The organism is Algibacter luteus (assembly GCF_900141715.1).
GTDB lineage: Bacteria > Bacteroidota > Bacteroidia > Flavobacteriales > Flavobacteriaceae > Arenitalea > Arenitalea lutea.
Window position 1 is genome coordinate 57,672 of record NZ_FQYK01000003.1, and the last position, 45,443, is coordinate 103,114.

At 34.2% G+C, this 45,443-nt stretch carries 46 protein-coding genes (1 of these 46 only partly in view); 26 read left to right on the forward strand and 20 right to left on the reverse strand.

The annotated features are described in order from the left end of the window. Positions 1–400, reverse strand: partial view of a peroxiredoxin family protein gene (locus tag BUA46_RS06340; protein ID WP_019388428.1) — the 5' end (the start) only. It extends 935 nt beyond the left edge of the window; 400 of the gene's 1,335 nt are visible here — the first part of the coding sequence; its start codon is at positions 398–400; the stop codon falls past the left edge of the window. 34 nt (positions 401–434) lie between these two features. After that, positions 435–3,812 (reverse strand): transcription-repair coupling factor, encoded by a 3,378-nt coding sequence (mfd, locus tag BUA46_RS06345; protein WP_019388427.1) that lies wholly within the window; start codon positions 3,810–3,812, stop codon positions 435–437. Positions 3,813–4,071: 259 nt separating this feature from the next. Between mfd and BUA46_RS06350 the strand changes: the two genes are divergently transcribed. Then, positions 4,072–4,503, forward strand: a complete 432-nt coding sequence (locus BUA46_RS06350) for a TerB family tellurite resistance protein (RefSeq protein WP_019388426.1) — start codon at positions 4,072–4,074, stop codon at positions 4,501–4,503. 61 nt (positions 4,504–4,564) lie between these two features. On the opposite strand, the gene BUA46_RS06355 is transcribed toward BUA46_RS06350, so the two are convergent. Genes BUA46_RS06355 through sqr form a run of 3 tightly spaced genes read right to left on the reverse strand, consistent with a single transcriptional unit; the run spans position 4,565 to position 6,651 of the window. Next, positions 4,565–5,038, reverse strand: a complete 474-nt coding sequence (locus tag BUA46_RS06355; protein ID WP_019388425.1) for a DsrE/DsrF/DrsH-like family protein — start codon at positions 5,036–5,038, stop codon at positions 4,565–4,567. A gap of 29 nt (positions 5,039–5,067) precedes the next feature. Beyond that, positions 5,068–5,376, reverse strand: a complete 309-nt coding sequence (locus tag BUA46_RS06360) for a TusE/DsrC/DsvC family sulfur relay protein (RefSeq protein ID WP_019388424.1) — start codon at positions 5,374–5,376, stop codon at positions 5,068–5,070. A gap of 27 nt (positions 5,377–5,403) precedes the next feature. Further along, on the reverse strand, positions 5,404–6,651 hold the full coding sequence (sqr, locus tag BUA46_RS06365; protein ID WP_019388423.1) for a type III sulfide quinone reductase, selenoprotein subtype: 1,248 nt from the start codon (positions 6,649–6,651) through the stop codon (positions 5,404–5,406). A gap of 362 nt (positions 6,652–7,013) precedes the next feature. On the opposite strand from sqr, the gene BUA46_RS06370 reads away from it, so the two are divergent. Further along, complete coding sequence (locus BUA46_RS06370) at positions 7,014–8,333, forward strand: OmpP1/FadL family transporter (protein WP_019388422.1); 1,320 nt, start codon at positions 7,014–7,016, stop codon at positions 8,331–8,333. A 64-nt stretch (positions 8,334–8,397) separates the two neighbouring features. Here the strand turns inward: BUA46_RS06370 and BUA46_RS06375 are convergent, their stop codons facing one another. The 3 genes from BUA46_RS06375 to metG form a co-directional block, all read right to left on the reverse strand. Beyond that, positions 8,398–10,515, reverse strand: a complete 2,118-nt coding sequence (locus BUA46_RS06375) for a Tex family protein (protein WP_019388421.1) — start codon at positions 10,513–10,515, stop codon at positions 8,398–8,400. 332 nt (positions 10,516–10,847) lie between these two features. Continuing rightward, positions 10,848–11,366 carry a ferritin gene (locus BUA46_RS06380; protein ID WP_019388419.1) on the reverse strand — a complete coding sequence of 173 codons (519 nt, stop codon included), beginning with the start codon at positions 11,364–11,366 and terminating at the stop codon, positions 10,848–10,850. A 21-nt stretch (positions 11,367–11,387) separates the two neighbouring features. Next, on the reverse strand, positions 11,388–13,454 hold the full coding sequence (metG, locus tag BUA46_RS06385) for a methionine--tRNA ligase (protein ID WP_019388418.1): 2,067 nt from the start codon (positions 13,452–13,454) through the stop codon (positions 11,388–11,390). A 288-nt stretch (positions 13,455–13,742) separates the two neighbouring features. On the opposite strand from metG, the gene BUA46_RS06390 reads away from it, so the two are divergent. Both BUA46_RS06390 and BUA46_RS06395 read left to right on the forward strand, forming a co-directional pair. Continuing rightward, positions 13,743–14,759 (forward strand): S66 peptidase family protein, encoded by a 1,017-nt coding sequence (locus BUA46_RS06390; protein ID WP_019388417.1) that lies wholly within the window; start codon positions 13,743–13,745, stop codon positions 14,757–14,759. A 178-nt stretch (positions 14,760–14,937) separates the two neighbouring features. Then, entirely contained in the window at positions 14,938–15,174 is a 237-nt protein-coding gene (locus BUA46_RS06395; protein WP_019388416.1) for a hypothetical protein, read from the forward strand. An 82-nt stretch (positions 15,175–15,256) separates the two neighbouring features. Here BUA46_RS06395 and BUA46_RS06400 read toward each other — a convergent pair whose 3' ends face one another. Beyond that, entirely contained in the window at positions 15,257–16,033 is a 777-nt protein-coding gene (locus BUA46_RS06400) for a TerB family tellurite resistance protein (protein WP_019388415.1), read from the reverse strand. A gap of 248 nt (positions 16,034–16,281) precedes the next feature. On the opposite strand from BUA46_RS06400, the gene BUA46_RS06405 reads away from it, so the two are divergent. The 6 genes from BUA46_RS06405 to BUA46_RS06430 all read left to right on the forward strand — a co-directional run bounded on the left by BUA46_RS06405 (position 16,282) and on the right by BUA46_RS06430 (position 19,982). Next, complete coding sequence (locus BUA46_RS06405; protein WP_019388414.1) at positions 16,282–16,692, forward strand: BrxA/BrxB family bacilliredoxin; 411 nt, start codon at positions 16,282–16,284, stop codon at positions 16,690–16,692. Between the two features lie 101 nt (positions 16,693–16,793). Further along, positions 16,794–17,186, forward strand: a complete 393-nt coding sequence (locus BUA46_RS06410; protein WP_026010118.1) for a hypothetical protein — start codon at positions 16,794–16,796, stop codon at positions 17,184–17,186. Between the two features lie 25 nt (positions 17,187–17,211). After that, positions 17,212–17,949: a lysophospholipid acyltransferase family protein gene (locus BUA46_RS06415; RefSeq protein ID WP_019388412.1), complete on the forward strand. Its 738-nt coding sequence runs from the start codon at positions 17,212–17,214 to the stop codon at positions 17,947–17,949. Between the two features lie 12 nt (positions 17,950–17,961). After that, a complete protein-coding gene (locus BUA46_RS06420; protein ID WP_019388411.1) occupies positions 17,962–18,963 on the forward strand; it encodes an acyl-ACP desaturase in 1,002 nt (333 codons plus the stop codon). An 18-nt stretch (positions 18,964–18,981) separates the two neighbouring features. Continuing rightward, positions 18,982–19,320: an avidin-fold protein gene (locus tag BUA46_RS06425; RefSeq protein ID WP_019388410.1), complete on the forward strand. Its 339-nt coding sequence runs from the start codon at positions 18,982–18,984 to the stop codon at positions 19,318–19,320. A 5-nt stretch (positions 19,321–19,325) separates the two neighbouring features. Then, positions 19,326–19,982, forward strand: a complete 657-nt coding sequence (locus tag BUA46_RS06430) for an HD domain-containing protein (RefSeq protein ID WP_019388409.1) — start codon at positions 19,326–19,328, stop codon at positions 19,980–19,982. A gap of 12 nt (positions 19,983–19,994) precedes the next feature. Here the strand turns inward: BUA46_RS06430 and BUA46_RS15105 are convergent, their stop codons facing one another. Both BUA46_RS15105 and BUA46_RS06435 read right to left on the reverse strand, forming a co-directional pair. Further along, a complete protein-coding gene (locus BUA46_RS15105; protein ID WP_178313106.1) occupies positions 19,995–20,168 on the reverse strand; it encodes a hypothetical protein in 174 nt (57 codons plus the stop codon). Between the two features lie 11 nt (positions 20,169–20,179). Then, positions 20,180–21,055: an AraC family transcriptional regulator gene (locus BUA46_RS06435; RefSeq protein ID WP_019388407.1), complete on the reverse strand. Its 876-nt coding sequence runs from the start codon at positions 21,053–21,055 to the stop codon at positions 20,180–20,182. Positions 21,056–21,259: 204 nt separating this feature from the next. On the opposite strand from BUA46_RS06435, the gene BUA46_RS06440 reads away from it, so the two are divergent. Together BUA46_RS06440 and BUA46_RS06445 are read left to right on the forward strand one after the other, a co-directional pair. Continuing rightward, positions 21,260–21,853, forward strand: coding sequence for a hypothetical protein (locus tag BUA46_RS06440; RefSeq protein ID WP_019388406.1), 594 nt, complete (start codon positions 21,260–21,262; stop codon positions 21,851–21,853). Between the two features lie 312 nt (positions 21,854–22,165). Continuing rightward, the gene (locus BUA46_RS06445) at positions 22,166–22,774 is read left to right on the forward strand and encodes a hypothetical protein (protein ID WP_019388405.1); all 609 of its coding nucleotides are present in this window, start codon (positions 22,166–22,168) and stop codon (positions 22,772–22,774) included. 61 nt (positions 22,775–22,835) lie between these two features. On the opposite strand, the gene BUA46_RS06450 is transcribed toward BUA46_RS06445, so the two are convergent. The 4 genes from BUA46_RS06450 to BUA46_RS06470 all read right to left on the reverse strand — a co-directional run bounded on the left by BUA46_RS06450 (position 22,836) and on the right by BUA46_RS06470 (position 27,515). Beyond that, the gene (locus tag BUA46_RS06450; RefSeq protein WP_019388404.1) at positions 22,836–23,909 is read right to left on the reverse strand and encodes a PA0069 family radical SAM protein; all 1,074 of its coding nucleotides are present in this window, start codon (positions 23,907–23,909) and stop codon (positions 22,836–22,838) included. 109 nt (positions 23,910–24,018) lie between these two features. After that, positions 24,019–24,939: a polysaccharide lyase family 7 protein gene (locus BUA46_RS15005; RefSeq protein WP_202801149.1), complete on the reverse strand. Its 921-nt coding sequence runs from the start codon at positions 24,937–24,939 to the stop codon at positions 24,019–24,021. A gap of 267 nt (positions 24,940–25,206) precedes the next feature. Further along, a complete protein-coding gene (locus tag BUA46_RS06465; RefSeq protein WP_019388402.1) occupies positions 25,207–25,989 on the reverse strand; it encodes an enoyl-CoA hydratase/isomerase family protein in 783 nt (260 codons plus the stop codon). Between the two features lie 41 nt (positions 25,990–26,030). Continuing rightward, on the reverse strand, positions 26,031–27,515 hold the full coding sequence (locus BUA46_RS06470) for a sensor histidine kinase (RefSeq protein WP_019388401.1): 1,485 nt from the start codon (positions 27,513–27,515) through the stop codon (positions 26,031–26,033). Between the two features lie 318 nt (positions 27,516–27,833). Here BUA46_RS06470 and BUA46_RS06475 point away from each other — a divergent pair, with 318 nt between their 5' ends. Further along, positions 27,834–28,712, forward strand: a complete 879-nt coding sequence (locus tag BUA46_RS06475) for a carboxypeptidase-like regulatory domain-containing protein (RefSeq protein ID WP_019388400.1) — start codon at positions 27,834–27,836, stop codon at positions 28,710–28,712. A 115-nt stretch (positions 28,713–28,827) separates the two neighbouring features. Here BUA46_RS06475 and BUA46_RS06480 read toward each other — a convergent pair whose 3' ends face one another. The 4 genes from BUA46_RS06480 to BUA46_RS06490 all read right to left on the reverse strand — a co-directional run bounded on the left by BUA46_RS06480 (position 28,828) and on the right by BUA46_RS06490 (position 31,695). Then, positions 28,828–29,376, reverse strand: coding sequence for a CopD family protein (locus tag BUA46_RS06480; protein WP_019388399.1), 549 nt, complete (start codon positions 29,374–29,376; stop codon positions 28,828–28,830). A gap of 1 nt (position 29,377) precedes the next feature. Further along, the gene (hemH, locus tag BUA46_RS06485; RefSeq protein ID WP_019388398.1) at positions 29,378–30,412 is read right to left on the reverse strand and encodes a ferrochelatase; all 1,035 of its coding nucleotides are present in this window, start codon (positions 30,410–30,412) and stop codon (positions 29,378–29,380) included. Between the two features lie 179 nt (positions 30,413–30,591). Next, on the reverse strand, positions 30,592–30,744 hold the full coding sequence (locus tag BUA46_RS15110; RefSeq protein ID WP_019388397.1) for a hypothetical protein: 153 nt from the start codon (positions 30,742–30,744) through the stop codon (positions 30,592–30,594). A 51-nt stretch (positions 30,745–30,795) separates the two neighbouring features. Further along, positions 30,796–31,695 (reverse strand): helix-turn-helix transcriptional regulator, encoded by a 900-nt coding sequence (locus BUA46_RS06490; RefSeq protein ID WP_019388396.1) that lies wholly within the window; start codon positions 31,693–31,695, stop codon positions 30,796–30,798. A 188-nt stretch (positions 31,696–31,883) separates the two neighbouring features. Here BUA46_RS06490 and hemA point away from each other — a divergent pair, with 188 nt between their 5' ends. From hemA to BUA46_RS06555, 13 genes are all read left to right on the forward strand, one after another. Beyond that, positions 31,884–33,146 (forward strand): glutamyl-tRNA reductase, encoded by a 1,263-nt coding sequence (gene hemA / locus BUA46_RS06495; protein ID WP_026010117.1) that lies wholly within the window; start codon positions 31,884–31,886, stop codon positions 33,144–33,146. Continuing rightward, a complete protein-coding gene (gene hemC, locus BUA46_RS06500) occupies positions 33,139–34,713 on the forward strand; it encodes a hydroxymethylbilane synthase (RefSeq protein ID WP_019388394.1) in 1,575 nt (524 codons plus the stop codon). Before hemA ends, hemC begins: the two co-directional genes overlap by 8 nt. A 92-nt stretch (positions 34,714–34,805) precedes the next feature. Then, on the forward strand, positions 34,806–35,162 hold the full coding sequence (locus BUA46_RS06505; protein WP_019388393.1) for a four helix bundle protein: 357 nt from the start codon (positions 34,806–34,808) through the stop codon (positions 35,160–35,162). 44 nt (positions 35,163–35,206) lie between these two features. Beyond that, the gene (gene hemE, locus BUA46_RS06510) at positions 35,207–36,235 is read left to right on the forward strand and encodes a uroporphyrinogen decarboxylase (protein WP_026010116.1); all 1,029 of its coding nucleotides are present in this window, start codon (positions 35,207–35,209) and stop codon (positions 36,233–36,235) included. 131 nt (positions 36,236–36,366) lie between these two features. Next, the gene (locus BUA46_RS06515) at positions 36,367–37,125 is read left to right on the forward strand and encodes an EI24 domain-containing protein (protein ID WP_019388391.1); all 759 of its coding nucleotides are present in this window, start codon (positions 36,367–36,369) and stop codon (positions 37,123–37,125) included. Then, positions 37,115–37,657, forward strand: a complete 543-nt coding sequence (locus tag BUA46_RS06520) for a GNAT family N-acetyltransferase (RefSeq protein ID WP_019388390.1) — start codon at positions 37,115–37,117, stop codon at positions 37,655–37,657. Before BUA46_RS06515 ends, BUA46_RS06520 begins: the two co-directional genes overlap by 11 nt. Before the next feature lie 3 nt (positions 37,658–37,660). Then, the gene (gene hemF / locus BUA46_RS06525) at positions 37,661–38,563 is read left to right on the forward strand and encodes an oxygen-dependent coproporphyrinogen oxidase (protein ID WP_019388389.1); all 903 of its coding nucleotides are present in this window, start codon (positions 37,661–37,663) and stop codon (positions 38,561–38,563) included. 53 nt (positions 38,564–38,616) lie between these two features. Continuing rightward, entirely contained in the window at positions 38,617–39,606 is a 990-nt protein-coding gene (gene hemB, locus BUA46_RS06530) for a porphobilinogen synthase (RefSeq protein ID WP_019388388.1), read from the forward strand. A 185-nt stretch (positions 39,607–39,791) separates the two neighbouring features. Then, positions 39,792–40,901: a CNNM domain-containing protein gene (locus BUA46_RS06535; RefSeq protein ID WP_019388387.1), complete on the forward strand. Its 1,110-nt coding sequence runs from the start codon at positions 39,792–39,794 to the stop codon at positions 40,899–40,901. Positions 40,902–40,913: 12 nt separating this feature from the next. Beyond that, complete coding sequence (locus BUA46_RS06540; protein ID WP_019388386.1) at positions 40,914–41,387, forward strand: methylated-DNA--[protein]-cysteine S-methyltransferase; 474 nt, start codon at positions 40,914–40,916, stop codon at positions 41,385–41,387. Then, positions 41,388–41,909: a DUF4442 domain-containing protein gene (locus tag BUA46_RS06545; RefSeq protein ID WP_019388385.1), complete on the forward strand. Its 522-nt coding sequence runs from the start codon at positions 41,388–41,390 to the stop codon at positions 41,907–41,909. Between the two features lie 59 nt (positions 41,910–41,968). Further along, the gene (locus BUA46_RS06550) at positions 41,969–43,126 is read left to right on the forward strand and encodes a serine hydrolase domain-containing protein (protein WP_019388384.1); all 1,158 of its coding nucleotides are present in this window, start codon (positions 41,969–41,971) and stop codon (positions 43,124–43,126) included. 147 nt (positions 43,127–43,273) lie between these two features. Continuing rightward, positions 43,274–43,987, forward strand: coding sequence for a 3'-5' exonuclease (locus tag BUA46_RS06555; protein ID WP_019388383.1), 714 nt, complete (start codon positions 43,274–43,276; stop codon positions 43,985–43,987). 49 nt (positions 43,988–44,036) lie between these two features. On the opposite strand, the gene BUA46_RS06560 is transcribed toward BUA46_RS06555, so the two are convergent. Next, positions 44,037–45,443 (reverse strand): immunoglobulin-like domain-containing protein (locus tag BUA46_RS06560; RefSeq protein ID WP_178313107.1); only part of this gene is annotated, 1,407 nt, incomplete at its 5' end.

Genomic DNA, 45,443 nt, shown 5'->3' on the forward strand with positions numbered 1-45,443 from the left:
CATAGTAATTTCCTATACTTTGAGTTACCATAGACATGCTATTGGTATAAGAAGCTAATAATTTATTAACCGTAGATTTCTTGAATTCCACACCAGTTTCTGACATAAACGTGAGTTCAATGTCTTCATTCCCGTTGTACATAATATCAAAATTATAATCTTCTTGAGGAACTGCATACACCAATCGATACATACCTTTAGTAGCCGTAGAATCTAATTTGAACTCAAAACTACCATCTTCTTTTATTTCTGCATTGGATATATAATCTGAAATGGTTGGATTAACCTTATAAAGAAGTGCAAAATTAAAATCTTCTGCGGGATAAAAAACACCTTTAATACTGTGTTGTGCAAGTAACATACTTGGTATTAAAAAAGCTATAAAAAGTAATCGTTTCATGTATTTTAGATATTCCTTATTTTAAAATCAATAATCAAGCCACAATAGGTTGTAAAACCTCTAACGCTTTTTTTACAGATTTAATATTCTCGAAAGTTAGCATTAATCGTAAACCACTTCGGGTTTGTTTTTCTTTCATTTTACACGCGTTAGGATGTGTTTGTACAAACTGTAACACTTTAGTAAAATTATGACTTTGGTAAAAACTACTCTGTTGGTCGTTAATAAAATAACCTATTAACTTACCTTTTTTCATGATGATTTTTTCAAATCCAATTTTAGTAGCTAACCACTTTATTTGGACACTGTTTAACAAATCGGTCACTTGTTTGGGTAATTCTCCAAAACGGTCTATCAATTCCTTTTCAAAGGTAATCAAATCACCTTCAGTTTTTAAGTTGTTTAATTGGGTATAAAGGTTCAGTCTTTCAGCAATATTATTAACATAGCTATCTGGAAACAACAATTCAAAATCTGTGTCTATCGTCACATCTTTTACATATACTTTCTCAGAGTTATCATCATTATACAAGTCTTTAAACTCGTTTTCTTTCAACTCATCAATCGCTTCATTTAATATTTTTTGATAAGTATCAAATCCTATTTCATTTATAAACCCACTTTGTTCACCACCCAGTAAATCGCCAGCACCTCTAATTTCTAGATCTTTCATGGCAATGTTGAACCCGCTACCTAATTCGGTAAATTGCTCTAAGGCGGTGATACGTTTTCTAGCATCATCAGTCATTGCTGAATATTCTGGAGTAATGAAATAACAAAATGCCTTTTTGTTGCTACGTCCTACTCGTCCGCGCATTTGGTGCAAATCGCTAAGCCCAAAATTATTCGCATTATTTATAAAAATGGTGTTGGCGTTTGGCACATCTAAACCACTTTCTACAATGGTGGTACTTACTAAAACATCAAACTCACCATCCATAAACGAAAGCATGAGTCGTTCTAATTTTTTACCTTCCATTTGCCCATGACCAATACCAATTTTAGCATCGGGCACTAGGCGTTGTAGCATGCCTGCTACCTCTTTTATATTCTCAATTCTATTATGAATGAAGAATATTTGTCCACCACGTTGAATTTCGTAACTAATAGCATCACGAATAGTTTCTTCGCTAAAACGAATAACATGACTTTCTATTGGATAGCGATTTGGAGGGGGTGTTGTAATAACCGATAAATCTCTAGCGGCCATTAAACTAAACTGAAGCGTTCTAGGTATTGGTGTTGCGGTTAAGGTTAGTACATCAACGTTATCTTTTAAGGTTTTTAGCTTTTCTTTTACAGCTACTCCAAATTTTTGTTCCTCATCAACAATAAGTAAGCCTAAATCTTTAAACTTTACGTTTTTATTTACGAGTTGATGTGTACCAATGATAATATCAACCTTGCCTTGTTCTAGAGCTTCTAAGGTTTCTCGTTTTTCTTTCGCGGTTCTAAATCGGTTTAGATAATCGACGGTTAATGGGAAGTCTTTTAAGCGGTCTTTAAAGGTCCTTGAGTGTTGATATGCCAAAATAGTAGTTGGCACCAACACAGCTACTTGTTTGCCATTATCTACCGCTTTAAATGCTGCACGAATTGCAACTTCTGTTTTTCCGAAACCTACATCGCCACAAATAAGCCTATCCATGGGGCGTTCGCTTTCCATATCAGCTTTAATATCGGCCGTTGCAGTACTTTGGTCAGGAGTGTCTTCATAAATAAACGAAGCTTCCAGCTCGTGTTGCATGTAACTATCGGGATTGTATTGATAGCCTTTTTCGGTTTTACGTTTTGCGTAGAGTTTTATTAAGTTGAAAGCGACGTGTTTTACACGGGCTTTTGTTTTTTGTTTTAAGGTTTTCCAAGCATTGCTCCCTAATTTGTAAATTTTAGGTGGTTTGCCATCTTTACCATTAAATTTAGTGATTTTATGAAGCGAGTGAATACTTAAATACAATACATCGCGCTCGCCATAAATAAGTTTTATGGCTTCTTGCTTTTTACCTTCTACATCTATTTTTTGAAGTCCGCCAAAACGCCCAATGCCATGATCGATATGAGTGACATAATCGCCAATAACTAGATTAGTGAGCTCTTTTAAAGTTATGGCCTGTTTTTTAGCATACCCATTTTTTAAATGAAACTTATGGTAGCGCTCAAAAATTTGATGATCGGTATAACAGGCTATTTTATTATCATGGTCTATAAAACCTTGGTGTAATGATAAAATTATGGTTTGATATGCTTTAACATCGAGATGAGAATCGTCAAAAATATCATGAAACCGTTTAGCTTGCTGCTCACTTACGCAAGCTATATAATTGGTATAACCGTTATCTGTGTTAGCATTTAAATTTTCAATTAATAAATTGAATTGCTTGTTAAATGCGGGTTGTGGTGTGGTGTTAAATTCTATATGTTGAGAAGTCTCGACGGAGCCAGCGCTTGGCACAGCAGAAGTACTCGACATGATAGCAGAAGTCCCAAATTCAACAATAGAGAAATCATGTAATTGCTTTTTTAGTAATGCGGCATCACAAAATAATTCTTGAGGTTCGGCATGTTTTATATCTTCTGAAAGGGTTTTAAAGGCTTCTTCGGCTTTTGCATAAAAATCGTCGATTCGAGAAAAAAGTAAATCGGCATTTTTTATACACACTACTGTTTTTTGAGCAATGTATTTTAAGAAACTTTGCCTGCTTTCTTGCAATAATTTATTGGCAACATTGGGTATGATGTTGATTTTTTTAATTTGCTCGATAGACAATTGTGTTTCTACATCGAATGTACGGATACTATCAACCTCATCGCCAAAAAATTCGATACGATAAGGCTCGTCGTGCGAGAATGAAAATACATCTACAATACCACCACGCACTGAAAACTCTCCAGGTTCGGTTACAAAATCGACACGTTTAAATTGATAATCAAAAAGGACTTCATTTACAAAATCGATTGATAACTTATCGTTTACACCAACTTTTAAGGTATGTCGTTCCAGTTCTTTTCGTGTTACCACCTGCTCGAAAAGTGCATCGGGATAAGTAACAATAATTGCTGGTTTTTTTTGTGAGTTGATGCGGTTTAAAACTTCAGCACGTAATAATACATTGGCATTATCAGTTTCTTCAATTTCGTATGGCCTTCTGTAGCTTCCTGGGTAGAAAAGTACATCTTTATCGCTTAAAAGTTGTTCTAAATCGTTAAGGTAATGCGCTGCCTCTTCTTTGTCGTTAAACACTAATAAAAAAGGCTTTTGAACCTCTTTAAAAACAGCAGCAATAACAAAGGATAATGAAGATCCTACGAGGCCTTTTAAATGTGTTTTTGCTTGGGTTTGGGCAATAGCACTTTGCAGATTTTGCTTTTGCAAAGTCTGTAAATAGGTTTGAGAGATAAGGGTTTTACTCACCTAATTTTGTTTTACGAATGCAAATATAAGGTTTAGGTTTATTTAAATGTAGGTTAATTATAATTTCGCAATTTTTTATGTAGCTAAAAAAGTGTTGTGCACACGCGTTAGGGATTGTAGTGGAAAGCCAACAGCGAAGGAACGAAGCGAGGACTTGTAGCGGAAAGCCCGACCCTTGTGGTAACGCCCAAAAAATTAAAATTTCGGTTTAAAATCTTAAAAAAAATATGTACGTTTGCAGCACTAAAAAGAAGTATATATGTCGTTTTCAGATTTATTTGACAGTGGGTTTAAAAAGCGTAATGAAAGTCATTTTGCTGCAATTGTTCGTGTGGCTATGGCAGATGGCGTGATTACTGATGAAGAGAAGAAGTTTTTGGATAGATTAGCGAGTAATTTAAATATTAGTGATGAGGATTATAAACTCATTTTGAAAAATTACCAATCGCACCCAATAAACCCTCCTGTATCTTACGATTTGAGGTTAGAGCGTTTGTATGATTTGGTTCGAATGATACATGTTGATACGATTAAAGGCGATGCTGAAATGATGCTTTTAAAGAAAATTGGTGTTGGTCTTGGTTTTCATGCGGTAAACGTAAAGTATATTGTAGATAAAGCTTTAACTCTTGTTAGCAATGGTGTGGATTTAGACACGTTTGTACAGGAAATAAAGAATATGAATAGGTAAATTCTATTTTACAAGAAAAAAAATGCGAACCATTGGGTTCGCATTTTTTTTTGCTTTAAAATTAAATAAAGAGGAGCTGGCAGCCTTCTTGATCTGCTCTACTATAAAAATCTCCAATTGTTAGAATTCCATCTAATTCATCAATTAAATCTTCTTCTTTTAAATGGAACATATCTACAGCCAATTTACATGCCCATAGTTTACACCCTGAATCTGAAAGAATTTCTAAAAACTCGCCAATAGGTGGCATATCTAGTTTTTCCATTTCTTTTTTCATCATTTTGGTTGCCAATGCTTCCACTCCTGGTAAACCGCCTAACATAGTTGGAATATGCATTCCTGGGTTACCAACGGTAGCCACGTGTAAATGTTCTAATTTTTTCTTTTGAATAGCTTCTAAACCAAAGAAAGTAAAAAATATTTCGGATTCTATGCCTTCCATTCTTGCTCCATTTGCCATTACAAATGCTGCATAAGCATTTTCAATGGTAGCTTTGGATAATATAAATAGCATTTTTTTGACTTTTGTGCCCATAATTTCTTGTGTTTGATGTGTTAGTTAACTTAAATACAGCTTTTCGGCTTTGGGATTCCTGCAATTAGTGTTGATTTTTTCAATGGCCCTCCAGGGAAAAGTTCATAAAACTCTTTTATGTTTATAACGCCACTTTTTTTAATGCCACGAATAGATAATGGCTCATCTTTATGATGCTTGTCTTGCAAGTACTCTATTACTTCCCAGTGTTTTTCGGTCATTACCACATTACACTCACCTGCTATACACTCACAGACTTCGCGGTCCCATTGTTTAAAGTCTACTAAGTAGCCTTCTTCGTTTACATCGATTTCTCTATTTGCGATTACTTTTTTCATTATTTCTAAAATTTATAAGGTTATTAACTAGTTATCTGCTTTTATATCGAATTTTTTTCCTTTAAAACTCATGTTTCTACCAACAAATGGTATTGGTATACCCTTTAACAACATGTTCCAATAAATCCACCTGAAAGCTAATTTTCCCCAATGGTTAAATACACTTTCTTTTAATAATTTTAGGGGGCCTATTTTTGCAAATGGAAATGTGCCATGAACTGGTTCTTGGTCATAATTAAAGTCAATCAATAGCGCTTTATTATTACCTGTTTCTATAAAACAATTGGCGTGACCATCAAACTCTTGTTTTAGTTTAAAGCCTTTAGTATATAAGATAATATTATCTGTTAATGTTTCTGCTTGAAAGTGTGCTACAGAACCCGCTTTAGAAGCTGGTAAATTTGTGGCATCACCGATTACAAAAATATTTTCATGAGCTTTAGATTGTAAGGTATGTTTATGTGTTGGAATAAAATTTAAATCATCTCCCAAACCTGATCGTTCTATTACTTCATCTCCCATATTGGTAGGTACAGTTACTAACAAATCAAAAGGAATTTCTCTGTCCACATAATCCACAATGGCTTTCTTATCATTATCAACCTCCATGATTGCAAAATCGGTCTCTATCTTTATTTGCTTTTCCTTCAACAAATAATTTAGGGCTTTGGTGCAAGTTGGCTTTGTAAATGCACCATCTAAAGGCGTTACATAAGTAATATCTACCTTATCTCGCATGCCTTTATTTTTGAAGTAAGAATCGGCTAAAAATGCAAATTCCAATGGTGCAACAGGACATTTAATAGGCATTTCGGTGATATGAACTACTAATTTACCACCTTCCCATTCTCGTAATTTGTTTCGTAAAGCTAAAGCGCCTTCATACGTATAAAAATCAAAGATATCCTTCTTCCACAATGGCCCTAATAAACCATCCGTTTCGTCTGGTGCAATTTTAGAACCCGTTGCAACTATGAGAATATCATAGCTTAAAGTTTCGTCTTCTAGTGCTACTTTATTTTCTTCAGGGAGAATTTTATCTATTTTTTTTTGAATGTAATAAACCCCTTTTGGAATAAATTTTTTGCCCTCTTTTTTTACTTGATCTTCTGTATAGGTATCGAAAGGAAGAAATAAAAATCCTGGTTGATAATAATGCGTTTTATACTGATCTACAATGGTGATTTTCCAATCCTTTTTAGGAAGTTTGGAAACCAAATGATTTGCCATCATAGTTCCGGAAGTACCTGCACCTAAAATAACTAAATTTTTCATTGATTTTGGTTTTTAGGAATACCATCTAAACTGATTTATTCCTGTTTTAATTCGGAGTAAAATTAAACATTGTGTTAGACTTAAATTATGACGAAAGTCATATAAACCCTTGTGTAACAAAGGTTACACAAGGATAAACAAATTTCAATTAGCTTCACTCGACCAAATTTAACACGCTTGAAAAGACATTTATTATTATAAACCTAACTATTAATTAGGAAGAATTTATTTTTTTGAAAAACCAACCAATTGTGACAAAAGTCATAGGTCAGTGTGTAATCAAAAATTAACTTCGTAGACGCATTACAAACCATAAGAATTCTATCCGTATTTCTTTTCGAATTCTTTTAAATATTTCAGTTATGAAAACTACTTTTTTACGTTCGTTATTTTTACTTTTTTCTGTTTCGGTTTTATCACAAGCAGGTCATATTATGCAAGGTGTTGGCGCTGTAAACATGTCTATGGGTGGAGCTTCAACGGCTCAACCTCTTGATATTTCAGGCGCATTACAATGGAACCCTGCTTCTATTTCAACTTTTGACGATAAGATTATTAAATTTGATCTAGGATTATTCTTTTCTTCTCCTGAATTATTCTCTACAGTTCCTGAATTTGATTCTAGTGGGCAACCCACTGGAAACTTCTTTAGCGGTAACACAAAAGATGATAGAGGGGTTTCGCCTATGCCTGCCTTAGCAATGGTCTGGGGAAAGGAAGACAGTAAGCATACTTTTGGTGCCTCTGCTTTTGGAATTAGTGGGTTTGGTGTTACATTCCCAGAAAGTATGTCGAATCCTATAAACATGCCTCAACCTAATGGTTTTGGGCATATTGAATCGGATTATATTTTGTTACAAATTGGATTTTCTTGGGCTTATGAATTGTCAGATAAATTCTCAATTGGTGTACAACCGACTTTTAATTATTCTACATTAGAACTAGCCCCCAACCCAACTGCAAACCCTAATGGTTCAGGTTATCCATCAACAGATAAAGCTACAGCCACAGGATTTGGAGCACAATTTGGACTATTCTATGATTCTGGTTCAGGATTTAAAGCAGGTGCATCCTATAAAACCACACAAAAATTTAGTGAATTTGAATTTGATAATACGTATTTGGATAATTCTACAGCAAAAAATAAATTTCAAATGGATTATCCTGCAATCTTATCATTTGGTTTAGGGTATACTAATGATCTGCTTGATTTAGCCTTGGATTATAGATTGGTGGATTATGAAAATACTGATGGTTTCTCAGAAACTGGATGGACACCAACAGCCTCTGTAGCAGGCTTTGGTTGGGAAAACATTTCCATTGTATCAGCTGGTATTCAATACAAAGGTGTTGATAAATTACCATTGCGATTAGGCTATACGTATAGCTCTAATCCAATTCCTGAAGAGATAGCTTTTTTTAACATTCCTGCAACCGCAATTATTAAAAACGCCTTCCAATTAGGGTTTAGCTATGAAGCCAATGAAAGTTGGACATTTGATGCTGTTTATCATTATGGTACGAGTGGTGATGCTACCGAAGGTCAAGTTTTAAACCCTATGTTTATCAGTGCTAGTAATCCGCTAGGGGCTATCCCTAACAGTGAGATATCTTATGACATGACTACATCGATGATTCAATTTGGAGTGAGATATAAATTTTTGAACTCACAAAAAGATTAAAAAGTACTTAATACGATAAAGTAAGAGTTATTATAAAAAATGCGAACCTTGAGTTCGCATTTTTTTATTGATGTAATTTTAATTGAATACGCTTTCGCGGAATATCTACCTCTAATACTTTAACGATTATTTGTTGATGCAAACTCACATGCTCATTCACATCTTTTACAAAACTATCCGATAAGTTTGAAACATGAATTAATCCACTTTCCTTAATCCCAACATCAACAAAACATCCAAAATTAGTAATGTTATTAACGATTCCTGGGAGTAATTGCCCTTCTTTTAAATCGTTAATGGTTTTTATATTTTGATTGAAAGTAAACACTTTAGCTTGTTCTCGGATGTCTAACCCTGGTTTTTCAAGTTCTTTGATGATATCTTCAAGGGTTAGCAAACCCACTGATTCTGTACAATAACGCTTTAAATCAATTTTTTTAAGTAACTCTGAATTCCCTATTAAATCTTGAACAGATTTGCCCAAATCTTTGGCCATTTTAGTAACTATAGAGTAACTTTCTGGATGTACTGCCGAATCATCTAATGGGTTTTTAGCATCTTTAATTCTTAAAAAAGCAGCGCCTTGCTCAAACGCTTTGTCACCTAATCGCGGTACTTTTTTAATGTCGTTTCTTGAGGTAAACACACCTTTTTCATTTCTGTAATTGAAAATGTTATCGGCTAGTTTTGGACCAATTCCAGACACGTAACTTAATAAACTTTTACTTGCGGTATTGATGTTGACGCCTACGGCATTCACACAATTTTCAACCACCACATCCAATTGTTTTTGCAATTTTGTTTGGTCCACATCATGTTGGTATTGCCCCACACCAATAGATTTAGCATCAATTTTTACCAATTCTGCTAAAGGGTCTTGCAAACGCCGCCCAATAGACACTGAACCACGAACCGTAACATCATAATTTGGAAACTCTTCACGAGCTATTTTTGAAGCTGAATAAATACTGGCACCTGCTTCACTAACCACAAAAACTTGCACATCGTTTTTAAAATGTACTTTTCTTATTAAAGCTTCAGTTTCTCTAGATGCTGTACCGTTACCTATGGCAATGGCTTCAATTTTATAGGCATCACAAAGTGAACTTATTTTTTTCATAGCCCCAATACTATCACTTTTAGGTGGATGCGGGTATATGGTTTCGTTGTATTTTAATTGACCTTGAGCATCTAAACAAACTACTTTGCAGCCTGTTCTAAATCCTGGATCTATAGCCAGTACACGTTTTTCGCCTAAGGGCGAGCCTAATAACAATTGCTTTAAGTTTTTAGCAAATACACTAATGGCAGATTCATCGGCTTTATCTTTAGCTATTTGTAAGGCTTCGTTGCTTAAAGATGGTAATAGTAAGCGCTTATATGCATCTTTTATGGCAAGTTGAATCTGTTCAGCACATGCATTATTACTTTTAATAATACGCCTTTTTATATTATCGATTGCACGATCAGCATCAATGGCTATTTTTACTCGAATAAAGCCTTCTTTTTCGGCTCTTAAAATCGCTAACAAGCGGTGTGATGGGATACGACTTAAATTTTCTTCCCAATCAAAATAATCTCTAAATTTTTGAGCGTTTTCATCACTAGTTTTCGTTTTTATTACTTTCGTGGAAATCATAGCGAAACGCTCTAATTGGCGACGGATGTTATTCCGAATATCACTGCGTTCATTAATCCATTCAGCAATAATATGTCTTGCGCCTTCTAGTGCATCATCAGCGGATTTTACATCGCCTTTTATATATTTATAAGCCATAGATTCTACATCATTCGCATTCTGACTCATGATGATTTTAGCCAATGGTTCTAATCCATTTTGTCTTGCCTTTTCAGCTTTAGTTTTTCGGCTTTTTTTGTAGGGTAAGTATAAATCTTCAAGTGTAGTTAAATCTTGAGTAGCTTCTATTTTTTGTTTTAATTCTGAAGTTAAAACCTCCTGCTCTTCTAAAGCTTTTAAAATGGCGATTTTACGTTTTTCTACAGCTTCAAATTGCTCTTTGAACTTTACAATCTCACCTATTTGAACCTCATCCAAATTACCTGTGCGCTCTTTTCTGTAACGGGATATAAAAGGGATGGTGCAATCTTCATTGAGTAATTCAATGGTGTTTTTTACAGATTGCTCTGGGAGTTTTGTTTGGGATATTATAAAGTTTAACATACTGCTAATTTAAAAAGACCTGTTAGGTTTTTAAAACCTGACAGGTCTGGAATGTATTTTTATTAGCCTTAACAGAATCAAATGATCGACTTTGGTTAAGCGACTTTCTTAATTAAATCATAGCAAGGACATTTTTTACAACGCTTGTTCTCGCCTTTCTTAAATTTTTTACAGCAACTACTTTTTACTTTTTCAGGAAGATCAATTCCTAGTTTTCGTAATTTTTTAATTGCTTTCTTTTGCTTCTTTTTTTTGCCCACAGAGAATTGTATTCAAAACTGAGGCAAAAATAAGTTATTTTTATTGAATCTAAATAAGCTTAATTGTTAAAATTATTCAGGTGATTTTGTAGCAGCTGTAGTTACAGTTAAATTTTCAATATCTCTATCAAATAAATACAACCCGCCTTTATCATCGCCAATCATATTTATTTTGTCAAGAATAGTTCTGGCAACGGCTTCTTCTTCTATTTGTTCAGCCACATACCACTGTAAAAAATTATGAGTTGCATAGTCTTTTTCTTGAAGACTAATATGCACCAATTCATTGATGCTTTGAGACACAAATACTTCGTGCTCAAACAATTTTTCAAACATCTCTTTAAAAGACTTAAAGGTTACATTAGGTGCTTTTAATTGAGATATTTTAGCATGACCGCCACGTTCGTTTACAAATTTTACAAGTTTCAACATGTGTTCGCGCTCTTCATCAGATTGCGCATACATAAAATTTGAAACCCCTTCTAGCCCTTTTACTTCTGCCCAACAGGCCATGGCAAGATAAATTTGTGAAGATTCTGCCTCGACTCTAATTTGAGTATTTAAAGCATCTTCTATAGTTTTTGATAACATAATTTCTGGTTTTATGTAAAGTTAGCTAATCTGTAAACCATTTCCAACACTGGCATCATCAGGATTTACAAAAACCAACTTACCTTCAGGAGTTTCAGTCATTAAAATCATGCCTTGGCTTTCTACACCTCTTAACGCTCTTGGAGCTAAATTGACAAGCACTGTAACACGTTTCCCGATTACTTCTTCGGCAGTAAAACTTTCTGCAATACCCGACACAATTGTGCGTGTATCAATACCAGTATCAACCTTCAACTTTAATAGTTTTTTAGTTTTAGGCATTTTTTCAGCTTCCAGAATGGTTCCAACACGAATATCCAATTTCGTGAAATCATCAAAAGCAATGGTCTCTTTTTGTGGTTCTACGGTTTTATTTGCGGCTTCATTCGCTTTTTTACTGGCTTCTAATTTATCGAGTTGCTTTTGAATGGTGTCATCTTCAATTTTAGAAAATAACAATTCTGCTTTTCCTATTTGGTGTCCTGCAGGAAGTAATACTTTTTTGGTGCTTACTTCATTCCAGGACGATTCAAGCACGCTTGAAGTAATATTTAGAATGTTCTTTAATTTTTCTGAAGTAAAAGGCAAAAACGGTTCGCTTAAAGTCGCTAATGCCGAAGCAATTTGAAGTGCTACATACATGATTGTTTTAGTCCTTGCTTCATCTTCTTTTATCACTTTCCAAGGTTCGGCGTCGGCTAAGTATTTGTTCCCAAGTCGAGCCAAATTCATTAATTCCTGCCCTGCTTCTCTAAAACGGTAACGCTCAATTGAGCTTGCAATAACATCTGGGTATGCCTTTACGCTGGCCAAAGTTTCTTCATCAACTTCATTAAATTCAGCAGGTTCTGGAACAATGCCCTCGTAATATTTATTGGTTAAAACTACTACGCGATTGATAAAATTCCCAAAAATAGCCACCAATTCATTGTTATTTCTGGCTTGAAAATCTTTCCAAGTAAAATCGTTATCCTTAGTTTCTGGCGCATTCGCATTTAATGCATAGCGCAATACGTCTTGCTGTCCTGGGAAATCTTCTAAATATTCTGGTAACCAAACGGCCCAGTTTTTTGAAGTTGATAATTTATTGCCTTCTAAATTCAAAAACTCGTTTGCTGGCACATTATCTGGTAAAATATAACTGCCTTCGGCTTTTAACATGGCTGGAAAAATAATACAATGAAACACGATATTATCTTTACCAATAAAATGAACCAATTTGGTGTCTTTATCCTTCCAATAAGGCTCCCAATCTTTTCCTTCGCGTGCAGCCCATTCTTTAGTCGACGAGATGTAACCAATTGGCGCATCGAACCATACGTAAAGCACTTTCCCTTCGCCACCTTCTGCTGGCACAGGAATTCCCCAATCTAAATCGCGTGTTACGGCTCTAGGGCGCAAACCATCATCAATCCAAGATTTACATTGTCCGTAAACATTAGGTTTCCAGTCTTTTTTATGACCTTCTAAAATCCATTCTTTTAAAAAAGATTCGTGTTTATCTAAAGGTAGAAACCAGTGTTTTGTTTGTTTTAAGGTTGGCACATTGCCCGTTAATGCCGATTTAGGGTTAATTAAATCGGTGGCATTTAAACTGGTTCCGCAGTTTTCACATTGATCGCCATAAGCATCTTCGTTACCGCATTTCGGGCATGTACCTGTTACAAAGCGGTCTGCCAAAAATTGGTTCGCGTCCTCATCATACAATTGCTCTGTAGTTTCTTCAATAAATTCACCTTTTTCATTAAGCGTTTTAAAGAATTCTGAAGCTGTTTCATGATGAATAGGCGCAGTGGTACGAGAATAATTATCATATGTGATGCCAAAATCTTCAAACGATTTTTTAATAATCGCATGGTATTTATCAACCACATCTTGAGGTGAAACCCCTTCATTTTTAGCCTTAATGGTAATGGGAACACCATGTTCATCACTTCCTCCTATAAATGCCACATCGTTACCCGTTAAACGCAAATAGCGCGCATAAATATCGGCAGGCACGTAGACACCAGCTAAATGCCCAATATGAATTGGACCGTTGGTGTATGGTAATGCGGTTGTAATGGTATATCTTTTTGGTTTGTTCATTTCTGTTGTCTTAATGTCTGGTCGAGCGCAGTCGAGACCATACTTTTACTCAATTTCTAACAAACCTCTCGACTGCGCTCGAGTGGACATGCATTATCGAAGTTATTTTGAAGCCGTAAAAGTACACATTTTGAGTACGATTTAGAAACGAGAGTTTACAATTTTTAAACATACATTTTATAATAAAGTTTAAATAATTTAAATTCGAGAAGTGAGTAGTTACACTCGTTTTAATTTTATGATTAATTATTAAATTTAAACGTGTGAAAAAAAATGTACTTTTACATTATGTCTAAAAACCTGTTCATACTTAGCTTGTTATGTCTTCTTTTCTTCCTAAGAATTGAAAATACTAATTCGCAAAATGCAGTTGAAACAAAACATCACCATACTTTGAAACAACCACCATACTTAAAACCAGGAGATACAGTTGCCATTGTTGCTCCTTCAGGAATTTTAAAAAATAGAGTAGAAGAAATTCAACGAGCTCAAACCTTATTAAAAAGTTGGGGGTTACATTCAGTGGTTGGGAAACATGTTTTTAATGTAGATAATCATTTTGCAGGCACTGATAATGAACGTTGCGAAGACCTACAAAAAGCGTTAGACGACCCCAAAATAAAGGCCATTTGGTGTGCTAGAGGCGGATACGGAACCGTTAGAATTTTAGACAAGCTAGATTTTTCTATATTCAAACAAAACCCAAAATGGTTGATTGGATATTCTGATATTACAGCGCTTCACAACCAAATTCATAACGAGGGTGTAGAGAGTTTACATGCCATTATGTGTGTGAGTTTAGATGCCGATGCAACCGAAATTGAAGCTAGTGTAACCTCTTTTAAAGATGCTATTTTTGGCAAGCCACTGACTTACACCATCGAGGGTTCAACTTATAACAAGACAGGCAACACTACAGGACAATTGGTAGGAGGAAATCTCACCTTACTGCATACCATGCTAGGATCGGATACAAGTATTGATGTTTCAGGTAAAATTTTGTTCATTGAAGAAATAGGCGAATACAAATACCATATAGACCGGATGTTACAAAGCTTGAAACGTGCCGGTTATTTTGATAGTTGCAAAGGTGTTATTGTTGGAGATATGTCAAAATTAAGAACCAACACCACGCTTTGGGGCACATCAATAGAGCAATTAATATTAGATGCCTTATCGGAATACAGCTTCCCTATAGCCTTCAACATGCCTGCTGGTCATGAAAATGATAACCGAGCTTTAATTATGGGACGCACAATTCAATTGAATGTTGCGAAAAACAAAACAACTATTGTCTTTGAATAATCGTTCTAACTAGCTATAAATCTTATAATTGACGAGTCAGTCGTCGAATTAATCTGTTTTTTACAGACAACAAACTGAATTGAACGGTTTTAATTGGGAAATCAACTAATATTTTTAATGATTGAAGATATAAGTGATAATCTTGTAGTTCATATTAATTCATTAAAAAATCCCTAACATGAAAAAACTACAATTTTTATTCGCAGCAATGATGCTTTTGGCTTCAGTAGATGTAAAAGCTGATGACACCATTAATTCAAGTTTAAACTTAAACAATCCAGATGTTCGAAAATGTCTTTTAGAGGCTACAAAAACCGAGGGATGGAAAGTTTCATCAGTATATACAGATGCAGAAGACAAGATAGTTTATGTCTTTAAAAAAGATAATGAAACTAAAATCTACAAGAGTAAATAAGAACTTTTACTTTAAAAATAAACCAGCTTTACATTTTTGTTTAGCTGGTTTTTTTTTGTGAATTATTTTAATCTTGAAAAGATTAAAACCCACGTTCCTTTTGCAATTGCTCGTAAGCAGCTTGCACTTGTCTAAACTTTTCTTCAGCACCTTTTTGGTGTTCTTTTCCTAAATGAATCACTTTATCTGGATGGTATTTTTTGGCCATTTTACGGTATGCTTTTTTAATTTCATCATCGGTAGCGCTTTTATCAACCTCTAAAACTTTATAAGCATTGTCGCTACTGTTATAAAACATGGCTTTAATACTTTCGTAATCTTTAGAACTGATACCTAAATAACCTGAAATTGTGTAAATCTGTTTTTCTTCGTCGCTTGTAACTGTACCATCAGCCTTGGCAATACCGAACAAGAAATGCATTAATTGTAGACGTGATGGATGATCCATCATTTGTCGAATTTGCAAACAAACGGGTCTTACCGAAACATTTTGCTTCCTTATATTTTTAAATAACTTAAAGGCATGATTTGCACGTTCTTTACCATACATGTTTAAGAATTGCTGACGAACAAAATCTAACTCGCTTTGATCCTGCTTGCCATCCGCTTTTATAACTACCGAAGCTAAAATGAGTAAACTCACTTCAAAATCGCCCGATTGTGTTTGTGGGCGTTGTCTGGGTTGGGTTCTGTAGGTTGTTCTTCCTCTTCTTGTTTGTTGCCCCTGACCTAAAAACGGATTATCCTTACCGTTTGCCATAGCATCGATAACACTACCTAATGCTAAACCTATTATTGCACCAATAGGACCACCAAACGACCAACCAATTGACGCACCTATCCATTTTGAAAAACCCATGTAATTATTTTATTTTAAATACGACCAAATATACCATTGTTAGTTGAATTTTTTATGCTTTTGTTACAGTTGAAATGCGTTAAGGATAGAACGGTATGTTTGAGCTCTCCCGATTAAAATCGGGAAGCGAGTAGTGATAGCCTGACCTTATAACGCCATAAGCGTTTTAAGGGAACGCCCAATAAATTATTAAGTAGGATTTGATTAACTTTGCACATTATTAATATGAAGAATTAAAATTAAAAAATATGTATCCAGCAGAATTAGTAAAACCAATGCGTGAAGATTTAACAAAAGTTGGTTTTGAAGAATTACATACTGCCGAAGCTGTTGAAACTGCTTTAGCAAAAGAAGGAACTACTTTAGTGGTTGTAAACTCGGTTTGTGGTTGTGCCGCAGCCAATGCCCGCCCAGGTGCTAGAATGAGTTTGCAAAATGCTAAAAAACCAGACAACATTGTAACGGTTTTTGCAGGTGTTGATAAAAATGCGGTTGATGCGGCTCGTGCCCACATGGTACCTTTCCCTCCAAGTTCACCAAGTATGGCGTTATTTAAAAATGGCGAATTGGTACACATGTTAGAGCGTCACCATATTGAAGGTAGACCAGCAGAATTAATTGCTGAAAACCTTGTTGATGCTTATAACGAGCATTGTTAAGAAGCGTTTAAAAAATAATAAACCACGTTAATAGCGTGGTTTTTTTATGCGTTTACGCAACCTTTTCTAATTATTTTCATCTAATGGGAAAAAATAATTCGATGATACGAAACCAGTTTTTTAGTCCGTTTTTAGCTGTGATTTGTTTAAGCTTTTTAGCTTTTCAATGTGATGATGACATGACACAAGAAGATGATAACGCCCGTTTGGAAGTATTAAGATTAGAAATAGAGAATTTAGCAAAAACGTCTATTTGTAACGAAGCAACTGAGTGCAAGTATATAGGCTTTGGTAGCAAACCTTGTGGTGGACCATTAGGCTATTTAACTTATTCAACATCTATTGATACTGAAAAATTAGAAGGTTTAGTTTCAAATTACAATAAAATAAATGCAGAGTACAACTCAAAATGGGGTATTATTTCAGATTGTAGTATTGTAAACCCACCAACTAGTATAATTTGCGAAAATAACATCTGCGTTGCTGTGTACTAAAACATAGATTATTTATTTTTGGGGCATGATAAAAATCTTGTCTTATCCATTATCGGTTATTTACAATATTATTTTTGGGTTAACACTTGTTGTGTTCCACCCCATACAATGGTTTTGTTTTAATGCACTAGGTCCGAGAGCTCACGAAAAAAGTGTATTTGCGTTGCAATTTTGTTTAATGCGATGTGCAAATATTTTAGGCACACGGTTTTCTTTAAATAACCCGCATCAAATAGATACCAACCGACCGTTAATTATTGTTGCAAATCATCAAAGTTTGCACGATATATACCCGCTAACTTGGTATATGAGAAAACATCATCCTAAATTTATTAGCAAAATAGAATTAGGCAGAGGCATACCAAGCGTATCTTATAATTTACGTCATGGTGGGGCTGCATTAATCGATAGAAAAAACCCGAGACAATCGTTACCAGCACTCATGAAATTTGGTGAGTATATTGAAAAAAATAATTTTGCCGCAGTAATTTTTCCTGAAGGTACTCGAAGTAAAGACGGTACGCCTAAACCATTTCAAACTAAAGGCTTAGATATTTTATTTAAAAAAATACCTTCAGCATTGGTTGTTCCTGTTTCTATAAACAACTCCTGGAAAATGTTACGTTATGGAAAGTTTCCAATGGGATTGGGCAATCATCTAACTTTTACCGTGCATAAACCTCTAGAATTGGCTACCTTTGTTAATAAGCAAGATCTAATTGCGCAAATTGAAACAACAATAAAAGCAGGTGTTAAACATTAAAATAAGAGTGAAATGTCTTTAAAAAATAAAAGATTAGAGGTGATGAAGTTTTTGGAAAAAGACGTTGATGCCTTAATGGAGAAATATTTAATTCCGATTGACAGCATTTGGCAACCAACAGACTTTTTGCCGAATTCTGAATCTACGGATGGTGCTTTTTTTGAGGAAATTAAAGAAATTAGAGAGTTGGCTAAAGAATTACCTTATGATTTTTGGGTAGTTTTAGTTGGCGATATGATTACCGAAGAAGCCTTACCAACCTACGAATCTTGGTTAATGGATGTTGAAGGTGTAGACCAAGTTGAAAATGGCGGAAACGGATGGGGTAAATGGGTACGCCAATGGACTGCTGAAGAAAACAGACATGGCGATGTGCTTAACAAATACCTTTACCTTTCTGGTCGCGTAAATATGAAAGAAATTGAAAAAACCACACAGCATTTAATTGCCGATGGTTTTGATATTGGAACAGATAGAGACCCATATAAAAACTTTGTTTACACGAGTTTCCAAGAATTAGCCACTTATGTGTCGCACAATCGTGTTGCAAAACTGGCAAAAGATAAAGGGAACAAGCGATTGTCTAAAATGTGTAAAATTATTTCGGGCGATGAAATGCGCCACCATCATGCGTATTCTGAGTTTGTAGAACGTATTTTTAAAGTAGATCCTAGCCAAATGATGATGGCTTTTCATTATATGATGAAGCAAAAAATTACAATGCCAGCTCATTTTTTAAGAGAATCTGGAAATAAAATAGGCACTGCTTTTGAAGAGTTTTCAAATACTGCACAGCGTATTGGGGTTTACACCTCGACAGACTATGTTGATATTTTGCAAAAATTGATAGACCGCTGGGAAATTGATAAAATCACTAATCTTACTGATGAAGCTGAAAAGGCAAGAGATTATTTAATGAAATTGCCTGCCAGAATGTATCGTTTATCTGAACGTATGAAAATTCCAGAAAACTCATTTCAATTTAAATGGGTAGAGCCCGCTATTACAAAGTAAAAGTAACTTCATTATTAATTGATTAATTACAATAACAAAAGGTTTAGGCCGATTTCTAGTTCAGAAAATAGCGAAACTGACGCTAGTACTGTTTTTGTATACAAACAATCGGGTAACATTGTTACGGCTTCCTATTTAAGTAAAAATATCGTGTCAGGTCATTTAATAGGATTGGTGAGTGCCAATGGCTCTATTAACATGCGGTATCATCAAGTGAATAAAAATGCCGAATTAATGACTGGAATTTGTACCTCCACACCAGAAATACATACCAATGGAAAAATAACCTTGCATGAAGAATGGCAATGGACTTCTGGTAACAAATCTAAAGGCAAATCTACACTTCAAGAACTTTAATTGTTATGCATTCAGAAGACATTATAAATAAAACTATAGCATTTGTAAAACATACCTTGGCAGATGCCGAAGGTGGGCACGATTGGTTTCATATTGAGCGGGTTTATAAAAACAGTCTTTTAATTAGTAAAACCGAAACTGTAGATCCTTTAGTAGTGGCTTTAGGCGCCTTATTACATGATATTGCAGATAGTAAATTTCATAATGGCGACGAAACTCTTGGCCCCAAAATAGCCCGTGAATTTTTATTTAAACATAATGTAGATTCAAAAATAATAGAGCATGTTATTCAAATTATTGAAAACATTTCTTTTAAATCGAGTTTGTCTGGGAAAAATACATTCAAATCGTGCGAATTGGATGTTGTGCAAGATGCAGATAGATTGGATGCTATTGGTGCCATAGGTATTGCTCGTTGTTTTAATTATGGAGGTTTCAAAAACAGAGCACTTTACAATCCTGATATTAAACCCAACCTGAATATGACTAAGGAAGCATACAAAGCTTCAAACGCCCCATCTATCAATCATTTTTATGAAAAATTGCTGCTTTTAAAAGATAAGATGAACACCAAAACAGGGAAACAAATCGCTGAAGAAAGACATAACTATATGTTAGGTTTCCTAGACCAGTTTTATGGCGAATGGGAAGGCAAGAGGTAAATGCTTTTAAGTTTAATTCTCTAATGCCACCTGTAACGCTGTAATTTTATACTCCAAAATAGAAAGTTCTTCGGCATTTTCAATAATTTCTTCAACAGTTAAGTCGTCTTTACTGTTTATATAATCCATAATACCTTGTCTCTTATAGGAATAGTATTTTAAAGCTTCATTGATTTTATGTATCATACCTATTAATATTATTGTATAATAAGCTTAATTTCTTTTCTATAGTTAGAGGCACTTTTGCCAGCTATATCATTAAATACCTTGTTAAAGTGCGAGAAATTGTTAAATCCGCATTCATAACAAACATCAGCAATACTCATTTCGCTTTCTTCAGATAATAATTTAGTAGCATGTACAACACGATATTCATTAACGACTTGCGTAAATGTTTTATTCGTGGCTTTTTTAAAGAATCTGCAAAACGCAGGAACTGTCATGTTTACTTTATCTGCCATTTCATCTAAAGCAATATGGTGATGGAAATTTTCGCGAATGTATTTAAAAACCACACCTATTTTAGCACTATCCTGTGCTTCGGGTTCAAAAGCTATTCCGTCGGCATTTAATAATGTATAGTCATCAGTTTTTGCTAAATAATCTAAGATTTCAAGAAATTTCAAGATGCGTTTTAAACCATCGCACTCTAAAAGCTTCTCAATTTTTCGTCCAATCTTCTTTTTAGTATCAATTTTAAAACGAATGCCCTTTTTTGCACGCTCAAAAAGTGCAACTATATTGGCCATTTCTGGTATATTAAAAAACTCTTCTCCTAAAAAATCAGATTTAAATTGCACAATCGTTTCTGTGCCATTGGCTGTAAGCCTATCGGAAAACCCGTTATGCGGTAAATTCGCACCAATTAGAATCAATTGACTGTTATTAAAATAAGATAAGTGATTTCCAATATGAGTCTTTCCTTGGCCTTTATTTACATAAACCAGCTCTAATTCAGGATGAAAGTGCCAATAGGCATTGTTTTTATCTACGTTTTCACCATGTTGCTTTACTAACAAGGAACTTCCAAAACTCGGGGTAAGTTTTTCAAAAGTAGGTTTCTTTTTAATCATGAGGGTACATATTTAATAACAAATTTAGTATTTATTATGCACACATTATATATTCTTTTACCCTAAATGTATGCTATATTAACTTTACACACCCTTAACAAATAATTAACAGATAATTTAGCATACAAATTAGTCAAAATTGATGTTTTCGGGGGCTTCCATCTAATATATCTTTGTACCGTTGAACGTTATAAAACCCAAATTATGAAAAACGTAATTAAAAACACAAAAAAAGGAATTCTAATGGTTGCCCTAATGGCTACGGTTAGCTCATACGCTACAAACACTGATGCTACTATTAAAACAGGTGTTAAAAAAACGGCGTTAGTATTGAAAAATGTAAAACAAGGTAATATTCTTTCCATTATAGATAGCAACGGAATCATTTTATATAAAGAAGCTATCGCAATTAATGGTGATTATAAAAAAGCTTTTGATTTAACTGAGTTACCAGATGGTGATTATGTTTTCGAACTTGAAAAAGATTTAGAAATCAAAACCATTCCATTTTCAATTGCATCTGATGTGGTTAGCATGAATGCTAAAAATGAAGTGTCGTACTTTAAACCTTTTGTAAAACAGATTAATGATTTAGTTTATGTATCTAAACTTAATTTATCTCAAGAAGATACTAAGATTAACATTTTTGAAAACATTGAAGGAACATACACATTAGTGCATTCTGAAAAATTTGAAAATGAAAAGACGATACACAAAGCTTTTAAATTGAATAAAGGAAATTATAAAATTGAAATAAACTCGATTAATACCGAGTATACAAAATTCGTTAATAATTAGTTTAATGTCTTATTTAGTTTAGTTTAGTTGGTAAAAGTGGGCTGTGGTGGCCCACTTTTCTTTTCTACAATCTTCAAAATTTTATACGCACACATTTATGTAGTGCTTTTTTTGTCTTCCAGATTTTTGGTATCGATTTCTTGAAAATGGTAAATATATACCCTATTAACTTACTTCTATTTTATTTTAATTTAACCCAAAGTTAATGTAAAAATAACAGATAATTTAGCACATAAATTAGTCAATATCAATGTTTTACACATCGTAAAACTAACATACCTTTGAAGTGTTGAACGTTATAAAACCCAAATTATGAAAAACACAATTAAAAACACAAAAAAAGGAATCTTAATGGTAACAATGTTTGCTACCTTGTTAAGTTTCGCAAATGATGGATCATTATTTAACATTACTAATGATGCAAAAAGAACCTACCTTACTTTAGAATCTGTAAAGCAAGGCAACCTATTATCTGTAAAAGATATAAACGGTATTATATTATACAAAGAGTACATCCAAAAAACAGGAACTTACACAAAAGGTTTTGATTTAACGGCTTTACCGGATGGTGAATATGTTTTTGAACTTGACAAAGATTTAGAAATAAACACTATACCTTTTAAAGTCGATTCAAATGTGGTTGTTTTTAATAAAGAAAACGAAAAAACAATCTACAAGCCTGTGGTAAGAGTTAAGAATGGTTTAGTTTATGTAACAAAACTTAATTTAAACGAAACACCTTTAAAAATTAGTATTTATTTTCAAAACGAAAGTGGATCAGAGTTAATGTATAAAGAAATCATTACAGAAACCACTTCTAAAACTATTAGCAAAATCTTTAAGCTTGAAGGCTTGAAAAAAGGATCTTACAAAATGATATTTAATTCTGAAGGTAGACAATTTGTTGAATACATTAACTAATTTCTAATTGCCCTATTTTAGAATATGTTGAGAAAAGTGAGCTGTAATGGCTCACTTTTTTTTAGAATAATTTTAACTGCCCGTTTTTACAAGGCTGATGCAAATTACAATTCAGTTTTTGTGGTGCTTTATCTTTAAAGTATTTAAGTTTAGCCAGTTTTACTAGATTATTAATTTGTTCGGCTATTTTTCCTTCACCTCGCATGCGTGCACCAAATCTTGAATCGTTTAAAGTACCCCCATGACAACTTTCTATTTGATGTAATACCTTATCTGCCCTATCGGGCATTGTTTTATTAACCCAATCGGTAAAAATTTCACCAATAGCGCCATTAAGTCTCACAATGGTATGACCAATAGATAAGGCCCCAGCTTCTGAAACCGCTTTGGCCATTGGTAATATTTCATGACTGTTTATAGACGGAATAATAGGCGCCAACATCACATTAACCGGAATTCTATTTGTGCTTAAAACCTGTATGGTTTCTAATCGTTTTTTACTGGTTGTTGTTCTAGGCTCTAAAATACGCCTTGTGTTTTCAGAAAGTGAGGTTACCGAAATGTTTACACTCACCAGTTGATCTTGAGCCAAGGCTTTTAAAAGATCCAAATCTCTTAAAACTAAAGCGTTTTTGGTTATAATCCCAACAGGATGCTTATACTTTAAAAACACCTCTAAACAGGCTCTTGTTATTTTATAAATTTTTTCCGCAGGTTGGTAACAATCCGTGTTCCCAGACATGACTATAGGTTGTGCTTTCCAGTTTTTACTTTTTAATTTGGCTTCTAATAATTTTGGGGCGTCTTTTTTAACCAAAATACGTCGTTCAAAATCTAAACCAGGACTGTAACCCCAAAACTCGTGCGTGTTTCGGGCGTAGCAATAAATACAACCGTGTTCGCAACCTTGGTAAGCGTTCAAGGAATACCCCATACCAACATCTGGACTTTGCACTTTATTAACTATGGATTTAGGAAACACCTCCAGATATGTCGTTTTATTTGTATCGCGGGTTTCGCCTTCCTTATGGCAATATTCTAGGAAGTCATTACGCATCTCGTGACTAAGTTCAAAAAACCGATTAGGCAGATTAAGTTGCGCACCGCGACCTTTTATGGTAGATTTTGGGTTCATGCTGTAAAATTAAAGAGTTGTATGATTTAAGTAGCTCTTTAAAATTAGCAATTATATAAACCCAAAACTGTTAAAATAAAAAAGGGTTATTAACAAACTAACAGGAGTATTACTGTTTTATCAATTTCAAGATTGAAGTTCTATCTTGTTCGCTCACCAATTTTAAAATATATACACCACTTTGTAATGACCCTGAAAAATATTCAAAATCGGAAACCTCAGTGGACTTGTAAATGACTTTACCTAATAAGTTATATAATTCTATATCTTGAATTTGAGATTTAGTATCAATATTTACCCTGTCTTTGAAAGGATTGGGATATATTTTAATGTTTTCAATTTCTAATTTTTTTTTACTCAAGGTCGTACCATCACCAGTAAATAGCTGATCAAAATGAGCAGTCGCTGTCCCAGGATCCTGAAGATATACGCCAGCTTTCCAATAGCTTGGGAAAGTCCAATATGAAACATCTACATTTACTTTTTCAACCCCTTCAAAATCAATAATCATTTTCCCACTTACTAGTCGAATATCGACGTTAAAGTATCCACCAGGATCAGCTCCTAAATCGATATGCATATTATTATTCCCTGAAATATCAGTCTTATAAACCGCCCAAATATGGTTGTTTGGAGTCTTGTTATTATGCTTATAAATTCTTAGCAATGGTTTATTTGGCCCGCTTCCAGCATTGGCGTCATCATGTATTTGTAATATGGTTACTTGATAGTTATCAGGTGTTTGTGAAACAATATCTATGGTAGCATGTAATGAACGATCTGCTGAATTAATATTCCAGTTAATTTCATCCCTTAGTTCTGTACGTTGACTATCACCAGTTTGATTAAAAAGAATTTTATCAGTATCGACTACATGAAACCAAGTGCCGTGTGTATAGCCACTATTTAATGCTGAATTTGTTGCAGCAGTATTGCTCCCAGGAGCTTGCAATTTGCAATGAGATAAAAAAGCTTGAAATTTTGGTATATCTGAAGGTGCCTGAGCACACACTTCTGAAATGCTTAGCATCGCATTAAAAATCAAAACTAATTTTAAACTTGATTTAAGCGTAAAACATCTGAAATAACTTTTAGATATAATTGATTGTAATAAATTGAAATTCATCATTTTAGAAGTGGTATAAGTGTTGTTGAATAATTGGTTTACCAATTTTTGAAAATAAATTAACAATCTATTAAATTTGTTTGAATATCATCCCATGAGTTTCAATATTTCGTTACTTAATCACCTCATATGAACATCATAAGAATTAAACGACTTACAAACAAACAATCCTTATTCCCCCGGGAAATCCGCTTTTCGTTTTTGTAAAAATGCGGTAGTGCCTTCTTCAAAATCTGCGGTGCCAAAGCATTTACCAAATTCTTTAATTTCAATATCAAAACCGTTCACACCGTCTTTATAATTCGCGTTAATAGCTTTTATGGCGCCACTAATAGCTACTGTAGAGTTTCGTAAAATTTTAGAAGCTATTTTTTCGCATAGTGGTAGTAGTTCTTCTTGTATGGTGACATGGTTTACGAGTCCGTAGCTTAAGGCTTGGTTTGCGTCTATCATGCCTGCGGTCATAATCATTTCCATGGCGCGTCCTTTGCCTACTAATTGCGGTAATCGCTGTGTTCCTCCATACCCCGGAATAACACCCAACGACACTTCTGGCAAGCCTAATTTAGCATTGTCGCTAGCTACTCTAAAATGGCATGCCATGGCTAATTCGAGTCCACCACCAAGGGCAAAGCCATTGACAGCGGCAATAACTGGTGTGGATAAATTTTCAACATAATCGAATAAAATATTTTGCCCGCTTGCGGCAAGTTTGGTCCCCTCGCTAACATCATAATCGGCAAATTCGCTTATATCGGCACCAGCAACAAAAGCTTTTTCGCCACTGCCTGTTACAATAATGATTTTAGTGTCTTTATCTTCTTGCGCCGCTTTAAAGGCTTCGTGCAATTCTTCAATAGTTTCTCTGTTAAGTGCGTTTAATTTATTAGGGCGATTGATGGTTATTGTTCTGATACCACCGTTTTCTTCGGTTAGGATATTATTGTATTTCATGATTTTGGTTCTTTATAAAATCCCTATCTGCATAGGAAAGGTTACTCTTTAGGGAATGACACTTTAAATGTTGTGCCTTTATTTTTTTCTGATACAAAAGACACCGAGCCTTTATAGGTATCTACAATATTTTTTACCATGGCTAAGCCAAGACCCATACCACTTGTTTTGGTCGTGAATTTGGGCTCGAAAACCTTATGCTTGTTCTCTTCGGCAACTCCCAATCCATTATCGGCTACGGTTATGAGCACATCGCCATTGTTTTGCGACACGTGAATTACAATTTTTGGCGTTTTATCTTCAGGAATTGCCTGAATAGCATTTTTAACCAAGTTGGTAACCACACGAATGAGTTGTGTTCTATCAAATTTAGCAATTATTTCATCTGAATCCGTACTAAAAATAATATAATCTTCGTTAAAAATATCGAGCGCCAATTTTACAATTTTAACCACATTAAGGGTTTCATTTTGTTGTGCTGGCATTTTAGCAAAGTTTGAAAATGCCGAGGCTATAGAACTCATAGTGTCTATTTGCTGAATTAAGGTTTTACTATATTCATCTAGTTTTTGATGGATGTTTTCATCTTCGGGATTAAACTTGCGTTGGAAATTCTGCACCGTTAAACGCATCGGCGTTAGTGGGTTTTTAATTTCATGCGCTACTTGTTTTGCCATTTCTCTCCATGCTTGTTCGCGCTCACTTTTTGCCAATTGCACCGCACTTTCCTCAAGCTCGTCTATCATACTATTATATGAGTTTACCAAAGTTGAGATTTCTTCAGAAGTATCATCAACATCAATACGTTCGTTACGTTTTTCAAGTCTTGTTGTGTTTATTTTATCACTAATAGTTTTTAATGATTTGGTAATGTATTTTGACAATAAAAAGGCAATACCAATGGCTGTTAAAAGCACCAACATAAAGGCAAACCCTAATCGTTGCAAGAACTCTTGAAGTTCTTTGGAAAGAAAATCGTCTTTTTCTAAATACGGGATATTTAAAATAGCGATGGCCTTAGATCTATTATCTGTAATGTAGGTGTAAGAGGACTGGAAGGTTTCGCCATTTTCTTTATGCTTATCTACATAACGGTGTTGTGCAATTTCTGAAGCGTTATTAAATTCTATATTTTGAGTTAAAGCATTCATAACTTCCGCTGTAAGGCATTTAGCAACGTTATTATCTTGCAATCCTGCTTTTGAGGTGATGAGCAAATCCCCTTCTAAATTGTATAAGTTAATTTGAAGTTTATGAATGTCGGCAACGTTGTAAATTTCTTCTTTAAATATAAGAGGGATGTTTTCTGTTTTAACTTCCCAAGTATTTTGGCGACCATTTAAAACACGCTTTAAATGTGTTTGAATGTTCTCTTCTTTGCGCTCTAAACGCTCTTTATGGTAGTCTTCACTCTGCTCCTTGTATTGGTAAATGGCTACTGCCGAAATAAGCACTGATGCTAATAATACTAGCAAAATCATGGCTAGAAAGATGCGAGTGCGTAAGGAGAGTTTCTTTAATTTCATGTATTCATTATGATTCAATAAATATAACAATAATCAAACCAAACAGCCTAAGGCTCATATAAAAACTCTAAGATAACTTTTGTATGGTCATATATAGAAAAATAAAGTTTATCTACAAACACTACAGCAATAACCTTAATCGAAATCAATTAAGTATTGTTTTTCGATTTTTATTCAAGATTTAATCATAACTCATTCTAATAAATATTAAATAATTAAAGAAAATTCGACAAAATGCATTTACATTAACGTATTTCATCGATTAAATTTGTATTATATCGGATATTTTTCTTTATTGTAGAGTCTAAGTACAATAAAATGAAAAAACTACTGCTTATTATCCTTTTATGTTCAAGTCTTCTTGTAAGCTCTCAAGAAACCCTTGAAATTATAGGAACAATTGTGAACAGTCAAAATTCGCCCGTAAGTTCCGCTTCAGTCAGCATTCCTGCTGCTTTTTTAAGAACCACAACCGATCAAGAAGGTCAATTCAATTTATCACTAGAAAATGTTAATTATAAAATTGATGATATCATTAAAATATCAAGTACAGCTGCTGATGAGACCATAAATATGACCATTGGAGACTATATGAAATTAAACAAAAAACAAATAGTTTTAAACGACGGTAGCGCAACTGACAAAAGGAATAAAGAGAAAATTGCAACCACTAAAGAAGAACGCTTTGAATATACTGAAGCAAAAAAGACGTTACTTACTTTAAATAAAGTAAAACAAGGAAATAAAATTTCCATAAAAAATTATCGGGGACAAACATTTTTTGATGAACGTGTGGAAACAGAAAGTCTTCTTAGTAAAGAATTTGATTTAAACTTCTTGAAAGATGGTAATTACTTTTTTGAAATTGAAAAAGATATACAAATAGACATAATACCATTTACTATTAGTTTTGAAAAAGGTATTATTTTCTTAAAAAATAAAGAAAACACACTTTTTAAACCACATGTTAAATTTGAAAATGAGTCTGTAAAACTGACGCAATTGTCTCCAAATAAAGAGCCCGTAACAGTGAATATTTATGGTGATTACTATAATACTTATGAGTTAATATACACTGAGACTATTAGAGATGAACAAGATATTAAACGACTTTACAAACTAGAAAAAGGAAATTTCAAAATTGTGATTAAGTCCAACAATAAGGAATACGCTACATTAATTAATAATTATGATTAGTTAAAAGGTATACAAGTTTAAACCTGTTTTATAGCAATTCGCTATTTTGTATTTAGTTTTGCAATTCTGCATTCACAAATACTATTTTTCTTAAAACCATACTAGGCAAAACTTATCAAGCTTTAGGGTCTTTATTGCGCATATTTTTATATACTTTATATCCAAGCATAATAAGCACTCCAAGTATAACAAGCCCTATAATTCCCCAAATCCAATTGATAGCATTTTGTAAAATAACTAAAAATACGACGGCGAATAATATAAATGTGGCGCCTTCGTTCCAAATCCGCATATAACTGGAAGTTTTTTTGACCACGTTTTGTTGTAATTGGTTGAAATATTGATGAGTTTTAAAGTGATATAGGTAAAGTAAAAACACAAAAGCAAGTTTTACATGCATCCAAGGTTGTTGCAGCCAATAAGGCTGTAAAACGAGCAACCAAATCGCGAAAAATGTAGCTAAAATGGCCGATGGCCAGGTGATAATAAACCACAATCTTTTGGCCATGAGTTTAAGTTGCTCACCCAAAATTTCTTTGTCAGGCGAGGGTTTTTGAAAAGCTTCGATTTGATATACAAACAAGCGCGGAATATAAAATAAGCCCGCAAACCATGTGATTACAAAAATGAGATGAAATGCTTTAATGTATTGGTAATATTCCATTTTAGCCGGCTATTTCTGGTTTTTTTACCCAATTGTTTATCCAATTGGATAGGAGATCTACAAATTCTTGATCGTCGTTTAAACAGGGAATGGTTGTAAATGATTTACCGCCAACTTCATGAAATATTTCTTCGCCTTCCATAGCAATTTCTTCTAACGTTTCTAGACAATCGCTTACGAATGCCGGAGTTACAATAGCCATGTTTTTTATGCCTTGTTTACCTAAACGCTCAATGGTTCTATCGGTATATGGTTGCAACCAAGGATCGAATCCTAATCGAGATTGGAAAGATGTGGAATAAGTTCCTTCTTGTAATTGTAATTTTTCGGCAACCAATCTAGTAACTTCTAAACATTGATGCCTATAGCAAAACTCGTGTGCTTTACTAGGTGTTACACAACAGCTACCGTCTATTTTACAATGCGATTTGGTAACGTCGCTTTTTCGAATATGACGTTCTGGAACGCCGTGATAAGAAAATAATAAATGCTCGTAGTTTTTACCTTCTAAATGTCCTTTTATGGAGTTTGAAAGTACTTCGATATAATCTGGTTTGTTATAAAACGCGGGAACCGATTCTATTTTTAAGTTAGGAAAAAATTCTTGTCGTAACTCTTCGGCTAACACTGTAATAGTTTCGGTTGTTGCCATGGCAAACTGTGGATATAGCGGAAAGAGCAACACCTCTTCTACACCTTTATCTACTAACTCTTGAAGCCCTTTTTTAATGGTCATACTACCATAACGCATGGCTAAAGCTACAGGTTGCTCAACCTGTTGTTGTATTTTATTTTGAAGACGTTCTGAAAGCACAATTAGGGGAGAACCTTCGTCCCACCAGATTTTTTTATAAGCAGCAGCCGATTGTTTTGGGCGTGTGTTTAAAATAATGCCTTTTACAAGTGCTGTTCTCGCTACTAATGGAATATCGATAACACGCTCGTCCATTAAAAATTCGCCTAAATATTTTTTGACATCTTTTGGGTCTGGACTGTCTGGAGAGCCCAGATTCACAAGTAGAATTCCTTTTTTCATCTGTTAATTTTCAATTTTTTAAGATGAGATGTAATTCGCCTTGTCACAATTTGGTAAGTTTCCATGCTGCTGTTATGACTCATTTCATTTCTTTTTTATAGCCTTGCAAAAATACGATAGATATTGCAATCTTTAAATCTTGTAAAACATATTCTTCAAGATTTATTGGCTTTAGTGGTTTATTTTGAGCTTTTTGGCTGTTGATATAATTCTGGACGTGCTTCGTTATAATCGCAATCTTGAAAGATGCCACATGACACATTTGTTCTAGCCAACGATTTTCCTTGAATGTTTTTAGATAAGGCTTCTATCTCTGGAGTTAAATATTTCATATTCGTGTAAATTTATCAATTTGTAATTACATGTTGTCATTCCTTACATGATTAGTTTAGCGACATCACATATTTTTTAGGCGTTGTACCATACTTCTTTTTAAAGGCAGCTATAAAATGACTCGATGTGCTATAGCCTACTTTTAGTCCAACTTCGTTAACATTATCGTTGCCTGCTTCTAAAAGTTTTCTGGCCAATTCCATTTTATAGTCGAATAAAAAACTAAAAACCGAATCGCCATAAATTTGTTTAAAACCTTCTTTCAGTTTTTTTAAGCTTAACCCTATTTCGTCTGCTAACTCCTGAAGGCTTGGTGGTTCTGCCATTCTTGAAATGATAATATCTTTGGCTTTTCTAATCTTAATAACATTGGTTTCATCCACTAAAAACGGACATTGCTCAACGTCTGCCTCTTCACTTCTATTAAAATATAAACTTAAAAGCTCGTAGGCTTTACCTTTAAAATAAAGCTGTTTTATAGATGCATTTAAGTTATAGTTTATGAGCTGATTAAGCACAATGGCCATAGAGGGCGAAATGACACCATCTTTATAATACTTTTTATCCTTATTATCTTCACTTAAAAACGTGATATAATCGGCCTCTTGAGAAAATAATCCATGGAATTTTTTTATAGAAATTAGGATGGTAACAATCCAAGAGTTAGGCTCTACTTGAAGGTCTATTGGTAATTCGCGTTGCGGATTATAAAGCAGTAACGAATTTTCTTCATGAATATCTAAGGTATATCGCCCTTGATTGAAAACAAATTTACTTGACCCTTTGATACAGAAATGAAATTGCAAAAAACTGCTATCTATTTCTTTTGCAAGACTTTGCGTGATGCTTTCATCGTTCTTAAATGCGAGAATTAAAAATCCGTCTTCAATTTTTGTTTCTTCAAAAGAACTTTTAGCGACACTTTCTACTTGTTTATAATCTGAATTCATTTGTATTTATTTAGATTGGTTCTAAATAAAATCATTAAAACCTATTGAATACACTACAAAAATATGATATTTATCATGTTTTTCATCAATTTGATGTTAAAAAACCACAAACGACACTAAAAGTTCTTCTAGCGTTACTTTTTCTTATTGCAACCACATATTTTTGCTTGACAATTTCAGGTATAGCAATGCATAAGTATAATATTAGTAAAAGCAGTTCCTTTTACGCTATTGGTTTAAGTTATAAAAAAGCCGATGCAGATATAAGAGGGCGATTTAGTTTGGATGATGAATCTAAACTGGCATTGCTTAATCAAGCTAAAGATAATGATATTGAAAGCTTGGTGGTTACTTCTACCTGTAATCGTACCGAAATTTACGGTTTTGCGCAACATCCATTTCAACTTATTCAACTCCTTTGTGAAAACACACGAGGCACAGTTGAAGAATTTCAAAAAGTGGCTTACGTATTTAAAAATAAAGATGCGATTTCGCATATGTTTCGCGTAGGATCTGGATTAGATAGTCAAATTCTTGGCGATTTTGAAATTATCAGTCAGCTTAAAACAAGTGCGAAACTATCAAGAAAATTTGGCTTACTGAATCATTTTTCAGAGCGACTTGTTAATGCCGTGATTCAAGCCAGTAAGCGTATTAAAACAGAAACCAATATATCATCTGGTGCAACTTCGGTTTCTTTTGCTTCAGTGCAGTATATTTTAAATACTATTCAAGACGTTTCTAAAAAGAATATCTTGCTCTTCGGAACAGGTAAAATAGGTAGAAATACATGTGAAAATTTGGTAAAACATACCAAAAACGAGCACATCACCTTAATTAACAGAACAAAAGACAAGGCAGAACAAATTGCAGGTAAATTTAATTTACTGGTTAAGGATTATGCCAATTTACAAGAAGAAATCACATCTTCAGATATTTTGATTGTAGCAACTGGCGCGCAGCGACCAACAATTGACAAGCACATTATTCAAAGCAACAAACCGCTTTTAATTTTAGACTTATCAATTCCTAAAAACGTTGATTCAAATGTTGAAGAATTGGAACATGTATCGCTAATTCATCTAGATTATTTGTCGAAAATTACCGATCAAACTTTAGAAGCTCGTAAGGCTCATATTCCTTCAGCCGAAGCTATTATAGAAGAAATAAAAGGCGAATTTAATGGTTGGTTAGAGACAAGAAAGTTTGCGCCTACCATAAAAGCTTTAAAACATAAACTATCAGATTTTGCTACTGCAGAACTAGATTCTCAACGTAAAAAAATTAACGATTTTAACGAGGAACAAGCCGAATTAATTAGCAAAAACATCATTCAAAAAATAACAAATCACTTTGCACATCATCTTAAAGATGACAATATTTCAACCGACGAAAGTCTTGAATTGATTAAAAAAGTGTTTCAGTTAGAACCTTCAACAAAAAATGTCTAAAACCATAAGAATTGGTACGCGCGATAGTGAATTAGCACTATGGCAAGCCAACATTGTAAAAAAATTACTCGAAGAAGCTGGTCATCAAACCGAATTAGTACCTGTAAAATCTACTGGTGATTTGGTTCTAGATAAACCACTCTACGAATTAGGCATCACAGGCATTTTTACCAGAACTTTAGATATCGCCATGTTAAATCATGATATTGATATTGCCGTACATTCTTTAAAAGATGTGCCTACAGTTTTACCAAATGGCATTGTCCAAGCTGCGGTTTTGAAACGTGGTAATGTAAACGACACACTGGTTTTTAAAGATAACGAAGAGTTTTTAGGAGCAAAAGAAGCGGTAATTGCCACGGGGAGCTTACGCAGGCGCGCACAATGGTTAAACCGTTTCCCCACACATACCATTACGGACTTACGTGGTAATGTTAATTCACGTTTACAAAAACTAAAAGACAATAACTGGAACGGAGCCATATTTGCTGCTGCAGGTATTGGTCGTATAGGTTTAAGACCCGAAGAGGCAATTAATTTAGACTGGATGATTCCAGCTCCTGCGCAAGGTGCTATAATGATTACTGCTCTGGAAGAAGATGAATTTGTTAAAACAGCTTGTGCCGAATTAAACCATGAAGAAACTGAAATTTGCACTACCATTGAGCGCGAATTTTTAAATAAATTAGAAGGCGGTTGTACCGCTCCTATTGGCGCTTTAGCTTACATTAAAGATGAAGAAATAAACTTTAAAGGTGTTTTACTTAGTCCAGATGGCACCAAAAAAATAGATGTGACTCGCGTTAAAAAACTAGGTGAGCATCATGATATGGCGCAATATTGTGCCGATTTTATAATCGAGCGCGGAGGAAAACGCTTGATGGATAAAATCAAGAATTCAGATAGAAAAACCAATGTGTTTTCTACTAAAAAGTTAACCGAAGATCAGCGCTTATTATTTCATGAAAAGGTGATTGCTGAAAGTAGTGATTTTATTAAAATCAATATTAACAGAATTCATCCGCGTTTCTTAAAAAACGAAATTCAGAACGTTATTATAACGAGTAAAAATGCAGTTGAATCCTTAACCACAAATTATTCGGCATCAGAATTACAATTTAAAAATATATACTGTGTTGGTAGACGTACAAAGCGCCTTATTGAAAATAAAATAGGTAAAGTTAAGCATGCTGAAAAGAACGCCAAAAAACTAGCTGAGTATTTAGTTGAATACATGGAAGGTACTGAAACTACCTATTTTTGCAGCGACTTAAGATTAGACGATTTACCAACTATTTTATCTGAAAATCATATAAAAGTAACTGAAGTTGAAGCTTATAGTACGAAATATGATGGCGTTAAAATAGACGATTCAGTGGAAGGTGTTATGTTCTACAGTCCATCAACAGTAGAAAGTTTTGTAAAAAGTAACCATGATGAAGTCATTGCCTTTTGTATTGGCGAAACAACTGCTAAAGAAGCAAAAAAGCACTTTAACGATGTGCGCGTTGCCAAAGTGCCAACTGTAGAAAGTGTTATTGAGTTGGTTAATGAGTATTATATTTGATAGCCTTTCGCCATTAGCCGTTAGCTCATGGCACTGCTATTATGAATAAAAAATGCTAAAAGCTAAAGACAGATAGTCTACTGCTAGATAAAATGAGAGATTTTAGAAAACTTGATATTTGGAAAAACGGAATTGAGCTTGTAAAGCAAGTATATCAATTATCAAAAAAATTTCCCTCTGAAGAAAAATTTGGTTTAAGGAGTCAAATAACAAGAGCATCGATTTCAGTTCCGTCTAATATTGCAGAAGGATGCAGTAGAAATAGCGAAGTAGAATTTAAACGGTTTCTCGAAATTGCGATAGGTTCGCTTTTTGAAGTAGAAACCCAGTTAATTATTGCTCAAGAATTAAAATTTATAGAAGAAAAAGAACTCGAAACTATTTTCACTTTAATTCAATTAGAAGCAAGAATGATAAATAGTTTAATTAACAAAATTAAAAACAGTTAATGTCTTTTAGCAAACAGCTAGGAGCCAAAAGCCAAAAGCTAAATATGAAGAACGATTTATTCTTAAGAGCGTTAAAAGGCGAAACCGTAGACCGTCCTCCAGTTTGGATGATGCGTCAAGCTGGTCGTTACCTTCCAGAATTCATGGAAATAAAAGCGAAATACGACTTTTTTACGCGTTGTCAAACTCCTGAATTGGCGAGTGAAATTACGGTTCAACCAATTCGCAGATATGGTATGGATGCCGCTATTTTGTTTAGTGATATATTGGTTATTCCGCAAGCCATGAATATTGAGGTGCAAATGAAACCCAATTTTGGTCCATATTTGCCAAACCCAATTCGTTCCCAAAAAGATGTTGATAATGTTATTGTTCCAGATGTTACTCAAGCATTAGATTACGTTTATCAAGCCATAAAAGCTACCAAAGAAAAACTTAACGACGAGATTCCGTTGATAGGTTTCGCAGGTTCTCCATGGACTATTTTATGCTATTGCGTACAAGGACAAGGCAGTAAAAATTTCGATAAAGCCAAAGAATTTTGTTTTACAAATCCTGTTGCGGCGCATCAATTATTACAAAAAATAACAGACACTACTATAGCTTATCTTAAGGACAAAGTGAAAGCAGGATGTAACGCAGTGCAAGTTTTTGATTCTTGGGGAGGCATGCTCTCACCGGTAGATTATCAAGAATTTTCATGGCAATATATTCAACAAATTATCGATGCATTAAAAGACGATGCTCCAGTAATCGCATTTGGAAAAGGCTGTTGGTTTGCACTGGGCGAAATGGCAAAATCTGGTGCTTCGGCGTTAGGTGTAGATTGGACATGTTCTGCAAGAAACGCGCGTTATTTAACCGGTGGAAACATTACGCTACAAGGTAATTTCGACCCTACACGTTTATTTTCACCACCTTCAGAAATCAAAAAAATGGTACACCAAATGATTAACGAGTTTGGTAAAGATAAATACATAGTAAACCTTGGTCATGGTATTTTACCTAACATTCCGTTAGATCATGCTAAGGCATTTATTGATGCTGTAAAAGAATATAAGAGCCCCTCTTAATCTCCCCGAAGGGAAGAAACTCTTACTCAATTGAATAATTTGTAAAAAAAAATTAAATTGGGAACGAAAGTTAAATAATAAACACGAATCTAATCCCCTCTCCTTATGGAGAGGGCTAGGGAGAGGCTTCTATGATAACAAACATCATTTCAGGTATAAAAGCATACTTCGGTGCTTTCAGCTTAGTTTCAAAACTCAAACTTTGGAAATATTTTGCTATTCCTATGCTCATCAGTTTTGTAACTGCCATTGCCGTTTTTGGTTCAGCTTACGCATTATCAGATAATATTGGAAATTTCATTGCCAAAATCTGGATTTGGGATTGGGGGAAAGAAACCTTTTCTTCTATTAGCAATGTTATAGGTGGATTAATCATCATAGTTATCGGTTTAATCCTTTTCAAACACATCATAATGGCATTATCTGCACCTTTTATGAGTCCCGTATCCGAAAAAATAGAAGCTCATTTTACAGGCAATGTTCCGCATACCCATAGAAACACATCTTTTATGCAACAACTCTGGCGAGGTATTAAAATAAATGGCAGAAACCTCATTATGGAATTGCTTTTAACCATTCCTATCTTGTTATTAAAATTTATTCCGGTAGTCAATATATTTTCAACCATATTGTTGTTTTTGGTTCAAGCTTATTATGCTGGTTTCGGTAATATAGATTACACTTTAGAACGCCATTTTCAATATAAAGAGAGCCTACAATTTGTGCGTAATCATCGTGGTTTAGCCATAGGTAATGGCATAGTTTTTATTCTTTTTTTATTAATTCCTGTAATAGGAGTTATTTTAGTGCTACCGTTATCGGTTACCGCAGCATCAATCAAAACGGTTGAAGCCCTTCAAATTAAAAAAAACTCTGTTAATGCAGCTTAATTTTGATTCATACTGCATATCTCCTATTCAACCTAAAGACGGATGGAAAATTTGCAATTTTGTTGTTGCTAATGAAGACCGATTAAAACGCTACTTTCCTAAAACTTTAGAACAAAATCTAACTCCCGATTTAGCAAATATATTTGTAGCTAAAAAAGTAAAACAATTTGAAAATAAGGGTGAGTTTCTATTCACGCTAAAAACGAACGATTCCAATCAACTGGTGGGATTAATTTATATAAAAAAACTAAATTGGACCAAAAAGGAGGGTGAATTTGCTTACTGTATTGGGTACGAATATGAAGGTAAAGGCATCACTACCAAAGCCATAAAAATATTATCAAATCACGCTTTTGATACTTTAAATTTAAAAACGCTTCAAATTATAGTTCACCCAAGCAATAAACCAAGCATTAAAGTAGCGGAAAACTGTAACTTCACCTGGATAAAAACATTAGAAAAAGAACATACCCCTCCAGGAGAGAAGCCTTTAGATATGGAATTATATGAATTGTATAATGAAATGGAGTAACCAATGAAAGATAAGTTCTATCAATACATACAGAATCTGCAAAATACAATCACTTCTAAGCTAGAAGCTATAGATGGTAAAGCCAAATTTCAAGAAGACATTTGGAAACGACCAGAAGGTGGCGGCGGGCGCACTCGCGTTATTGAAAATGGTCAGGTTTTTGAAAAAGGTGGTGTCAATATTTCTGGTGTTCATGGAAAATTACCAAAATCAATGCAAGCTTATTTTAACGTTGGGGATGTCGATTTTTTCGCATGCGGACTAAGTTTAGTTTTGCATCCAGAAAATCCAATGGTGCCAACCGTTCATGCCAACTGGCGCTATTTTGAAATGTATAATGACGCTGGAGATATTATTGATAGTTGGTTTGGTGGCGGGCAAGATTTAACGCCTTATTATTTGTTTGAAGAAGACGCGATTCACTTTCATAAAACCTGTAAAACAGCATGTGATAAGCATAACAAGGAGTTTTATCAAACGTATAAAAAACGTTGCGATGAATATTTTTACAACGCTCACAGAAATGAAGGCAGAGGCATTGGTGGTTTGTTTTTCGATTATTGCAAAACTTCAGAACAGATGTCTATGGAAAATTGGTATAACTTTGTAACCGAAGTTGGAGATAGTTTCCTTGATGCTTATGCTCCTATTGTTGAAAAGCGTAAAAATTTACCATACACCAAAACACAACGTAGTTGGCAAGAAATTCGTCGCGGACGCTACGTAGAATTTAATTTAGTACACGATAAAGGCACGCTTTTCGGACTTAAAACGAACGGGCGAATTGAAAGTATTTTAATGAGTTTACCACCGCATGTACAATGGGTGTATGACCATTATCCAGAGGCTGGAAGTGACGAAGAAAAATTAATTAACGTTCTAAAAAATCCCGTTGATTGGGTTTAATAAAAACTAAATGTCAGGTTGAGCGCAGTCGAAACCTATCAAAATAAAAAACCATGTTCCCACTTAGAAGAAACCGAAGATTAAGAACCAACGAAGCCATTCGTAGTTTGGTTCGAGAAACCATAATAACACCAAACGATTTTTTAGTGCCACTTTTTATTGTTGAAGGTAAAGGTGTTAAGGATGAAATTCCATCGATGCCAAATTACTACCGTTACAGTCTAGATTTACTGGAAAATGAAGTGAGGGAACTTTGGAAATTGGGCTTAAAATCGGTATTGCTTTTTGTAAAAGTACCCGATAATTTGAAAGATAATAAAGGTACCGAAGCCTTGAACCCAAACGGATTGATGCAACGTGCTATTAAAACTGTTAAAAATGCATGTCCAGATATGTTGGTGATGACTGATGTGGCACTAGACCCTTATTCTGCTTACGGACACGATGGTATTATTGAAAACGGACAAATAATCAACGATGAAACTGCCGAAGTATTAGCAGAAATGAGTATTTCTCATGCGCAAGCTGGTGCCGATTTTGTTGCGCCTAGTGATATGATGGACGGACGCATCCTTACCATCCGTGAAGCACTAGAAGATGAAGGCTTCATCAACACCGGAATTATGAGTTATTCGGCAAAATATGCCTCGGCATTTTACGGTCCGTTTCGTGATGCTCTGGATTCTGCCCCTGTGGACTTAATTGATATTCCGAAGGACAAAAAAACCTATCAAATGGATTACGCCAACCGTTTTGAAGCGATTCGAGAAACCGAAATGGATATAGACGAAGGTGCAGATATTGTTATGGTAAAACCAGGTTTGTGCTATTTAGATATTGTGCGTGAAATAAAAAACGAAGTTGATGTTCCTGTTGCGGTTTACCAAGTTTCTGGTGAATATGCGATGCTAAAAGCAGCCGCTGAAAAAGGTTGGTTAGAACACGACGCTGTTATGATGGAACAAGTAACTGCCATAAAAAGAGCAGGAGCCGATATCATTGCTTCATATTTTGCTAAAGATGTTGTGAAATTGATTTCGTAACTTTCATTTATCAATGATATGCTTTGTTTTAACCTGCCTAATTCAAACCGAAGATATTGGTCTTTTTGAGATTATAAGTGCTTTTATTTAAGTAAACACAAATTACTGCTGCTATTTTAAACTGCCACAAAAGATTAATACCATTTCTCGTTTGAAATTAGTATTTTCGAGTTTTAATACATGTTATGGGATTACTACTATTTTACGCTTTTATTTCCGTTTTTTTTTCATTTTTATGCTCAATTTTAGAGGCTGTACTTTTAAGTGTTACACCTACTTTTATTAACGTAAAAAAGCAAGAAGGCAAAGAATATGCATCCAATTTAGAAGCTTTAAAAAAAGATGTAGATAGACCTTTAATTGCAATTCTTACATTAAATACTATTGCACACACCGTAGGCGCTATATTGGTTGGTGTACAAGCCAAAGTGGCTTATGTAGAAAGTTACGGCGCCCAAACTAGTACGATTTTAGGAATTAAATTTACTGAAGATTTAATGGTTGGTGTGGTTTCGTCTGTGATGACAGTTTTGATTTTAGTCGCTTCAGAAATAGTTCCGAAAACTATTGGCGCAACCTATTGGAAAAAGCTTGCCAACTTTACTTCAAAAGCATTAAATGTATTGATTTTCCCTTTAAAATGGACAGGGCTTTTATGGTTGCTTCAACTTACTACAAAACTTATTGGCGGTAAAGGGCACGGTAGTGTATTAAGTCGTGAAGGGTTTTTAGTCATGGCAGACATGGCTCATGAAGAAGGTGTTTTTCAAGAAAATGAAAGTAAAATTATAAAAAACTTACTCACCTTTAAAGAGGTTTTTGCAAAAGATGTGATGACACCTAGAACGGTTATGAAAGCTGAAAATCAAAATACTACAGTTGAAGATTTTTTTAAATGGAATTTAAACATTCGATTTTCAAGAATTCCAATATATAAAGATGACCCCGATAATATTGTTGGACTGGTATTAAAAGATGAAATTTTTAAAGAAATGGCTCTAGATAATAATAAGAAAAAATTATCTGAGCTTAAACGCGATATTATTATAGTTAATAGAGATCTACCCATTCCAACTCTTTTTGAAAAATTAGTGGAAAGCCGAAACCATATGGCTTTAGTAGTTGATGAATACGGTAGTGTAAGTGGATTAGTAACTATGGAAGATGTTATTGAAACTTTACTTGGTTTGGAAATTATGGATGAAAGTGATAACGTTTCAGACCTTCAACTTTTAGCAAGAAAAAGCTGGAAAACACGCGCCAAAAAATTAGGTATTATTGATGAAGAAGAATAATACATCGTGTTAATGGAAACTTGTATCATTAATACTCCTTTAGGTTTTACCAAAATTATTGGTGATGCAGATGGTATTTCTTCTGTAACTGTTCTGAATTCAGAAGAAAAAATAACAGATATAATTCCTGATAACTTAGAAGATTGTGTCATACAACTCAACGAATATTTTGAAGGTAATCGCAAACAATTCATTTTAAAATTAAATCCACAAGGCACCGATTTCCAAAAAAAAGTATGGAACGAACTAGAACAAATTCCTTTTGGCAAAACAACGTCTTATCTAAAACTATCAAAGCAATTGGGCGATGTTAAAGCCATACGAGCTGTGGCCAATGCCAATGGAAAAAACCCTATTTGGATTATTATTCCATGTCATCGTGTTATTGGTAGCGACGGTAGTCTAACCGGATATGCCGGCGGGTTGCATCGCAAGCAGTGGTTATTAGAGCATGAAAGCCCTTATAAGCAACAAACACTTTTTTAAATGTACAGAACATTATCGCATATTGCTAAACGCTTTTTTTCTGAAGCTCAAATTTATAAATATGGGTTTAATTTGTCTCCTATGTATAAAAGATCAACTGGTAAAATCGTTGAAGTATCGCAAGATCTGCATCATGTAAAAGTTAAAATTCCAATAAGCTATAAAAATAGAAATTATGTAGGGTCAATTTTTGGTGGGAGCTTATTCTCAGCAACCGATCCAATTTACATGATTCAATTATTAAACATTTTAGGAGACAATTATGTAGTTTGGGATAAAGAAGCCACGATTAAGTACAAAAAACCAGCGAAAGAAGACGTATTTTGCGATTTTACTTTTTCTACAGATGAAATTGAAACTATAAAAATAGAGGTAAAACAACATGGAAAGTTTAATATCGTAAAAGAAACGAATATTATAAATAAACGTACGCAAGTTATTGCAGAACTAACCAAAACTATTTATGTTGCCAATAAAAGTTATTACAGAGAAAGACGTCAACAGAAAGCACGCTCTAATTAAATTTCTTCAGTACAGTATATTAATTTTATTATCTTTAGTTTCTACTTTAAACTAAACGAATGAAATTCTTAAAAAAGCTCCTAAAGTGGTTAGTCATTTTAATCGGGCTACTAGTCATTGGCCTGTACCTTACCGATACAGATTATCTTATAAAGGCCGTAAGAACCATCTATCTAAAAGGCTATACAACTGCATTTTTAGAAGATTACAAATCTTTTGATAATCGAGTTATTGAAAATGGCACACCTCAACCATGGCCAAATCATAAAAACTACAATTCGGCTACAGAGACCAAACGATTAGACTCTATTAATACAGCCAATGGAACTATTGCCTATGTTATTATAAAACAAGATAGTATTTGGTTTGAAAATTATTATGACGGGTTTAATGAAAACTCTCAAACTAATTCTTTTTCTATGGCTAAGAGTTACGTTTCTGGGCTTATGGGGAAAGCGATAATGGAAGGCCATATTAAAAGTTTAGACCAACCTGTTAGTGATTTTATACCTGAATTTAGCGAAGGATTAGCGGCAAAAATGACTGTAGGTCACTTATCAAGTATGGCTTCTGGTACCACTTGGGACGAGCGTTATTACTCCCCTTTTTCGATAGTAACACGTGCTTATTTTGATGATGATTTAGAAAAAGTTATGCTAGGACTTAAAGTTTCTGAAGAACCAGGACAACGCTTTAAATACTCTAGTGGCGATACCCAAATGCTTGCCATGGTTATAGAACGAGCAACTGGCAAAAAGTTATATAATTATTTATCTGAAAGTTTCTGGAAACCATTAGGTTCAGTAAACCCAACTCTTTGGCAGGTAGATAGCGAGGATCACGATTTGGTAAAAGCTTATTGTTGTATAGCAAGTAATGCTAAAGATTTTGCGCGTTTTGGCAAACTATATAAAGACCATGGCAAATGGAATGGACAGCAAATTTTAGATTCTACTTTCGTTGCTAAATCTTTGAAACCAGTTTATGAAGGCGGCGATGTCTACGGCTATGGTTGGTGGCTAAAATCTATTGGAACCAAAGACTTTTTTATGATGCGCGGGCACTTAGGTCAATATGTAATTGTTGAACCAAATGATAATATTATTATTGTTAGATTAGGACATTCAAAAGGAAATAATAAAAAAGTTGGTCAATTTACTCAAGATATCAGTTTATATATAGAAGAAGCTTATAACATTTTGAACATCACATTATAAAACATATATTTTACCAAAAAGATTATTTGAAATAATAATATTTCAGGCTTTTTATTAAATTTCTATAAATTCAATAAAACTTGTCTTATATATCAGGATTAAAGAAAGTAAATACTTACTTTAGTGTTTTGCTTTTATTTGAGAATTATGATAAATAAACTCAACCTAGAACACATTTTATTTTTAGATATTGAAACTGTCCCAGAAGTTCAACATTTTTCTGATTTAGATCAAACCAAACAAGTACTTTGGGAACACAAATCGAAGTATCAACGGAAAGACGATTTTACTGCTGAAGAATTTTACGATCGCGCAGGAATATGGGCAGAATTTGGTAAAATTATTTGTATATCCGTTGGGTATTTTACGTTTCAAGGTGATTTAAGAACGTTTAGAGTTACTTCTTTTTACGGCGACGAAATTACCATTCTAAAAGATTTTAAAAACTTACTCATTTCTCATTTTAGTGAAACAAAGCATCTGCTCTGTGCCCATAATGGAAAAGAATTTGATTTCCCTTACATCGCAAGACGCATGATAATTCATAACATAGAATTACCTTATAAACTCAATTTATTTGGAAAAAAACCATGGGAAGTACCTCATTTAGATACTTTAGAACTCTGGAAATTTGGTGATTTTAAAACCTATACATCTTTAAAACTACTTACCAATGTTTTAGGTATTCCATCACCTAAGGATGATATTGATGGCAGCGAGGTTTATCGTGTCTATTACGAAGAAAAAGAAATTGACCGAATTATTACCTATTGCGAAAAAGACACGGTTGCTGTAGCTCAAATTTTTCTGCGTTTAAGAGGCGATTCCATTTTAATGCATGATGAAATTAAACATATATAAAAGGTCCGAAAATAATTTCCGGACCTTTTAATTGATTTAATTATTTGAGTTAGTCTTTAATAAATCGTTTCATCATTTTGTCAGCACCTTCGGTTACTTCAATAAAATACATACCTTCTTCTAATTGGTCTACAATTATTTCTTTTGAAGTTTTACCTGTACTTACAATTTGTCCCAGTGCATTAATAATTCTAAAGGACATGGTTCCTCCTTTAGATGTTTTAATGTTTAATATGTCTCCTTTAACGGGGTTTGGGTAAACTTTAAGAACATTATTAACTATCACATTTTCTGTTACATCAAGAACTTTTTTAGGTTCGTTAGTTTTAAATAATGCAGCATTACCACCTCTTCCTATAATTACTACCTGATCAATGTAAATTTGATCATTATTTCCTGAAGCATCGCAAATCAGCCTAAATTGAGCATTACTTGAAAGATTAAATTGAGAAACGCTAAGAGTTACTATAAAATTATCAAATGCATTATTTACAAAATCAGTTCCTCTAGCCCACGTTCGGACGGTTACAAAACCTGAACCATCATTATATTGTAACCAAAAATCTTCACCTACTTCCATACTTACTGCATAGAAGTAAAAATTAAATTCGACTTCATTAAATGACGACAAATTAAAACTAGGAGAGGTCATAGATGAAGCAGTACCAGAATTATCTCTTATACGAATTGAGTATGAATTTTCGTAAGAACGTGCGGCATCTGCTCTTCTCGCACAATCACTACCACCATCAATCCAACCATCCCATCCAGTTTCAAAATAACCTTCGTGTATTATGACATCTGTTGGAACATTAACTACACTCACTGTTCTTGTAACTTCAATTGCTGCATTTCCCGATGTATCATTTACATTATAGGTGACTATGTAAGTCCCCTCTGCATTCGTGTTAACTGTATCACCCCCGATAACAATACTGGCCGTAATATCGCCATCTAAATCATCAGTAGCGGTTGCTCCTTGTTCAGTGTAAACATCGCCGACATTTAAATCGATTGACGAAGCACCGTTTAAGGTAATTACTGGTGCTGTGGTGTCTGGAATGACATTAACTGTTCTTACCACCTGTGTTGCTGAATTTCCTGCGGCGTCACTAACATCATAAGTTACTAAATACGTGCCTGCGGTGTTAGTATCCACAACATCGCCTGCTATAACAATACTGGCGGTAATATCGCCATCTAAATCATCGGTGGCTGTGGCTCCTTGTTCGATGTAATTTGCACCAACATTTAAATCGATTGTCGAAGCTCCGTTTAAGGTAATTACTGGTGCTGTGGTGTCTGGAATGACATTAACTGTTCTTACCACCTGTGTGGCTGGGTTTCCTGCGGCATCACTAACATCGTAAGTTACTAAATAGGTTCCTGCCGTATTGGTATCTACAACATCGCCCCCGATAACAATACTGGCTGTTATATCGCCATCTAAATCATC

What these genes read in the sequence shown, in the direction of transcription:
- BUA46_RS06435 (WP_019388407.1), bottom strand. Translation starts at nt 21,055, where the DNA reads ATGATTAAAAAGAAACCTACTTTTGAAAAACTTACCCCGAGTTTTGGA.
- hemH (WP_019388398.1), bottom strand. Translation starts at nt 30,412, where the DNA reads ATGAAAAAAGGAATTCTACTTGTGAATCTGGGCTCTCCAGACAGTCCA.
- BUA46_RS06370 (WP_019388422.1), top strand. Translation starts at nt 7,014, where the DNA reads ATGAAAACTACTTTTTTACGTTCGTTATTTTTACTTTTTTCTGTTTCG.
- BUA46_RS06505 (WP_019388393.1), top strand. Translation starts at nt 34,806, where the DNA reads ATGAGAGATTTTAGAAAACTTGATATTTGGAAAAACGGAATTGAGCTT.
- BUA46_RS06355 (WP_019388425.1), bottom strand. Translation starts at nt 5,038, where the DNA reads ATGGGCACAAAAGTCAAAAAAATGCTATTTATATTATCCAAAGCTACC.
- hemF (WP_019388389.1), top strand. Translation starts at nt 37,661, where the DNA reads ATGAAAGATAAGTTCTATCAATACATACAGAATCTGCAAAATACAATC.
- BUA46_RS06520 (WP_019388390.1), top strand. Translation starts at nt 37,115, where the DNA reads ATGCAGCTTAATTTTGATTCATACTGCATATCTCCTATTCAACCTAAA.
- BUA46_RS06445 (WP_019388405.1), top strand. Translation starts at nt 22,166, where the DNA reads ATGAAAAACACAATTAAAAACACAAAAAAAGGAATCTTAATGGTAACA.
- BUA46_RS06465 (WP_019388402.1), bottom strand. Translation starts at nt 25,989, where the DNA reads ATGAAATACAATAATATCCTAACCGAAGAAAACGGTGGTATCAGAACA.
- BUA46_RS06375 (WP_019388421.1), bottom strand. Translation starts at nt 10,515, where the DNA reads ATGTTAAACTTTATAATATCCCAAACAAAACTCCCAGAGCAATCTGTA.
- BUA46_RS15110 (WP_019388397.1), bottom strand. Translation starts at nt 30,744, where the DNA reads ATGAAATATTTAACTCCAGAGATAGAAGCCTTATCTAAAAACATTCAA.
- sqr (WP_019388423.1), bottom strand. Translation starts at nt 6,651, where the DNA reads ATGAAAAATTTAGTTATTTTAGGTGCAGGTACTTCCGGAACTATGATG.
- BUA46_RS06540 (WP_019388386.1), top strand. Translation starts at nt 40,914, where the DNA reads ATGGAAACTTGTATCATTAATACTCCTTTAGGTTTTACCAAAATTATT.
- BUA46_RS06350 (WP_019388426.1), top strand. Translation starts at nt 4,072, where the DNA reads ATGTCGTTTTCAGATTTATTTGACAGTGGGTTTAAAAAGCGTAATGAA.
- BUA46_RS06545 (WP_019388385.1), top strand. Translation starts at nt 41,388, where the DNA reads ATGTACAGAACATTATCGCATATTGCTAAACGCTTTTTTTCTGAAGCT.
- BUA46_RS06410 (WP_026010118.1), top strand. Translation starts at nt 16,794, where the DNA reads ATGATACGAAACCAGTTTTTTAGTCCGTTTTTAGCTGTGATTTGTTTA.
- BUA46_RS06475 (WP_019388400.1), top strand. Translation starts at nt 27,834, where the DNA reads ATGAAAAAACTACTGCTTATTATCCTTTTATGTTCAAGTCTTCTTGTA.
- BUA46_RS06405 (WP_019388414.1), top strand. Translation starts at nt 16,282, where the DNA reads ATGTATCCAGCAGAATTAGTAAAACCAATGCGTGAAGATTTAACAAAA.
- BUA46_RS06360 (WP_019388424.1), bottom strand. Translation starts at nt 5,376, where the DNA reads ATGAAAAAAGTAATCGCAAATAGAGAAATCGATGTAAACGAAGAAGGC.
- BUA46_RS06515 (WP_019388391.1), top strand. Translation starts at nt 36,367, where the DNA reads ATGATAACAAACATCATTTCAGGTATAAAAGCATACTTCGGTGCTTTC.
- hemE (WP_026010116.1), top strand. Translation starts at nt 35,207, where the DNA reads ATGAAGAACGATTTATTCTTAAGAGCGTTAAAAGGCGAAACCGTAGAC.
- BUA46_RS06555 (WP_019388383.1), top strand. Translation starts at nt 43,274, where the DNA reads ATGATAAATAAACTCAACCTAGAACACATTTTATTTTTAGATATTGAA.
- BUA46_RS15005 (WP_202801149.1), bottom strand. Translation starts at nt 24,939, where the DNA reads ATGCTAAGCATTTCAGAAGTGTGTGCTCAGGCACCTTCAGATATACCA.
- BUA46_RS06440 (WP_019388406.1), top strand. Translation starts at nt 21,260, where the DNA reads ATGAAAAACGTAATTAAAAACACAAAAAAAGGAATTCTAATGGTTGCC.
- BUA46_RS06490 (WP_019388396.1), bottom strand. Translation starts at nt 31,695, where the DNA reads ATGAATTCAGATTATAAACAAGTAGAAAGTGTCGCTAAAAGTTCTTTT.
- BUA46_RS06400 (WP_019388415.1), bottom strand. Translation starts at nt 16,033, where the DNA reads ATGGGTTTTTCAAAATGGATAGGTGCGTCAATTGGTTGGTCGTTTGGT.
- BUA46_RS06415 (WP_019388412.1), top strand. Translation starts at nt 17,212, where the DNA reads ATGATAAAAATCTTGTCTTATCCATTATCGGTTATTTACAATATTATT.
- BUA46_RS06550 (WP_019388384.1), top strand. Translation starts at nt 41,969, where the DNA reads ATGAAATTCTTAAAAAAGCTCCTAAAGTGGTTAGTCATTTTAATCGGG.
- BUA46_RS06450 (WP_019388404.1), bottom strand. Translation starts at nt 23,909, where the DNA reads ATGAACCCAAAATCTACCATAAAAGGTCGCGGTGCGCAACTTAATCTG.
- BUA46_RS06430 (WP_019388409.1), top strand. Translation starts at nt 19,326, where the DNA reads ATGCATTCAGAAGACATTATAAATAAAACTATAGCATTTGTAAAACAT.
- metG (WP_019388418.1), bottom strand. Translation starts at nt 13,454, where the DNA reads ATGAACAAACCAAAAAGATATACCATTACAACCGCATTACCATACACC.
- BUA46_RS06480 (WP_019388399.1), bottom strand. Translation starts at nt 29,376, where the DNA reads ATGGAATATTACCAATACATTAAAGCATTTCATCTCATTTTTGTAATC.
- hemC (WP_019388394.1), top strand. Translation starts at nt 33,139, where the DNA reads ATGTCTAAAACCATAAGAATTGGTACGCGCGATAGTGAATTAGCACTA.
- hemA (WP_026010117.1), top strand. Translation starts at nt 31,884, where the DNA reads ATGCATAAGTATAATATTAGTAAAAGCAGTTCCTTTTACGCTATTGGT.
- BUA46_RS06395 (WP_019388416.1), top strand. Translation starts at nt 14,938, where the DNA reads ATGAAAAAACTACAATTTTTATTCGCAGCAATGATGCTTTTGGCTTCA.
- BUA46_RS06380 (WP_019388419.1), bottom strand. Translation starts at nt 11,366, where the DNA reads ATGTTATCAAAAACTATAGAAGATGCTTTAAATACTCAAATTAGAGTC.
- BUA46_RS06535 (WP_019388387.1), top strand. Translation starts at nt 39,792, where the DNA reads ATGGGATTACTACTATTTTACGCTTTTATTTCCGTTTTTTTTTCATTT.
- hemB (WP_019388388.1), top strand. Translation starts at nt 38,617, where the DNA reads ATGTTCCCACTTAGAAGAAACCGAAGATTAAGAACCAACGAAGCCATT.
- BUA46_RS06470 (WP_019388401.1), bottom strand. Translation starts at nt 27,515, where the DNA reads ATGAAATTAAAGAAACTCTCCTTACGCACTCGCATCTTTCTAGCCATG.
- BUA46_RS06390 (WP_019388417.1), top strand. Translation starts at nt 13,743, where the DNA reads ATGTCTAAAAACCTGTTCATACTTAGCTTGTTATGTCTTCTTTTCTTC.
- BUA46_RS15105 (WP_178313106.1), bottom strand. Translation starts at nt 20,168, where the DNA reads ATGATACATAAAATCAATGAAGCTTTAAAATACTATTCCTATAAGAGA.
- BUA46_RS06420 (WP_019388411.1), top strand. Translation starts at nt 17,962, where the DNA reads ATGTCTTTAAAAAATAAAAGATTAGAGGTGATGAAGTTTTTGGAAAAA.